Here is a 54,542-nt window from a genome sequence, read left to right as displayed (position 1 = left end):
ACGACACCCGGCGCCAGCTCGATGCCGCCGCCGATCGCCGCATCGAACCCCTCCGCGATCAGGTCGACCTGGCGGTTCTCGAACTGCCAGTCGGGCCGGATGCGGGGATAGCGCGCCAGGAACGCCGGCAGCAGCGGCAGAATGTGATCAATGCCGAAGGTCGGGCTCATGCTGACCCGCAAGGTGCCGGCCGGTTCGCCCTGATCCGTCGCCACGCCGGCGATCGCCGCCTGCAGCCCGGCCAGGTTGCCCTCGATCGCCTGGAGGAAACGCTCGCCGGCCTCGGTCAGGGTCAGCTTGCGGGTGCTGCGCTGGAACAGGCGGACACCCAGGTTCCGTTCCAGCATGGCGACGTTGCGGCTGACCGCCGCCGGGGTCAGCGCCAGCCGCCGGGCCGCGGTCGAAAAACTGCCCGACTCGGCGCTGCGGACGAAGGATTCGAGGTTGGCCAGGGTCTCCACGATCTACCTTCAATGATCACTTGGAAGTTATATCATCCATTGCCGGCTAATCATGCGGGAATGATCGGGCAATATCCATGCCGTCAACGCAACCGGAGTGAAACCGATGTCCACCACCTCTCCTCTCGCCAACAAGGTCGCCCTGGTTACCGGCGGCTCGCGCTCGATCGGCGCCGCCGTGGCCAAGCGGCTGGCTGCCGACGGCGCTGCCGTCGCCATCACCTACAGCGCCTCGCCCGACAAGGCCCAAGGGGTCGTCGCCGCCATCGAGGCGGCGGGCGGTCGGGCCCTCGCCATCCTGGCCGATGCCGGCGATGCCGATGCGGTCCGGGCCGCGGTCACCCGGACGGTCGAGGCCTTCGGCGCCATCGACATCCTGGTCAACAACGCCGGCATCTCGCTCGGCGGCCCGATCGACGAGATCGCCTTCGCCGACTACCAGCGCATGATCGCGGTGAACGTCACCGGTGTCTTCGTCGCCACCCAGGAAGCGGTGCGTCACATGAAGCACGGCGGCCGCATCGTTCACATCGGCAGCTCGATGGCCCGCTACGCGGCCTTCCCCACCGCGTCGGTCTACACCCTGACCAAGGGCGCCGTCTCGGGTTTCAACCGCAGCCTGGCCCGTGACCTGGGCCCGCGCGGCATCACCGTGAATGTGGTCAATCCCGGCCCGACCGACACCGATATGAACCCCGACGGCGGCCCGGTTTCCAAGATCGTCGGCCCCGGTATGGCGGTCGGGCGCTATGGCAGGCCTGAAGAGATCGCCAGCGCCGTCGCCTACCTGGCCAGTCCCGAGGCCGGCTTCATCACCGGCGCCGAGCTGATGGCCGACGGCGGCTTCACCGCGTAACCGCAGAAAACTCAAACCAGAAGGAACACGACCATGACCATCGGCATCATCGGCGCGGGCAACATCGGCCTGGCCTTTGCCCGGGCGCTCGCCCGGGCGGGCATCGCCGCCACCATCGCCAACAGCCGCGGCCCGGGTCGCTGGGCGACCTGGTCGCCGAGCTGGGCCCCACGATCAAGGCCGGCACCCGCGAGGCCGCGGCCGGCGCCGACATCGTGCTGGTCGCGGTGAACTGGGGCAAGCTGCCGGCGGCGCTCGCCGGCCTGCCCGCCTGGGGCGGCCGCATCGTGATCGACGCCAACAACCCGATCGAGGCGCCGCTGTTCAAGCCGGTCGACCTCAACGGCCGCGCCTCGAGCGAGGTCTTCGCCGATCTCGTCCCCGGCGCCCGGGTGGTGAAGGCCTTCAACCACCTGCAACCGCATCTGGTCGCGGGCGATCCGCAGGCCGAGGGTGGCCGCCGGGTGCTGTTCTATGCCGGCGACGACGCCCGCGCCAAGGCCGAGGTGGGGGCGCTGATCGAGCGCCTGGGCTTCGCCGGCATCGACCTCGGCATCCTGGCCGTGGGCGCCCGCCTGGCCCAGTTCCCGGCGGCCCGCTGCCGGTGCTCAATCTGGTCGAGTTCGGCCGAGGGCGAGGCGGCTGACGGGTCATGCGCTGCCGCATGACCCGTCTGCCTCATTTCCCGATCAGGCCCGGAATTCGGGCGAGGTGACCGTCTTGTTGATGAGCAACTGGACGGCGGGGACAAGGGCCTCCGCCACGTTCTTGCAGGCGATTTCGCCGACGAAGTTTGTGCTGAAGTCGTATTTGATCGTGGCCGACAGAGACTTGCCGTTGGTTGGGTTGGTCAGTGTCCACGCCAGGTCCCACCAGCCGCTGGTCAGGCCGGCCGACGACGAAAACGCCGCGCGTGTCAGCGCGGCGTTGAGCGCCGGCTTGGTTTGTGTGTCGTCGAACACGCCGGCGAACTTGAGTTCGTCGTTGAACGAGTCGCGGATGAAGGTCGCCAGGGTTCGGTTGCCCGAGACCTTGATCGGCCCGACCATGCGGCAGCCTTCATCGAAATTGCTTTGATCCGTGATGGTCGCGGCGCGCGTCCGCGCCTGATCCAGCTTCCTCAGCGCCACCGTATTGTCGGCGTAGTTTGAATAAACGCTTGGCGTCTGCGTCGAGCAAGCCGCGACTCCCAGTGCAAGCAGAACCGCAAGAATTCGAACCATAAGGTTTCTCCCAACCATAGCGCGAATAGCCTAGCGCCTTGGCTGGCGCCGGCAAGCGGAATGGTTGTGACGGTTATGCTACGCGCAGGGAGCGTGGGTCTGGTCCGGGTGCTGGCCCCGATGTCGAAGCGATGGTGTTTGCGTAGCGTTATGGCTAGTTTTATAAATCGTACCATAAGGGGTAATTTTTAGCTTCTCGGGGTCATTTATTGCAATGACTGCGTGGCAGATAGGGCTGGGCCCGAGGATCGGAGAGTTGATAATTATGAAGTAGAATGGCAATATTTTACCCATTCAGGTACAAGATTGATAACTCGATGCAATCTCGCCAACACAAGACGGCCAGTTTCCTTTCAGCTCACCCGGTCTTCACCCGGGCGGAGTTTGCGGCCGTCTTTGGTCATCCGACGAGTGCCGCCAATGTTACCAGCTTGCTCAGGCATCACCTCAGGGTTGGCAACATCAAGCGTCTCAGCCGCGAGGTGTTCGCAGCGGTGCCGGCCCACCTGCCGGCGGAGCGGATGGTGGTTGACCGCTTCGCCGCGGCGAGCAAGCTCCGCCGGGATGGCGTTCTTGGATATCACTCTGCACTGGAGCTGCACGGCATAGCCTATTCCGAATTCAACGAGGTCCAACTCATCAGCGCGGGCCGGACAGAGCTCGTGGACCTGCCATTCGGCGCCTGTCGCTTCATCAATCCACCGAAAGCCTTGGTGGAGGCGGGCAGGGCTGACGACCTGACCATGACGATGGATCGGCAGGGGGTCGCGATCCGTGTGACCGCTGTGGAGCGCACCGTCGTGGATGTTCTGCACCGGCCGGATCTCGCGGGCGGTGTCGAGGAGGTTCTGAAATCGCTTGATCTGATGCGCTATCTCGATCCAACGAAGATCGCCGGCTATGTCGAACGGCTGGGGACGCGGTCGCTCGCCTCAGTCGCCGGCTGGTGGCTCGAGACGCGGCGCGCGATGCTGGGCGTGACGGATGACGTCCTGGCGCGCCTGCGGGAACAGCTCCCGCGCTCGAAGCACTATGCGCTGGGCGCCGAGCCCGGCGACGCGGTGCTCGTCGAACCATGGCGCGTGCTTCTCCCGGCCCGGGTCGTTGACGCCACGTTTGAGGGTATGTGAATGGTCGTGTCCCGTGAAAACCTTCGGGACATCGCGGCTGAGCGACAGCTTCAGCCAGCGACGCTGGAGCGGGTGATCCGGCTGATCGACATTCTCGATGCCTTCGGCGCCGATACGCTGATCGGGCCGCGAATCGCCCTGAAGGGCGGGACGGCGCTCAACGTCTTCCATGCCAACCTGGACCGTCTCTCGGTCGATATCGATGTCAACTATGTCGGCGCGGTTGAGAAAGAGCAGATGGACGCGGACCGGCCGGCACTGGAGGACCGGATCGAGCGGCTGATGGAATCGAAAGGTTACACCGCTCGGCGAGAGCCCGCCGAGCATGCCGGCGGTAAATGGATCTATCGCTATGCCTCCGCGCTGGGTGGGGCAGGGACCATCGAGATCGACATCAACTATCTCTATCGTGGCCCCCTCTATGGGGTAGACCGCATGTCATCGGTGGCGATCGGTTCTTATCAGGCCATGAACGTGCCCGTTCTCGACATCCATGAGATCGTCGCCGGCAAGATGGTCGCGCTGGTCACGCGGCGCACCGCGCGCGATCTGTTCGATGCGCACCGAATCATCGCGATGCCGGACCTCGACTGGGCGAAGATCAAGACGGCCACCTTGATGATCGGTGCCAGCGCCAAGAGCTTCGACTGGCGAACAGCCTCACCGGACGCTATCGGGTGCGAAGTCGGTGACATCACCGGCAAACTGACCATGTGTTTGCGCGAGCGGTATTTCGATGCCTTCGGCGGCCCGGCCGCCTGGATCGAGAGGGTTACGGGCGAGTGCCGACAAAAGCTCGCACCGCTGTTTCAGTTTACAGCGGGTGAGAAGGCATTTCTGGATGCCGTGCTGGAGCGGGGCGAGATAGATGCCTCCTCTCTGGAGGTACCTGACATTGTACGCGCCGCTGTCGAGGTCTCTCCGGCGTTGCGATGGAAGGCGCAGAACGTCAAGGCGTGGAAGGCAGGCGACAAGTCGCTGGCTCCCCGCACGAAACGGGGGCGGCATGGCCCATGAGTTCCCTTGCAGATGACGCGGTCAGCAAAAGGCTGCCGCTGGCGCGACGTGATATCCACCTTCACGCTTTCCGGTGCTTACAAGTCGCTTACATGCCCGCCTTCGAGAAGCCCCGTAAGCAAAAAAAGCCCCGAAGGGCTTCTTATAAATCTTTGATTTTCCTGGAAATTTGGAGCGGGCGAAGGGATTCGAACCCTCGACCCCAACCTTGGCAAGGTTGTGCTCTACCCCTGAGCTACGCCCGCTCTGGCGTTGCGGGGCTATATGCGCCCCGCGTCGAGAGCCGGGACTATACGCAGGGATTTGATGATTGCAAGCGTGTTTTTTCGGGTCTGTTTGCGCTAGTTTCCGGCCATGCCCGCCACCGATCTCGACCTCTTCGCGCGGCTCGACGCCCTGTCGATCGCGCATCGTACCATCGCCCACGATGCCGCCCACACGGTCGAGGAGGCGCAGGTCCTGCGCGGCCAATTGCCGGGCGGCCACGCCAAGAACCTGTTCCTGAAGGACCGCAAGGGCGGCTTCTGGCTGGTGGTGGCGCAGGAGGAGGTGCGGGTCGACCTGACCGCCCTGGAAAAGCACCTGGGTGCGCCGCGGCTGTCCTTCGCCTCCGCGCAAGCCATGGTCGAGGTCCTGGGGGTGACGCCGGGCTCGGTCACGCCGTTCAGCCTGATCAACGAATCGGCCAAGGCTGTCCGCCTGGTGCTGGACGAGGGGCTGATGGGCTTCGATCCCTTGCACTTCCATCCCTTGCGCAATGACCGCACCACGGTGATCGGGCGCGACGACTTCCGCCGCTTCCTGGGCGCCGTGGGCCATGCGCCGGTGATGGTCGATGTCGCCACGGTCAGCGCCGCGCGGGCCGCGGCCAAGGCGACGGCGGGCGGGCCGGCCTGAGCGGCTTGCAGCGACGCCCTTGCGCCCCATCTTAAGGGGACGTGAAATGCTGGTGTATTGACCGGCGCAGGCGTCTAGAAATGTCGTCGAGTGGTAGAGACGGAATGAAACCCATGGAAACGCTTATCGGCCAGTCCCCCAGTGGCGCCGCCCCTTCGGCCCGCGGCCCGGCCCCCTCGGCGGCCGAGCTGATCAAGGATGTCGGCCTCGCCAACTTCCGCAAGGATGTGATCGAGGCCTCGCAGCAGGTCCCGGTCATCGTCGATTTCTGGGCACCCTGGTGCGGCCCGTGCAAGCAACTGGGCCCGGCCCTGGAAAAGGCCGTGCTGGCCGCCGCCGGCGCCGTGCGCCTGGCCAAGATCGACGTCGACCAGAACCCCGAGATCGCGCAGCAGATGCGCATCCAGTCGATCCCCGCGGTCTATGCCTTCTTCCAGGGCCAGCCGGTCGACGGCTTCACCGGTGCGGTTCCCGACAGCCAGGTGAAGACCTTCGTCGAGCGCCTGATCAAGCTGTCGGGCGGCGGTGCCTCGCCCATCGAGGAGGCGCTGGACTTCGCCAAGGCGGCGATCGCCGAAGGCCGCCCGGAGGAGGCCGAAGGCGCCTATGCCGAGGTGCTGCAGGCCGAGCCGCAGCACCCCCATGCCCTGGCCGGCCTCGCCAAGCTGGCGGTCGCCCGCGGTGCGCTGGACGAGGCCGATGAATTCCTGGCGGCGGTGGCCGAGGACAAGCAGGGCGATGCCGAGGTGGCGAGCGCCCGCTCGGCCCTGGCCCTGGCCCGCGAGGCCGAGAATGTCGGCGACCTGGGCCCGCTGGAGGCGGCGGTGGCCGCCAACCCGGCCGACCATCAGGCCCGCCTGGACCTGGCCATCGGCCTGCACGCCGCCGGCCGCAACGAGGCATCGCTCGACCATCTGCTGGAAATCGTCAAGCGCGACCGCAAATGGAACGACGAGGCGGCGCGCAAGCAACTGGTCAAGCTGTTCGAGGCCTTAGGGTTCGACGATCCCCTGGCGATCGAGGGGCGCCGCCGCCTGTCCTCGATCCTGTTCTCGTAAGCCTGAGGTGGGGGGAAGGTCATGTCCGCCCAGGTCGGCCCCGCCAGCATCGACGAGCTGCCGCAGATCCTGCCGATCTTCCCCCTCTCGGGGCCCTGCTGCTGCCGCGCGGGCGCCTGCCCCTGAACATCTTCGAGCCGCGCTACCTCGCCATGGTGCGCGACGCCCTGGCGGCCGAGCGCATGATCGGCATGGTCCAGCCGACCGAGGCCAACAGCCGGGCCAATGTGCCGGCGGTCTACACGGTGGGCTGCCTGGGCAAGATCACCGCCTTTTCCGAGACCGACGACGGCCGCTTCCTGATCACCCTGACCGGGGTCTGCCGTTTCCGCATCGGCCAGGAACTGGCGCGGGTGACGCCCTACCGCAAGGTGCTGGCCAATTACGACGAATTCGCCGCCGACCTGGCCCCGGGCACGGCGCCCGACGCTGCGGTGAACCGCGAGCGCTTGGGCCCGGCGCTCAAGGGCTATCTCGAGATGCACGGCCTGGCGGCCGACTGGCACGCCATCGAGCAGGCCCCGGCCGAAACCCTGATCAATGCCCTGGCCATGATCTGCCCCTTCGCGCCGCCCGAGAAACAGGCGCTGCTGGAGGCGGGCGACGTCATGGCCCGGGCCGACATGATGGTGACCCTGCTGGAAATGGCCCTGGCCGGCCGGCACGGCGACCCGCAAACCCCGATGCAGTGAAAGCGACCCCATGAGCGCCCCCGCCGATAGTGCCGTCGACCCCAAGCTGCTGGAAATCCTGGTCTGCCCGGTCTCGCGCCAGCCCCTGCGCTTCGACCGCGAGCGTGCCGAGCTGATCTCGGATGCCGGCCGCCTGGCCTATCCCATCCGCGACGGCATCCCGATCATGCTGGTCGAGGAGGCGCGCAAGCTGGACGACGAGCCGGCGGCCCCCCCACGGCCACGGCCTGACCATGGCCGCCATCGCCTTCTGGCCGCTCGAAATCCGCGTGAAGCGGCCCGAGAAACGCATCGAGATCGACTGGGACGACGGCCGCCGCGATGTCATCGCTGCCGAACTGCTGCGGGTCGAAAGCCCCTCGGCCGAGGTCCAGGGCCACGGCCCCGATACCAAGCAGATCGTGGCCGGCAAGCGGGCCGTGGGCATCAACGCGGTGGAGGCGGTGGGCAACTATGCCATCCGCATCCATTTCGACGACGGCCACGACACCGGCATCTTCTCGTGGGAAGTGCTGCGGCGGCTGGGCGCCGACCAGGCGCAACTCTTCGCCACCTACCTCGCGGCGCTGGACGCCAAGGGCCTCAGCCGGGACCGGTGAGGCCCCCTAAAGCGGCTTGCCTTCCAGCAGGCGGGGCAGCTTGCCCACGGTGCCGCGCGCGTGGTGCATGAAGAAGCGCTTCAGCCCGGGCAGGCGGTTCACCGCGGCGAGGCCCAGGTCCCGCATCAGGCGCACGGGGGCGGCATCGTTGGAGAACAGCCGGTTCAGCCCGTCCATGACCGAGCCCATGATGAGCGAATCGGTGCGGCGCCAGCGCTCGTAGCGGGCCAGCACCTCGCCGTCGCCGGGATCGAGGCCTAAGCGCTTGCCGTCGGCCAGCACCTCGGCCAGGGCGGCGATGTCGCGCAGGCCCAGGTTCAGGCCCTGGCCGGCGATGGGGTGGACCGCATGGGCGGCATCGGCCACCAGTGCCAGGCGCGTATCGACGAAGCGCGTGGTCATGTGGAAGCTCAAGGGATAGGAGAAGTGCGGGCCGACCGACACCACCCGCCCCAGGTGATCACCGAAGCGCCGGCGCACCTCGCCGTCGAAGGCCTCGTGGCCCAGCGCCATCAGGGCCGGCGCCAGGTCCTTGCGTTCGGTCCACACCAGGGACGAGCGGTTGCCGGTCATGGGCAGGATGGCGAAGGGGCCCGAGGGCAGGAAATGCTCGTGGGCGACGCCGTGGTGCGGCTTCTCGTGCTCGACCGTGGTGACGATGCCGACCTGGCCGTAATCCCAGCCCACGGTCTTGATGCCGGCCGCCGCGCGCAGGGGCGAGGCCTTGCCGTCGCAGGCCACCACCAGGCGCGCGGCGATGGTGCGGCCGTCGGCCAGCACCGCGCGCACCCCGGCCGGGGTGCGCTCCACCACCGTTGCCTGGGCCGGCGCCAGCACCGTGACCTGGGGCAGGCCGGCCAGGGTCTGCATCAGGCCGATGCGGGTGTGGCGGTTCTCCAGCATCACGCCGAAGGGTTCCGGCCCCACGTCGCCATGGTGGAAATGCAGGAACAGGGGCGAGGGCCGCTCGCCCGGGCGCCCGTCGGAGACGCGGATATCCAGGATCGGCTGGGCGAAGGGCGCCATCGCCGCATAGGCGCCCAGGGCCTTGAACAATTGCACCGAGGCATGGGTGATGGCCGAGACGCGGCCGTCGAATTCCGGCGTGACGGTGAGCGGCGGCGGTTGCTCGTCGACCAGGACGACGCTCAGGCCCGCGCGGGCCAGGGCGATGGCGGCGGTGAGGCCGGCCATGCCGCCGCCCACGATCAGGGCATCGGTCACGAAGCTGGGCGCGGGGCCGGTGGATGCTGGCGGGTTCTGGCTCATGATGCAGGCGATATTGCGCGCGCGGGGCGCCATGTCCAGGGGGCGCGGGTGGGGTGCATGGTCGCGGCGGGCCTTGCCATGGTGCGCTGCGCCCTGTATTTCAGGGCGGTATTCACGCCACCATCAGACGGGCCCTTCGGCCCGGACGAAGCCGCCGGGATGACGGGCGGGCCCTTTGACGACGGAAAACGCAGGACACATGAGCCGATTTAAAGAACAGGGTTTCAACGAACGCCTTCAGACCGCCAACTCGGCCCGCAAGTCGGCGCTCGAGAAGCTGCGCACCAAGCTGAGCGCCGACGACCCTGAGAAGCAGGCCCGCCTGGCCGAGCGCGCGGCCATCGCCGCCGCCCGCGAGGCGCGCCTGGCCGAACGCGAGGCCGCCCGCGAGCTGGAAGCCCGCCAGCGCGCCGAGGAGGAGGCGGCCGCCGCCGCCGCCGCCCTGGCCGCGGCGCAGGCCCAGGCCGCCGAGGAGGCCGAACGCCTGGCCCGCGAAACCGCCGCCCAGGCCGAGCAGCAGGCCCTGGAGGCCGCCGCCCGCGCCGCCGAATACGAGGCCATGATCATCGAGCAAGAGGCGCAGCGCGCCGCCCGCAAGGCCGCCCGCGACGCCCGCTATGCGGCGCGCAAAGCGCGGAAGTGATCGGACAGGCTTCCTACGACTGTCAGGCGTGCGGCGCGTGCTGTGCCTATTCCCCGGAATGGCCGCGCTTCACCCTGGAAGACGACGAGACCATCGCCCGCATCCCGCCCGCCTTCGTCGATGACGCGGCCGGCCGGATGCGCTGCGACGGCAACCGTTGCACCGCCCTCAAAGGCGACATCGGCAAGACCGCCGCCTGCAGCATCTATCCTGTGAGACCCATCGTGTGCCGCGACTGCGAGCCCGGCGACGAGGCCTGCCTGATGGCCCGCGCCCACCACGGCCTCCCCGCCTGATACCACTTCTACCGGCCCGCTTGCCGCTCTGGCCGGCGCGCAAAGCCCTCTCCTCCGCGGGAGGAGAGGGTTGGGTGAGGAGGTCGAGGGGGTAAATCGCCGGCATCTCCAAACGGGCGGAGGGGACCAGCGGCCCGCCTCGCAACCGTTCCCGCCATGAGGACTCTCAGGTGTCCACCGCGAGGCTGATTGCCCCGCGCCCGCGATGCCCGATGATGGCCGCACCCCAGCGGAAGGCGCCCCCATGTTCGACCGATGCCAATGGCTCAACGAGCCGCGTGCCTGGCGCCTCGACAAGGGTGCCCTCAGCGTCGTCACCGACGCCGCCACCGATTTCTGGCGCGAGACCCATTACGGCTTCACCCGCGACAGCGGCCATTTCTTCGGCTGTGACACGGCGGGTGACTTCACCGCCACGCTGCGGGTGCGCGCCGCCTACGAGAGCCTCTACGACCAGGCCGGCCTGATGGTGCGCCTCAATGCTGCGACCTGGCTCAAGGCCGGCATCGAACGGTCGGACGGCGAGGCCCTGCTGGGCAGTGTGCTGACACTCGGCCAGTCGGACTGGGCCACCGGCCCCTTCACGGGCGATCCCGCCGATTTCCGGCTGCGCCTGACGGTGGCGGCCGGCGTCCTCCGCCTCCAGGCCTCGGCCGACGGCCAGCGCTGGCCCCTGGTCCGCCTCTGCCCGTTCCCGGCCGCGGCCGCCTACCGCGTCGGGCCGATGTGCTGCACCCCTGAGCGTGCGGGGCTGAAGGTCTTGTTCTCGGATTTTGTGGTGGGGGCGCCGATGAGCAAGGACCTGCACGACCTGACGTGAGGGGCGCGCGGTGGAGGAGGTGGACGGCGGCGCTTATCTGGTTACCGCTTCGTGCCCTTGGCTGTCCCCCGGCCCCGCTTGGGGAGCTTCCGAGCGCCGCTGTCCGCCCAACGCCCGGGTTGCCTTGACCCGCATGCCCAGGTCTTACGAAGTGTGGTCGAGCCGTCTGGTGCACTTATCGCCGCGGTGCGGTCCAGCATTTAAAATCGCGGGCTGTCCGCTATTTCTCTTAACCTTCCGGTAATGCGGGCAGATTCAATCGCTGGCGCAGCCCGTCTCTGGATTTGGTACAAGACGGATACCTTGCAGTTGAGACCAAATAGTCCTGTCTCCGCCCAGTCGTCATTTCTCATTATTCGAATCACCAAAAGCTGACCTCAAACTGACTGCACCTACAAGAGACAGTGTGACGTTTCTCATGCGGCTGATGATAGTTTGGTTACCAACCCTTCGGCATCTCGGCTAAGCCGCCCGCTTTCCTTGGTTGTAACAAGCTGTCCGGGGAACCAGCGCTGGTACCACGCCTCCTTTGCCGCCCAATCCTCCGCATAGTTGGTTTGGTCGAGCATGCCGAGATGCTCCCAGAAGAAGGTGCGCCCAGCGATAGTGACAGTGAAATCCGGAAGCTTTATTGTGCCGTCCCCCGCGAACAAGGGCTGTTCGTAGCGAAATGGTATGCCACGTTCATGCAGCAGGTTGGCGATGATTACTTCCGATTTGGAGCGCAGCATGTCACCGGTCAGCGCCTCATGGATCTTGCCGGATTCATACCAGCTACGCCGTTCGAGCAGTTGCTGTTTGGCGAGATGCAAATATCCGAACATCGACGAGTTTATTTGCGGAGTTTGCGCGTTTTCCCGCCGCCGGGCGTTCAAAAGACTGGTGATGTCTCGCTCTATCAGCAAGGTGCAATGCCGGCTAGCGCGTGTCAGAGCGGTATAGATCAGCTCAGCCGAGACTGGGCGATTGTGGCTCGCCGGAATGATCACAAATGTATGGGCGAACTCGCTGCCCTGAGCCTTGTGGATCGACACCGCATAGGCAAGTTCCAGATTATCCTCGACACGTTCGTTGCGCAGGTATCGTCCACCATGCGGCACATCCTTGCCGTAGCCGACCGTGATGCCGGGCTTGCGTGTGAACTGTACCGCAAATCGCTTCAGCCTGGGGCCATAGCCAGTTCGAATTGTCTCCCAAAGGCGATTGTCGAAGCCGAAGTTGCGTACAATTCCTATTTCGCCATTAAAGATCTCGACTCTGCACTTCTCACGCGTGTTGTTGTCGTAGGCCCAGATCGGATTCGACTTTGGTCTATTGCAGATCTGAATGACCTTATCGTTCAGAGTGATGCCATCGATTGCCCCGACGCGGGAAATCACGAAATCGGCGATGTGCGTCTGACACGCCTCATTGAGCGCCTCGACACCATGCATCTCCCCTCGATGTGGTGTCAAAATCTGGAACGCTGTCGGATCGCGTTCCAGTGAGGTTCGCCAGAGCTGATCAGGCCGGCCTTTGTCGTCTGACCCTCCACCACGCATCTTCGTCTCAATCGCGCCAATAAGGGTGTCTGCGAGCCGCTGGGGATCATCCCAGTAGACAACGTCCAAATCGCGATCGACAAGGCCGCCGGCGTGGATGCGTTCAATCAGCTTCTCCTCGGCGAGGCTTGTTGGTTGGTCCCAGTCATCTTTGCCGTCGGTAGTGATCTCGATATCCTGAAGGATGAAGAGCCGCGATAACTCGACGATCGCACTGCCTTCTCCTCTGGCTCGGGTCAGCAACTGCCGAAGGTTGATCGTCAAGCGTCCGAAGCTTTCGGGATAGTTGGTGCTGAGCCAGCGAATGACGTCGGCGAATACGCGCCCACGCCCGATAGGCGGTAGCTGGTTGGCGTCTCCCACCAAGATTAGCCGGCGGACGGTCTGCCAATTGACCGCACGCATTAGTGCTGCTGCCAGCTCCAGATCAAGCATCGACGCCTCGTCAAGCACAAGCGTCCCGACCTCAGCCAGCTTGCCGCCTCGCCGCTTAAAGGTGAGGTTGTCGTTGAGCCAACCATGCCTCGCGAGGAAGGAATGCACCGTCACTGTTTCGACGCGCTGCAACTTGGCGTCCTCAAGTACCTCTCGTGCGCGATCTGCTGCCTTACCGGTCGGCGCTAGGACGAGGATATTTGCGCCTTCCCCCTCGGATCGCCGGACGGCGTGTATCAGTGCCTGGATGACTGTCGTTTTGCCGGTGCCGGCTGCACCCGTAACGACCGATAGCGGTCGGAGGAACAGGCGCTCGCAGATGCCCGCCTGTTCGCGGGTTGCGTCGCGATAGTCTGCGCCGCCCTGCTGTGCCAGCATGCTACCCGACTTGTGTACCCAGCTGTTCCAGTCCGCCATGATCAGCGGGCGACGCAATTCGATGCTGGGTCGAGTCACCAAGCGCTGCAACACTTCCTCGACATAGCGCTCGTCCTCAAAGACCGATTTCAGATAAACAATCTGGCCCTCGTCGGTCGACTGTAAAGTCAGTGCGCCTGACAGGATGTTGGCATCGACGTCGAAATAGCGCTCGCTGAATGTGGCCTGTTTCCATGCGGGTAGCCGCTCCATACGCTGAGCGATCTCAACTATGAGGTCGCGCGCCAACCGGAAGTTATGCTTGGGCTCTTGACGAAGATGCTCGACGCAAAGGGCACGGAAGCGACCAGCATCGTTATAGTCGATGCCCGCTAGCGGCGCCCCGACGTCCGGTGAGGGCAGGACTCCGCGATCAATAGTGCCCCAGGGAATGCGGTCCGACGCGTCCTCGCCGCAATAGAGTTCGCAGAGGAGGTAGGGATTTTTGATGATCTCCTCAGGGCGGACCTCGACACCACCTTCGGTCCATTGTTTGGACGCAATCGCGGCCATCGCTTCCGCTGACAACTCTAGCCGAGGCAGTATGTCGCGCAGCAGCAATCGCGCACCATCCTCTAACAATAGCCAGCTGCGCGAGATCTTCTTGCTTTCAGCGGGGGTCAGCACAGTCGCCAATCCTCTGAAATCACCGGTCTCTAGAGCGCCAAAAATAGCAGCGTGCGCAGCGGCGTGCCCTTGCTTGATGCAAAGCGCTTTCGCCGTATCGATCAGTTGGACAGCGCCGATGACAGTCAATGTCGTTAGCAGCCCAGGGTATAGTCCACGGTGCTTCCACAGACCGGCTATCGACTTCAGCAGCCAAGCTTCGCGGATATTCCAGTCCTCAGAAATGTCACCACTGGCCTTGAGCAACCTGACTTTGGCGAGGAACTGCTCGAGCAATCCGATAGCATCGTCGTCGCTTAGATGCTTGGAGCCGTATTTGCAGAGCGCGGCCCGTTCAGGAATGACCGCAAAGCTTTCGAGCGTTTCTAGATCATCGCGATAGCGATGATAGGGAAGTCGGACGCCCTCTTCGGGATAGGCTGAGGAAATGTCGCGCGCCCAGATCATCCCACCGGCATAGCGCTTACCGACGTTCTCATTCACATTCTCGTAGCGCCGTTCCTCGCTGACTTGCGTAATGCGCGACACGCCAATCATTACATAACGGGGTGCATTATCCTCGGACAGTGGATTGGAATAGTTCACATAGTAGAAGATAAGGTTGTTTGGACAGTCGTCCTCAATTGGTTTGTAGAATTTATTGACTAAGTCCTTGCGAATATCGTTGTCAAGATAGCCAGATTGCCTAACCTCATCTGAATACATTGCCTCATATGGCCAAGTGCTGACAGTGGCGGGGGGGAGAGACCATTTGTGCCGCGTGGCGCCGCCAAAGAAGAAATCCGGCGGGTTGGCGGCGGCTGGCGCTTCATCAAGACCGAACGCGTTGTAACTATAGCTGCAAGGCGGGACATACCCTTCAAGTTTGCTAGCTGCTCGCCCGGCCAATCTTTGTTCGAGTGCCAAATCGCGCTCGCGAGCGATAACGTCGCCGGGATATGACTTGCATCCGACACAATAGGTATTGCGCTCTGGTTTTCTGCAGATTGCACCATTCCATCCGTCGTCGTGCCACGCCAGTCTAGCGGTGATGTGCGTTGTCATGTGCCCCCTGATTCGACTACCACAATCGAACGTCGAAGAATGACAGGCCAGTAACCCCCTTGCGATGCTGCCTGAGCCCCACCGCTTCCGGTTTCCAGCTTTGCCCTTACTGGCGAACGGCGCAATCTGGCTAGATCTCGTCATTCGAACTGGATCTTCTCTACTTCTGCTTCGAACGCCAAGCGAATCCTAAGCGGATTTTTTAATTCTCGCGGTTTAACCGCGACGCTTGTGCCGACTCTCCGGCCTGCCTAGCCACCACCACATCCACCACCCCCGCCACGGCCTCCTGCGCCGCCCGCCACAGCGGCATCGCGGCCGCCAGTTTCCGTGCCCCCGCCTCGGTCAGCCATGCCGCGCGTTTGCGGCGGTCGCGGGTGCTTGTGGTGATCTCGGCCCAGCCCAGGCGGGCGAGGGTGTCGAGGTTGCGCGACAGGGTGGATTGGTCGAGGCCGGCGCGTTGGGCCAGGGCGCCCAGGGTGTCGTCGCGGGCCGCCGCCAGCAGGGACATCAGGCCGAATTGCGCGGTGGTCAGGCTGCTGGGTGCCAAGTGCGCATCGAGGAAGACCGTGATCTTGCGCGCGGCCAGGCGCAGGTGCCAGGCGGGGCATTCGTCGAGCACGCGGGTGGCGTCGCTGCGCAAGCTGCGCGGGGGCCGGGGCCTGGGGGATTGTGCGGGCTTGGTCATTGATATATGTATCTACATAGTTTGTAGCTGCAAGGAAAGCGGGATCATGGCGGGCGAGGGCGAGTTGCGGTACGGCGTGGCCGGGGCCCACGAGATCGCGGGGCTGACGGGCCGCCAGGTCCTGCAAGGGATCATCGACGGGCGGGTGCCGCATCCGCCGATCTGCCGCAGCCTCAGCTTCTGGTTGACTGAGGTCGGCGACGGCAGCGCGGTGTTCGAGGGCGAGACCGGGCCGCATCTGCTCAATCCCGCCGGCACCGTCCATGGCGGCTGGCTGCTCACCCTGGTCGACAGTGCCGCGGGCTGCGCCGCCCATTCGCTGCTGCCGGCCGGGGTGGGTTACACCACGGTGGAGACCAAGGGCAATTTCTCGCGGCCCATTCTGGCCGACGGCGGCCGCGTGCGCTGCGAGGCCAAGGTGGTGAACCAGGGGCGGCAGATCATCACCGCTGAGGCCTGGGTGAAGAGTGCGCAGGGCAAGCTGCTGGGCCATGGCACCTCCACCCTGCTGGTGCTGGGCGGGGCGGCATGAGTGCCAAGGCCCGGCCCGCCATCCAGGTCAAGCGGGTCTATGCGGCGCCGGCGGCGCATGATGGCTTTCGCGTGCTGGTCGATCGGCTGTGGCCGCGCGGCATCTCGCGCGCGGCGGGCAAGATCGACCTGTGGCTGAAGGAGATCGCGCCCAGCGATGGCTTGCGCAAGCGGGTTCACGGCGATCCCGCCTATCCTGCGTCCGATGCGGCCTGGGTGGCCTTCACCGTCGACTATGCGGCGGAACTGGCAGGCCCGGCGGCGGCGGCGGTGCGGCAGGTGCTGGACGAGGTGGCGCGCGGGCCGGTCACCCTGCTCTATGCCGCCAAGGACGAGGGCCGTAACAATGCGGTGGCGCTGCGGGATTGGCTGTTGGGGCGGCTCCAATAGGGTGCAATACTTCTCGTCATCCCGGCCTTGAGCCGGGATCTCGTGACGCCGAGGCACCGGGAACACTGGACGAAAGATCCCGGCTCAAGGCCGGGATGACGATTGGGGGGGCGGTCAGGGGATGACGATTGAGGTTGGTCCCTCACGCCTGCAATCGGGCCAGCTTCTCGTAACGCTTCACGACCCGGTCGCGCTTGAGGCGGGAGAGGCGGTCGAGCCAGAAGATGCCGTCGAGCTGGTCGATCTCGTGCTGCAGGCAGGTGGCGAGGAAGCCGTCGGCGGTGATCTCTTGGGGGCCGCCGTCCAGGTCCTGGTAGCGCACGGTGACGCGGGCCGGGCGTTCCACCGCTCGGTTACGCCGGGCATGGAAACACTGCCCTCCAGGTGGCGGGCGCTCTCCGGCGAGGCCCAGGTCACCACCGGGTTGACATAGAATTGCGGCGGCAATGCGGGGTCGAGCTGGATCACCACCAGCCGTTGCAGGATACCGACGTGGGGCGCGGTGATGCCGACGCCCTGTGCGGCCAGCATGGTGCGGTGAAGCGACCAGGCCAGCGCGCGCAGGGCCTCATTGAACAGCTCAAGGACGGCCGCCGGCTGCCGCAGCCGCCGGTCGGGATAGCGCAGAATAGTCTCCACCGCCAAGGCCAGGCTCCATCGCTCCCTGTTCGCGCTGAATCCTGTACCCGATTCGCGGGAAATGCACCGCGATGTCGCCCAGGGCGGGGTCGTGGCGGTGCAGCGTGATCTCGTCGGCGGTGAGGCGGGCCAGCGTGCCCACGGTCTTCTCCGTGCCGAAATCGTCGGCCGTGACCGCGACCCTGTCGCCGGTGGTATCGCCGTCCAGCGCCGCCGGCTGGCTGTTGCGGGCAATAGTCAGGGCCTCGTCCTGTGTCATCGGCCTGGCATCGCCGGGCCGAAGGCCTCGATCCGGGCGAACCAGGCGGCCAGGGCGGGCCTGGCGCTCACCGCGGCGAACAGGGCCGGCACGCTCTTGGCGAACCACAGGGGATGGAAGCAGGCGGCATCGGCCAGGGTGAAGCCCTCGCCCAGCAGGAAGGCGCTGTGGTCGAGCTGGGCGTCGAGCCGGTCGAAGGCGGCCAGGGCCTGGGGCCAACCGTGGGGGGCGGCAAAGCGCAAGGCCTTCTCGCTTAAGCCCGGGGTCATGGCCGCGCGGTCTTCGAGGAAGCCGGACGGCAGGGTTGCCATGCGCGCCACCACGACAGATGGGCCGATCAGCGAGACCAGGCGCCGGTCGGCCCAATCCTCCACCGTCGCGGCCAGGCCGGCCAGGGCGCGGGGCAGGACCGGTGGCGTGGGCGCCAAGCGTTCCAGGCGCCTGGCGATGCAGGCGGTGTCGCAATAGATGTCGGCGCCGATCTGCAGCACCGGCACCCGGCGATAGCCGCCGGTGAGCGCGGTCAGGCCCGGCTTGGGCATGATCATCGGCTGTTCGACGCTGTGCCATTGCACATTCTTGAAGGCCAGGATGCGGCGGATCTTCTCGGCGAAGAACGAGTCCGGGTAATGGTGCAGGATGATCTGGGTCATGGCGGGTTCCTCAATCCAGGCATACGGCTTCGACGTTGTTGCCGTCGGGGTCGAGCAGGAAGGCGGCGTAATAGGTCGGGCTGTAGTCGGCGCGCAGGCCGGGCGCGCCATGGTCGCCGCCGCCGGCCTTCAGCCCGGCGCGGTGGAACCGGTCGACCGCCTTGTGGTCGCCCGCCTTGAAGGCGATGTGCAGGCCGGGACCCTTGGCGTTGCTGGCGGCATAGAGCCACAGGGCCGGCGCATCGGGCGGGCCGAAGCCGGCGCCGCTGTCGTCGCGCGAGCACAAGACGATGCCGAGCGGGGCAAGGGCGGCTTCATAGAAGCACACGCTGGCCTCGATATCCTTCACCTTCAGGCCGATGTGATCGTACATGGGGTAACCTCCGTGGTCGAGGAGGTCACCTTAGGGCGGGAGGGCGCAGCCGTTCTTGGAGGATCTTGCGGTCGCCCCGGGCCATCTGGCGGAAGCGCCGGGGCGAGACACCGGCCGCCTTGTGAAAGGTGCGCACGAAATTCGACAGGTCGCCGAAACCGACATCATAGGCCACGTCGGTGATCGGGCGGCTGTCGTCGGCCAGCATGCCTGCGGCGCGGCGCAGGCGCGAGCGCACCAGGTATTGATGCGGGGTGACGCCCAGCACGCGGGTGAACAGGCGCAGGAAGTGGAACGGGCTGAGCCCCACTTCGCGCGCCGCACCCTCCAGGTCGACCGTCTCGTGGGACTGGGCATCGATCCACAGGGCGGCGGCCACGGCGCGGCGGCGGTCGCGGGCCTGGGCGTCGGTGGCGCTCGATTTGGCACCGGTCAGCAGCTCGACGAAGCGGGCGGCCAGCAGCATGCCGATCTCGTCCGCGCCCACGTCGCTGTTGCCCCGGGCGACGGACTGCGCCAATTCGCCCAGCACCATCAGCTCGGGCAGGGGCGGGACGCTGCCGGCCTGCCAGATCTGCGGCGGGCCGCCGATCGCCTCGACCAGCTCGTCGCCCAATTGGAACGACAGGCATTCGTCGCCGCACTGGTGATGGTCGTGGCTGCACATGTATTCGCGGCCGGGCGCCCCCACCATCAGGGCGCCGGCCACCAGCTCATGGGTGGCGCTGCCGCTGTGGCAGGCAAAGCTGCCCTTGCGGACATAGGACAGCGAGAACCCCGCATGGCATTCGACGAAGGGCCGATCCTCCGGCCCCGCGGTGCAGCGGTAGTCGATCACCGTCATCGACGGCTTGTTCGCAACGATGGTCAGCGCGCCCATGGGGCAATCCTCCGGGCTGGTTGGCCCGCGCCACTATTCTCAACTCGTCATCCCGGAAACGGCACAGCCGTTATCCGGGATCTTGCGACCAGTGTTCTCGGCACCTCCGCGTCACAAGATCCCGGCTCGAGGCCGGGATGACGCGCCATCAAGAGACAGTGGACGATCAGCATTTCTTCCGCGCAAGGGCTAATTGGCATGCGTGTCGAACAGGGGCAGGGCGGGGCCGATGCGGGCGCCCTCGATCTCCAGCAGGCGGCGCTTGGTGTTGGTACCGCCCGGCGCCGAGAAGCCGACCAGCTTGCCGCCGGCGCCCAGCACCCGGTGGCAGGGCACGATGATCGGGAAGGGGTTCCGGCCCAGGGCCTGCCCCACGTCCCGCGCCAGCAGCGGGTCGCCCAGCCTGGTCGCAACCTCGCCATAGGTCAGCGTGCGGCCGGGCGGGATGGCCCGGGCGACGGCATAGACCCTGCGGTTGAAGTCCGGCACCGGGCCCAAGTCCAGTTCGATGGGGGCGAGGTCCGCCGGAGCACCCGCCAGCAGCGCCTGGATGCGGGTGATCGCATCGGCGATTGCCGGTGTCGGCGCCATTGCGACGCTGCCGGGGAAGCGCCGGCGCAGGCGGGTGCTCGCGGCGGCCTCGCTCGCCTCGGGCAATTGCGCACCGGTGATGCCGTGCGGGCCCCAGGCCAGGCCGCAGGCGCCGATGGCGGTGTCGAACAGGATGTGGCCGTGTGTCGTCATGCGGGCGCGATGATAGCAAGCCGGGCCCAAGCACACTTGGCAGATCTTGCGCTTTAATTCTCCTATCCTGTTTGTGCGCCGCACCCTAGACTCAGGCCCCATGAAGCTCGTCCTTGCGATCATCAAGCCTTTCAAGCTCGAACCCGTGCGGGCGGCGCTCGACGGCATCGGGGTCAGCGGCATGACGGTATCGGAGGTGATCGGCTTCGGGCGCCAGCACGGCCACACCGAAACCTATCGCTCGGCCGAATACCAGATCGCCTTCGTGCCGAAATTGCGCATCGACATCGCGGTCGACGATGCGCAACTGCCCCTGGTGCTGGAAACGCTGGAGCGCACCGCGCGCACCGGCAAGCTGGGCGACGGCAAGCTGTTCGTGATGGACCTGCCAGATCTCTGCCGCATCCGCACGGGCGAGCGCGGCAGCGAGGCGATCTAGGCAAAAATGACGCCTCTGGCCCCGTCGCCCGCCGGCGTGTAGTTTTCGGTTGTTGATTCGTTCCGGCGCCGTGGGTGCCGGGCAGTTGATTCGCGGCCCCTTGCGGTCAGGCACCCCTTGAGGTCAGGCATGGCCAACACGGCCGGTACATCGTCTGAGAAGTTGCGCCTGTTCCCGGCGGCGTTCGGCCGGGCGGTGCAAAGCCGTTTGGCCGAGATCATGGGCCTGGGCCTGTTCGCCCTGGCGACCGGGCTGGGCCTGGCCCTGGTCAGCTATTCGTCGGGCGATGCCAGTTTCAACGTCGAGACCGATGCCCCGACCCGCAACCTGATCGGCCCCCTGGGATCCCATGTCGCCGACCTGGCGATCCAGTGGCTGGGGATTGCCGCGGGCCTGCTGCCGCTGATCCTGCTGGCCTGGGCCTGGCGCCTGTTTTCCCATCGCGGCCTGCGCCTGTGGTGGCTGAACTTCGGCCTGGCGCCCTTGGCGCTCACCCTGGGTGCTGCCGGCGTCAACGGCTTCTCGATCCCCGACGGCTGGCCCCTGCGCAGCGGCCTGGGCGGCATGATCGGTGCGGTGGCGGAACCCGGCGCCCGGCAGTTCTTCGCCGCCATCGGCCTGGGGTTGGAGGGCGGCGGCCTGTCGCTGGTGCTGATCCTGCTGTGCCTGATGGTGCTGGTCTCGGCGATGGGGCTTTCCCTGGGCGAATGGCGGGCCCTGGGCCGTGGTGCCGCCCGGGCGACGCGCGTCGGCCGTCACAGCAGCCAGTGGCTGGTCGGCCATGCCACCCGCCTGTGGGGCCGGCGCGACAAGGCGATGCCCGACCTGCGCCTGCACAGCCGCGATGCCGACGCCCAGGAGGCGCCGCCGCGCCGCGCCCCTGGCCCTAAGCGCGAGCGGGTCGAGCCGCGTTTCGTCGACCCCTCGCCGGCACCGGAAGCGGCGGCCCCAGGGTTCGTCCGTTGCGCGAGGATGTGGTGGCCGAGGCGCCGCCCGACACCCGCAAGCTGGTCGCCAGCGCGCCCAAGGTGGCCAGGCCCGGCAAGCGCGCGGTCGAGGAGACCCAGGCCGCCCTCGACCTGGGGCCCGAGGACCAGCACCAGCTGCCGCCCCTGTCCCTGCTGAAGCAGCCGCCGCCGCGTGTCGATGCCAAGGATGCGATCGACGAGGAGGCGCTGGAGGCCAATGCCCGCCTGCTCGAATCCGTGCTCGAGGATTTCGGCGTGCGCGGCCAGATCGTCAAGGTCCGCCCCGGGCCGGTGGTGACGCTCTACGAACTCGAACCCGCGCCGGGCACCAAGTCGGCCCGGGTGATCGGCCTGGCCGACGACATCGCCCGCTCGATGAGCGCCATCTCGGCCCGCGTCTCGGTCGTGCCGGGGCGCAACGTCATCGGTATCGAACTGCCCAATGTGAAGCGCGAGACGGTGTGGCTGTCGGAAATCCTCTCGTCCCAGGAATACGAGAAGACCGCCTCGGCCCTGACGCTGGCCCTGGGCAAGGACATCGGTGGGACGCCCATTGTCGCCGACCTGTCGCGCATGCCCCACCTGCTGGTCGCCGGTACCACCGGCTCGGGCAAGTCGGTGGCGATCAACACCATGATCCTGTCGATCCTGTACCGGCTGCCGCCCGACCAGTGCAAGCTGATCATGGTCGATCCCAAGATGCTCGAACTCTCGGTCTACGAGGGTATCCCCCACCTGCTGGCGCCGGTGGTGACCGAGCCGGGCAAGGCAGTGGTGGCGCTGAAATGGGCGGTACGCGAGATGGAGGATCGCTATCGCAAGATGTCGCGCCTCAGCGTGCGCAATATCGCCGGTTACAATGCCCGCATCGCCGAAGCCAAGGCCAAGGGCGAGGAATTGAAGCGCACGGTGCAGACCGGCTTCGAACCCTCGACCGGCAAGCCGATCTTCGAGGAACAGGCGATCCCGCTGGAGCCCTTGCCCTTCATCGTCATCATCGTCGACGAATTCGCCGACCTGATGATGGTCGCCGGCAAGGACATCGAAGGGGCCATTCAGCGCCTGGCCCAGATGGCGCGGGCGGCCGGCATGCACCTGATCCTGGCGACCCAGCGGCCCTCGGTCGACGTCATCACCGGCACGATCAAGGCGAACTTCCCGACCCGCATCTCGTTCCAGGTCACCTCCAAGATCGACAGCCGCACCATCCTGGGCGAGCAGGGGGCGGAGCAGTTGCTGGGCCAGGGCGACATGCTCTACATGGCCGGCGGCGGCCGCGTCACCCGCGTCCATGGCCCGTTCTGTTCGGACGGCGAAGTCGAGGCGGTGATCGCCTTCCTGAAGGCCCAGGGCGAGCCCAGTTACGTCGATGCCGTCACCGAGGAACCCGAGGGCATGGAGGCGCTGGAAGACGGCATGGCCGGTGCTTCGACCGGCGACGACAATTACGACAAGGCGGTGGCCCTGGTGGCGCGCGAGGGCAAGGCCTCGACCAGCTTCATCCAGCGCCACCTGCAGATCGGCTACAACCGCGCCGCCCGCATCATCGAGCAGATGGAAGCGGCCGGCATCGTCGGCAAGCCCAACCATGTCGGCAAGCGCGAAGTCCTGATCAACGAGGCCGGCGAGCGGGTATTATAGGTGGAATTTGCGCTATCTTGGCGCGCATTTCCGCTTTTACCTCGCCCGGATTTCTGGGCTATGATCGTGTCATGACCGACCAGCCGATCCTCAATCGCATCCTCGATGAGCTTCTCGCCATTCGCACCGAACTCGCCGAAAAGCCCTCGCGTGGCGAGATGCGCGAGGCGATCGCCGATGCGCGGGCCGAAGCGAAGGCCGACAACCGTGCGCTGCGGGAGGAACTCTATGCCTTCCGCGCCGAGATCAAGGGCGAAGTCGGTGAACTGCGCGGTGAGCTTGGCGATTTGCGAGAGGAGCTTCATGCCTTCCGCGCTGAAATCAACGGCAAGGTCGACGTGCTGCGCGAGCACTTCGATGCCTTCACCGAATATGCCGACCAGACATACGTGAAGAAGGCGCCGGCGCGCTAGGCGCGGGCACGCCGATTGAGGGCGAACCGGCCCATTTCCCGCTGTAACGACCGCGCAACCCCAAGTAACATTCCCGTCGTGAGGGTGGCTGTCCATATCGGACAGCCTTGGGGGAAACGGTATGGAGACTTCGGCTGACGAAGGGTCGGACCCTTCTGCTTGTCTGGAAGCCGGCATCGGCATGTACTTCTCGCTCATGCTGCCGAAAGGTCTGAATCTGCTGGATTGGGGCAGCGGGTTCGACGGGCTCTGCGAGGCGATCGGCGCCAATCCCGCTTCGGGCGAGGCGGTATCCGGCGGCGGGCTGCCGACGGGGGTGGATCTGGTCTCCCTGTGCGGCAGCGTGGAAACCATCGATCTCGCGGCCACGCTCGGCGCAGCCTATGATGCAGGGGTGCCGGTCGCCTGCGTCGTCTACGGCAAGGAACTGGCCGCCTTGCCGGGGGAGGACCGGCCCAGGCACTATACCATGGACGGGTTCGAGGCCGTCGCGGCGGGCGCGGGCTTCGAGGTCAAGGTGCAGCTCATCGTTCACCACGCCTGCCTGTATCTCCTGACACCTATTCGCAGCACCAGGCGCGATGCCTGGTGGCTGCAGCGGCCGGCTGCAGGCCTGCTCAAGCGTCACGGCCGCCGCGGCCGCCGCCAGCGGGAGAAGTTTCGCCTCTCAGGGCTGGGCGGCAATTGGGAGTTCCATTCCGACAAGTGGCGCGAACGGGCCGATGTCGCTGCCCGGCTGGCACCTGTCGCATCACGCATCATGGATATCGGCTGCGGCGCCATGTACCTGGAGGCGGCGGCTCAGCCGTCGCACTACGTGCCGGTGGATATCGGCGCCCGCGACGGGCGCACGCGCATTATCGATCTCAATCGGTCGGCGCTCGGCGCCGATTGGCTGGCCGAGGTCGATTTCGTGTTCCTGCTGGGCGTGTTCGAGTATCTGCACGACCCCGGTGCGGTGCTGGCCCAGTGCGCGCAGGCGGGCAAGCGGGTCGTCTGCACCTACAACATCGCGGAAGGCCGGACCGACGACGGATCGATGCCGACCGCGCATTGGCTCAACACCTATTCCGCCGGGCAGATGGAAGCGATCTTCGAGGCGGCGGGGCTTGCCGTCGCCCTGCGCCTGCGTTTCTACCGGTCGCAGATGATCTGGCTTCTGTCGCCGCGTCCCCTGCCCGCGCCGAGGATCCAGGCGGTGTCCGGGCTGGGCGGCTGGGCGCTGTCGGTGAAGGAAACCGCCGACCAGTCCCGGCCGGCGGCGGACGGAGCCCCCGCGGCAGGCCCCGCCTATCGGATCCTGGTCGATTTGAAGATCGACGAGGGCCAGCGGGCGGGATCGCCGACCGCTACCGGCAGGGAGTTCTGCTATCCCCCGTCGGCGCCGGATCCCGAGGCGGGCCTAGGCCCCGACCCGAAGGAACGCAAGGACCTGAAACGGCGGATGCTGGAGGAAAACTGGGCCACCATCGACGCCCGGCGGGCGCAGAAGCGTGCCGCCTTCGAGCAGGAGCGGGCGGCCCGGCGCGCTGAGAGGGAGGCGGCCAGGCAGGCACCTGACCCGGCCCGCTAGGCACTGGCGCGGTTCTTTGGGGCGAACATATCCTTGTAGGTGTCGCGCAGGACGTTCTTCTGGACCTTGCCCATGGTGTTGCGGGGCAATTCCTCGACGAAGATCACCGCCTTGGGCTGCTTGAACTTGGCCAGGCGGCCGTCGAGCGCGCCCAGCACCGCCTTCTCGTCGATCGGCGCCTCGCCGCTCTTCACGATGACCGCGGTGACGCCTTCGCCGAAATCCGGGTGGGGCAGGCCGATCACGGCGCTTTCGGTCACGCCTTTCAGGCGGTCGATCTCGCCTTCCACTTCCTTGGGGTAGACGTTGTAACCGCCCGAGATCACCAGGTCCTTGCCCCGGCCGACGATGTGGACATAGCCGCGGGTGTCGATCTTGCCCAAGTCGCCGGTGATGAAGAAGCCGTCGGGGCGGAATTCGGCCGCGGTCTTCTCGGGCATGCGCCAGTAACCCTTGAAGACATTGGGGCCCTTGACCTCGATCATGCCGATCTCGCCCTGGGCCAGAGGGGCACCGGTCTCGGGATCGGCGATGCGCAAGGAAACGCCGGGCAGGGGGAAGCCGACGGTACCGGGCACCCGGTCGCCGCCATACGGGTTCGAGGTGTTCATGTTGGTCTCGGTCATGCCGTAGCGTTCCAGAATGGCGTGGCCGGTCTTCTCGAAGAAGGCACGGTGGGTCTCCGCCAGCAGGGGCGCGGAGCCGGAGACGAACAGGCGCATGTGCGCGGTCGCCGCCTGGGTCAGGCCGGGATGGCCGACCAGGCGGACGTAGAAGGTCGGCACGCCCATCATGCAGGTTGCCCGCGGCATCAGGCGGAAGATCTCGTCGGGATCGAATTTCGCCAGGAAGAACATCGAGGCGCCGGTCAGCAGCACCACGTTGGTCGCCACGAACAGGCCGTGGGTGTGGAAGATCGGCAGGGCATGGATCAGCACGTCTTGCGCGGTGAAGCGCCAATAGTCGGCCAACGTCAGGGCGTTGGAGGCCAGGTTGTCGTGGGACAGCATGGCGCCCTTGGAGCGGCCGGTGGTGCCCGAGGTATAGAGGATGGCGGCGAGGTCGTCGGGACCGCGCGCGACATCGCTGAAATCGCCCGTTGCCGCACCCGCCTTCTCGAGCAGGCTGCCGTCGCCCGCCGTGCCCAGCGTTTCGCATCGGGCGCCCAGGCGCTGTGCCAGCGGGGCGATGGTATCGGCGCGATCGGGTGTCACCACCACCAGGCGAGGCTGCGCATCGCCAATGAAATATTCCAGTTCGTTCAAAGTATAGGCCGTGTTGAGCGGCAGGAACACCGCCCCGGCGCGGACACAGGCCAGGTACAGCATGATCGCATCGACGCTCTTCTCGACCTGCACCGCCACCCGGTCGCCCGGGAGCACGCCCAGCTCCACCAGCGCATGCGCGAGGGCGGCGGACCGGCCGACCACCTCGCCATAGGTCACGGCCGGGCGGGCGCCCGCCTCGATGAAGACCTTGTCCGCGGCGGGGAGGCGGTGGCGGATCGCATCGAACAGATGGTTGCTCATGACTTGGCCTCTGTGGCGCGCGACTCGCGCCTCGAACGGGAAAGATTGCCCAGGCGCAGGCGCGGGGTGTGCCGCCGCACGGCCGCTTCCGGGTCCTCGGGACGCTGCAACAAGGCATGCACGGCGGGCGAGGCGACGATCTCGCCCCGGGTCGCCAGCGCTTCATGGTTCTTCTCGATGTCGGCCAGGTCGTAGAGATAGTTGACCATCAGCCCGTGGGACTGGCGCATGCCGTTCATCGAACGGTCGCCCAGCGGGTTGACACGCTCCAGCCGCGCGCCATTGCCCAGGTGGAAGCGGGCAACCGGGTCGATCACACGGCCGTTGCGGTCGCGGGCCTTCAGCATGAAATGGGCGGCCGCCCGGGCCAGCACGCTGTTCACCACCTCGCTGGTGGCGGGCGACAAGGTCCAGTCCGGCCGGTCCAGGGCCTGCAGGGCTTCGCGCTCGGACCAGGACAGGAAGGCCGAACGCTCGGTGTCGTCGCTGCGGATCTCGGCCAGCCAGCGGGCAAAGCCCGGCACCGGCGACAGGGTAACGAAGGTGGTGACGGTCGGCAGTTCGCGGCGCAGTTCCTCGACCACCTGCTTGATCAGGAAATTGCCGAAGGAGATGCCCTTGAGGCCGACCTGGGTGTTCGAGATCGAATAGAACACCGCGGTGGTCGCCCGGGCGGGGTCGACCTGGTCGCGCTGTTCGGCCAGCACCCCCTGGATGGTTGCCGGAATGTCCTGTGCCAGCGCGACCTCGACGAAGATCAGCGGGTCTTCGATCAGTTGCGGGTGAAAGAAGGCATAGAGCCGGCGGTCGGGCGGGGCGAGGCGACGGCGCAACTCGTCCCAGCCATGGATCTGGTGCACCGCCTCGTAGCGGATGATGCGCTCCAGCACATTGGCCGGGGTCGACCAGTCGATGCGCTGCAGGACCAGGAAGCCGCGGTTGAACCAGCTCGAGAACAGATGTTCGAAATCATCGTCGAGGGCGTCGAGGATGGGCTCGTCGCGCTTGGCCTGCAGCAGGAATTCGCGCATGGCGACCAGGGTGATGATGCCGCCCGGCGCCAGGTTCAGGCGGCGCAGCAACTCCTGCCGCCGTGGCTCCGAGACCTTGTGCAGATTGCCCAAAGTGGCCGGGCCGGGTTCGGCGCGATAGGCATCGATCGCCGCCTCCAGCCGGTCCAGTGGCGGGCCGAAATCCCGCGCCAGCAGGCACAGGAAGTCGCGCTTCTGCACGTCGTCCACCGCCTGCCACAGGTCCAGGATCTCACGCGCCCGGGCCACCCCCGAGGCCTCGCCCCGGCCCGACAGCAGCGCCTCGAACAGCACGGCAAAGTCGGGCCGCACGTCGGCGGTCAGGGCCAGCGGATCCTTGCGCGCGAACATCGCCCGGCTGCGGGTCGAGATCGTCTGCATCAGCCCGCTGAAAAAGCCCGATGAACTCATGGCACGGTTCCCATCAAATGATCAGGCAACCACGTGGCGATCCCGGGGACGAAGCACAAGAGCACGGTGGCGAACAGCATCAGCCCGACAAAGGGAATCGTGCCCCAGATCACGTCGCGCAAGGGAATGTCCGGTGCGATGTTCCTGATCACGAAGATGTTGAGGCCGACGGGCGGGTGGATCAAGCCCATCTCCATGACGATGGTCATGACCACGCCGAACCACACCAGGTCGAAGCCGGCGGCCTTCAGCGGCGGCAGGATGATCGGCGCGGTCATCAGGATGATCGACACCGGCGGCAGGAAGAAGCCCAGGACGACGACGAAGACCAGGATCACCGCCAGCAGGCCCCAGCGCGGCAATTCCATCGCCACGATCCCCTGGGCGGCGCTCTGGCTGATGTGCAGATAGCTCATGACATAGGCATAGAGCAGCGACATGCCGACGATCAGCATCAGCATGGTCGACTCTTTGAGCGTGGCCGTGAAGATCGGCTCCAGGTCCTTCAACCGCCAGGCGCCATAGACGATGGCGATCAGCACCAGGGCCAGGATGGCGCCCAGGCCCGCGGTTTCCGACGGCGTGGCAAAGCCGCCATAGAGCGCGATCATGACGCCGGTCAGCAGCACCACGAAGGGCAGCACCCGCGGCAGGGCCGACATCTTGTCGCGCAGGCTGTAGCTATCCTCGGCCAGCAGCGGCGAGGCCGGCCCGCCACCCTGGTAGACCTTCTTCGCCTGGGCATATTCCCGGCGGAAGCGCCAGGCGGCATAGACCGCGAACATGGAGACCAGCAACAGGCCCGGCCCGATCCCCGCGAGGAACAGCCGGCCCAGCGACTGCTCGGCCGCCACGGCGAACAAGATCATGGTGACCGAGGGCGGCAGCAGGATGCCGAGGGTGCCGCCGGCGGCGATCACGCCCGCGGCAAACGAGCCAGAATAGCCGCGCCGGCGCATCTCGGGGATGCCGGCGGAACCGATGGCGGCGCAGGTCGCGGGCGACGAGCCGGCCATGGCGGCAAAGACCGCGCAGGCAAAGACATTGGCGATGGCAAGGCCGCCCGGGATCTTGTGCATCCAGGCATGCAGGGCCGAATAGAGGTCGAGGCCGGCCTTGGACTTGCCGATCGCGGCCCCCTTGAGGATGAACAGCGGGATGGTCAGCAGGATGATCGAGGACATTTCCTCGTAGACGTTCTGCGTCACCATGTCGAGCGAGGCCGTGGGCATAAAAACGGCCATGAAGGCGATCGCCACGACGCCCAGGGCAAAGGCGATGGGCAGGCCCGAGAGGAAGGCGACGAGGGTCGCGCCGCCATAGAGAATGCCGATGGCTGCTTCGCTCATGACCGTTTTCCCCCATGGGCTTTCGCGGTGAAGACCTGCAAGGTGATCTGGAGGCACAGCAGGGTCATGCCGATGCTCATCACCGCATAGGGGATCCACAGGGGTGGGCCCCAGGTCGACGAGGTCACCTGGTCGTCGACCCAGGCCTCGTGGCACAGCATCCAGCTCTTCCAGGCAAAGAAGGCGCAGAAGGCCAGCGAGGCCACGTCGATGATCACCCGGCGGATCCGTTCGCCGACCAGCCCCAACCGGTTGGCGAACAGATCGATGGCGACATGGCCGCGCACGGCCTGGACGCCCGCCGCCGACATGAAGATGGCGCCGACCAGCAGGAAGACCGAGGCTTCGTCCTGCCAGTCGGTCGGCGCGTGGAACACATAGCGCACGATCACCGACGAGGTCAGGATCAGCGAGGCCGCCACGATCGCCAGCGACGAGACGACGTAGACCACCTTGTTCACCAGTTTCAGCGCGTGGTCGAAGGCGGCGGCCACCGGGAAGGCGGCCGCGTCCAGGCGTTCCGGCTCGACCTTGGCCAGTTCGAAGCCGTGGGACATCACACGGCCTCCGCCAGCTTCAGCAGTTCGGCACAGCTCTCGCCCTTGTCGGCGTAATCCTTCCAGGCGCTGGCAGCGGCGATCGCCTTCCATTTCTCCAGCGCGGCACTGTCGATGTCGTGAATGCCCGCCCCCGCCTTGCCGAAGATCTCGGCCACGGCCGCATCGTCCTTCTTGGCCTGTTCCTGGCCGAAAGTCTCGGCCTCCTCGCCGGCCTTCATGATCGCGTCACGCTGGTTCTGGGGCAGGGCGTCGAAGATCGCCTTGGACATGATCAAGGGTTCCAGCATGAACCAGAAGGCGCGGTCGCGGCCCGTGGTCAGGTTCTTGGCCAGTTCCTCCAGCCGGAACGAGATCAGGCTGGTCGACGAGGTCATGGCCGCGTCCACCGCCCCGGTCTGCATGGCGATGTAGAGTTCGTTGGACGGCATGGTGACGACGGCGGCGCCGGCCTCCTTCAGCATCAGGTCCATCTCGCGCGAGCCGCCGCGGATCTTCAGGCCGGCGGCGTCGGCGGGGTTGACCACGGCGCCGGTGCGGCTGGCGATGCCGCCCGCCTGCCAGACCCAGGCGACGATGACGACGCCCTTCTCCTCCAGGATCTTGGTGAAGGCCTGGCCGATCGCCGCCTTCTTCCAGCGCACCGCCTGGTCGTAGGACGAGACCAGTGCCGGCATCAGGCCGATGTTCAGCTCCTTCACCTCGCCCCCGGCATAGGAGATCGGGTAGAGGCTGAGGTCCAAGGCACCCTTGCGCAGGGCCGAGAACTGGGCGTTCGTCTTCATCAGCGACGAGCCGGGATAGATCTGGAAATCGAGTTCGCCATTGGTGGCGGCGGTGACCGAGGCGGCGAACTTGCGGCAGAGCCGGTCGCGGAAATCGCCCTCGTCGATCGTGCCCCCGGGGAACTGGTGCGAGATCTTCAGGGTGGTCGCGGCCCGGGCGGGCGCAAAACGCGCGCCGGCGGCGACGAGGGGCAGTGCTGCAGCGGTGCGCAGGATCAGGCGACGAGTCACGGACATTGTTTTTCCCTCCCAGGACCGGCGCGAACGCCTGCCGTTGCATGACGCCGCTTGTCGGTTTGTTTCTCTCCGTGCATCATGAAAATGCCAATTCGTCGACACAGTCAATAGTATTGTATACAAGAATGGAAATTATGAACACACAGGCCGACAGCTCGATCAGCACCGGCACCCGGCTCCGTGATGCAATCGAGAACGAAATCGTCTCCGGTGCGCTGCTGCCGGGCACACGGCTGGACGAGACGGTGCTGGCCGAACGCTACGGCGTTTCGCGCACGCCGATCCGCGAAGCGCTGATGCAACTGGCGAATTCGGGCCTGGTCGAGATCCGTCCCCGGCGCGGCGCGATCGTCGCCGAGGTGGGCCTCGACCGGCTGGTCGAAATGTTCGAGGTGATGGGCGAACTGGAAGGCATGGCCGGCCGCCTGGCGGCGCGCCGGATCACCGCGGCCGACATCGCGGCGCTCGATGAAGCGCTGGAGGCCTGCCGCCATGCGGCGGCCGCCACCGATCACGACGGCTACTATTACGAAAACGAGCGCTTCCACTTCGCGCTCTACAACGCCAGTCACAATGGCTTCCTGATCGAGCAGTGCATGGCGATGAACCGTCGCCTGAAGCCCTATCGCCGCCTGCAACTGCGCGTGCGCAACCGCCTGGGCACCTCGCTGGCCGAGCACGAGGGCATCGTCGCCGCGCTCAAGGCCCAGGATACGGACGCCGCCGAACGCCTCGCCCGCGGCCACGTGGTGATCCAGGGCGAACGCTTCAGCGACCTGATCGCCACCATCGGCAAGGTCGGCTTTGCCGCTGCCTGACCTCGTTGCGGCGTCATCCCGGACGAAGCGTAGCGCAGATCCGGGATCTTTCGGCCAGTGTTTCCGCCGCTTACCTGTCATGAGATCCCGGCTCAAGGCCGGGATGACGAGGTTTTGGGCACAAGGCGGGGAGCGGCAGTGCCAAGGTGCGGCACCGCGCCCCGGCCATGTCCGGAACGGGGCTGTCCCGGAGGTGTTTCTTGGGGATGAGGCTTCGGCCTTGCTTTGGCCACCATGCTCACCCAAGTTGCGCCCATGTCCACGCTCTACCGTTTCCCCCGATCTTCCATCTCGCGCCGCGGCCTGCTGGGTCTTGGCCTGGGCCTCGCCGCCCTGCCGCTGATCCGCCCGGCCTTCGCCGCCGCCACGCTCAACGACAAGGACAAGGCCGACATCGCCCGGGTGGAAGGCCTGTTCAACGGCATTCGCACCATGGAGGCCCGCTTCACCCAGGTCGACTCGACCGGCGGCATGGCCCAGGGCAAGCTTTACATGAGCAGGCCGGGCCGCCTGCGCTTCGAATACGACCCGCCCGTGCCCCTGCTGATCGTGGCCGACGGCACCTGGCTGTGCGTCTACGACAAGGAAATCAAGCAGGTCGACCGCTACCCCCTGGGCCGCACGCCCATCGGCGTGCTGGTGCGCGACAGGATCAGCCTGACCGACGGGCTGGAAGTGACCGAGGTGACGCGGGACAGCCAAGCCTTCGGCGTCACCATGGTGGCGCCCGAGCATCGCGACGACGGCCAACTGACCCTGATCTTCACGGAAAACCCCTTCGAGTTCCGCCAGTGGCAGGTTCTCGACGCCCAGGGCATCAATACCGTGGTGACGCTGGAAGACATCAAGCAGGGCGGCGACTTCAGCTCGGCCCTGTTCGTGTTCAACGATCCGCCGGGGACGACGGGCCTGCGTCACGAGCGCTGAGCCGCCGGTCGGGCGCCGCGCGGCGCTTGCCGCCGCCTCGAGGGCCGTGCTAGCCGTTGGGCATGGCGACCAGCGAACTTCCCCTTATCGGCATCCCGGCCTGCGCCCGCACGATCGAGGGTCATCCCTTCAATATCGTGGGCGAGAAATACATCGCCGCGGTGGTCGACGGGGCCGGCGGCCTGCCGCTGGTGATCCCCAGCCTGCCCACGCCGCTTGACCCCGATGCCCTGCTCGATGCGCTCGACGGCCTGCTCGTCACCGGCAGCCCGTCGAATGTGCACCCCGGCCGCTATGGCGGCGAGGCCAGCCAGCCCGGCACCCTGCATGACGAGCAGCGCGATGCCACCACCCTGCCGCTGATCGCCCGTGCCGTCGCGCGGGGCGTGCCGGTGTTCGCGATCTGCCGCGGCTTCCAGGAGCTGAATGTGACCCTGGGCGGCACGCTGTTCCAGAATGTCCACGAAATCGATGGCCGCCTGGATCACCGGGCGCCCGAGGACCAGCCGATCCCGGTCAAGTACGGCCCGGCCCACCCGGTCAGGCTGACGCCGGGCGGGGTGTTCGAGGGCCTGGTCGGGGTGCCCGAGATCACGGTCAATTCCATTCATGCCCAGGGCATCGACCGGCTGGCCCCTGGCCTGCGCATCGAGGCGGTGGCACCGGACGGCCAGATCGAGGCGGTGACGGTTGTGGATGCGCCGGGCCTCGTCCTCGCGGTACAATGGCATCCCGAATGGCGGGCGAGCGAAAATCCGGTGTCGATGCGCCTGTTCCAGGCCTTTGGCGACGCGGCCCGCAGTCATGCCGCGGCCAGGCGGGCCGGGGCGGCTTCAGCAGGTAAAGGGAGAGGTCATGTCGCGGCTTGAAAGCTGGCTGTCCGAACGGCGCACCACCGAGGTGGAATGCCTGGTGCCCGATATTTCGGGGGTCGCCCGCGGCAAGATCCTGCCGACCTCGAAATTCCTGAAGAGCCAGACCGACAATTCCCTGCGCCTGCCGGAATCGATCTTCTCGCAGACGGTGACGGGCGAATTCATCGATTCCGAAGTTACCGACCCGACCGAGCCCGACGTCATCCTGCGCCCGGACCCCGACACGCTGTGCGTGGTGCCCTGGTACGAGGATCCCACCGCCCAGGTGATCAACGACTGTGTCTATCGCGACGGCCGGCCGGTGTCGATCGCGCCGCGCCAGGTGCTGCGCCGGGTGATCGACCTCTACGCCGCCAAGGGCTGGCGCGCGATCGTGGCGCCGGAGCTAGAATTTTATCTCTGCGCCAAGAATGTCGACCCCGACTATCCGCTGCAGCCGCCGATCGGCCGCTCGGGCCGGGCCGAGACCGGCAGCCAGTCCTACGGCATCGATGCGGTCAACGAGTTCGATCCGATCTTCGAGGATGTCTACCGCTTCTGCGAGGCGCAGGAATTGGATGTCGACACCCTGATCCACGAGGCCGGTCGCGCCCAGTGCGAGATCAACTTCAACCATGCCGACCCCATGTCGATGGCCGACCAGGCCTTCATGTTCAAGCGCACGGTGCGCCAGGCCGCGATGAAGCACGGCGTCTATGCCACCTTCATGGCCAAGCCCTATTCCCAGGAACCGGGCAGCGCCATGCACATCCACCAGTCGGTGGTGGATATCAAGACCGGGCGCAACCTGTTCTCGGACGCCGAGGGCAACGACACGCCGCTGTTCCATGCCCATATCGCCGGCCTGCAGAAGCACCTGTCGGCGGCCATGCCGCTGATCGCGCCGAACGTGAATTCCTATCGCCGGCTGACCCGCTTCATGTCGGCGCCGATCAACCTCCACTGGGGGCGCGAGAACCGCACCACCGGCCTGCGCGTGCCCGAAAGCGCGCCGGACGGCCGCCGGGTCGAGAACCGGGTGCCCGGGGCCGATGCCAATCCCTATCTTGTCATCGCGGCGTCACTGGCCTGCGGCTATATCGGCATGGTCAACGAGCTTGAACCGACCGACCCGATCACCAATAGTGCGTATCGCCTGAAGTTTGCTTTACCGCGCTACCTGCCCGACGCCCTGAACAAGCTGAAGGGTTCCGACGATTTGAGCGAAGTGCTGGGCGAGGAATTCGTCACCCTCTTGATGGAAGTCAAGCAGGCCGAGCACGACGCCTACCAACAGGTGATATCCGCATGGGAACGCGAGCATCTGCTCTTGAACGTGTGAGCCCCGACATGTCGTCCAGGCGCCTTGACGTGCCGTTGCGCGATCGCCTGATCGTGGCGCTCGACGTGCCCAACATGATCGACGCGCGCAACATCGTCGCGGCCCTGGGCGACACGGTCTCGTTCTACAAGATCGGGTTGCAGCAGGTCTTCGGTGGCGGACTTGGCCTGATCGATGAATTCTTCCGGCTGGGCAAGAAGGTCTTCCTCGACGCCAAGCTGGCCGATATCGCCGCGACGGTGGGCAACGCCACCGCCAATATCGCCCGCACGGGGGCGGAATTCCTGACCGTGACCGGCGATGCCCCGATCGTGCGCGCCGCTGTCGCCGCCCGCAGCCAGGCCCATGCCCGCAAGCCGCTGATCCTGGCGGTGACGGTGCTGACCTCGATCGACCAGAACGACCTGACCGACATGGGCTTCACCATGCCGCTGGCCGACCTGGTCGAATATCGCGCGCGCAAGGCCAAGGAAGCGGGCGCCGACGGCGTCATCGCCTCCGGTTTCGAGGCGGCCCGCCTGCGCGCCTTGCTCGGCCCCGATTTCCGCATCGTGACCCCCGGCATCCGCTCGGCCGACAGCCCCAAGGACGACCAGAAGCGGGTGATGACCGCGGGCGAGGCGATCCGCGCCGGCGCCGACCATGTGGTGGTCGGCCGCGACATCCTGCGCAGCGACAAGCCGGCCGACAAAGCCCGCGCCATCCTGGACGACATCGCCGCGGCGCTATAGGCGGGTCGCCTTACTCCCTATCCGTCATCCCGGCGAAGGCCGGGATCCATTCTGGGCCAGCGCGCGATGTCACAATGGATCCCGGCCTTCGCCGGGATGACGACAGAGATCGCAAGCTGGCAGGCCCAGCGGTATCAGGCGAGTTGGCCCAGCCGGCTCACCTTCATCTGCTTGGCCTTTTCGAAACTGTCCAGGACGATGCTCAGGAAGGTCTGCGCCGCCGCGCTGTGGCGGCTCGATTTCTTGAACAGGACGTAGAAGGTGTTCTGCGTCGTGAAATGGTGGGGCAGGATCTCGATCAGCTCGCCGCTCTCCAGCCACGGGGCGGCGTAATGGGGCGGCAGGAAGCCCAGGAAGGCGCCGCTCAGCACCAGCAGGATGCGGCTGTCGATGTTGCTGGCCCGGGCCCCGGTGGGAAAGCCGGCGACCAGGGCGCCGAAGCCCGGATCCTCGGTCACCCCGGGCATGACCAGGCGGTGCTGCTTCACCAGGTCGGGCGCGACGGTGCCCAAGTTGTGGCTGGCCAGTTCGTGATTGCGCCCGCAGTAGAGGCGCAGTTCCTCGCGAAACAGCGGGATCATTTCCAGCGACGAGACTTCGCGCGGGACGACGGATATGCCCATGTCGGCCTCGCCCTCCAGCACGCCCTGCTCGACGCCGTTCGGGGTGGCGGACTCGACCTTCACCTCGACCTTGGGGTAGCGCCGGGCAAAGTCGCCGATGGCGCGGGTCATCGGCCCGGCGGCGACCGAGACGATATTGTCGACCAGCAGGATCGACACCCGGCCCGACAGCCAGCGCACGGCACTGGCCACCCGGTCGCGGAACTTGTCGACATCGGTGAACAGTTGCAGGGCGGCGAGGTAGATGATCTGGCCCTCGTCGGTCAGCTTGAAGCCGGCCCGGCCGCGGACGCACAGTTTGGTGCCCATGCGCTGCTCCAGGTGCGACATGTCCAGGCTGATGGCCGATTTCGACTTGTTCAGCGCGACCTCCGCGGCCGAGAAGCCGCCATGGTCGACCACGGTCTTGAACACCCGCAGCAGGCGCAGGTCCCCGTCCGAGACGGCGCCGCGAAACACCTGGGCCGCCCGCGGGCCGTCGATACGCTTGCTCAGGTTCGCCTCCGACCGATGGCGGCCGGTGCCCACCGGGGCGCCAGCCTATCGAGCGCCAGCATGCCCCGCCGGCCGCGGCCCGTCGAGACGGGCCGCGGTTGGGACCGGCGTGCCCGTTCAGCTGGCCTCGCCAGGCCCCTGATCGGGCGTGCCGTCGTCATCGCCGCCGCCCGAAGGTACGGTCCCGGGCGCATCGCCGGCGCCTTGATCCGCGGTCCCGTCGTCATCGCCTGCAAGGCCGCCGGCATCATCGCCGCCGTGGTCGTCGCCGGCCCCGTCGTCGCTGCCGTGGCCGGCACTCGTGCCGCCATGGTCGTCGCCGGCGCCATCATCACCGCCGTGGCCGGTGCTTCTGCCGCCGTGATCGTCGCCGCCGCGGCCACTGTCGCCACCATGGCCGCCATGGCCGCCGCTACCGCTCTCGCGGGCTTCGGCCTTTGCGAGACCGGTAAAGCCATGCTGCAGGCTGAAGCCGATCGGCGCGGCGGTGATGATCAGGGCGGCGGTGACGCCGCCGGCCAGTTTGAGTAATGAAGTCATCGGAAGTCTCCGGTTGGTGCGCGTGGTCATCCACCACACCTCCTGAGACGACGACCGGCGCGCCGCTGCTCCGCCCCGGGCGGCCGAAATATTTTTTTCTGAACAGGGACGCGCCGCCCGGGAGCGACGTTATCACTGGCAAAGGCGGGTTTGGGTGCTGATGGTGCGGACGGGAAGCGGCCGGAAAATATTGCTCGATCTGTTGCCAAGCCTGCGGCGGTTCGCCCGCCGCCTGGCACGCTCGGACGATCGCGGTGACGACCTATTGCAGGAGGCTTGCGAGCGTATGCTGCGCCATGTCGATACCAATCTGTCGGTCAGCATCGGGCCGGCCTGGTGCTATACGGTGGTCCGCAACACCTGGATCGATGTGCTGCGCCGTGGCCAGCGGGTGCAACGCAATGCCGAGACCGGGGCGGCACTGTTCGATCGCGCCGATGCGGCGGCCACGGCACCGCACGACGCGCCTAGTGCCATCGACATCTGGCGCGCGATCGACGGCCTGACCGATGATCATCGTGAAGTGATCCTGCTTTGTGCCATCGAAGACCTCGATCATGACGAGGTTGCGAAGATCCTGGGCGTTGCCGCCGGCACGGTACGCTCGCGCCTCGCCCGGGCCCGCCTGGCCCTGGCCAGGACATTGCAGATGGAGGGCCGGACGTGACCACCCTGGAAAAGATCGACGACGTAACCTTGATGATTATGGCCGACGGCGCGCTGGCCGCCGGCCAGCAGCATGCCGTTGCTGCCGCCTTGAGCTTCGATGCCGAGGTCAAGGCACGCTTCGATGCCTTCGTCGCCTCGGCGGCGGTGCTGGCCATCGCCCGCGACGCGGCCCCGCCCGAGCCGGTGCCGATCGCCCTGGCCGCACGGATCCGCCGCCCGCCGATGCCGGCCACCCGCTGGATGGCCGCGGCGGCGGCGCTGGCCGTGACGGCGGTCGCCATCTCCTTCGCCCTGGAGCGCGGGCCGTCGGCGCCGGCCTACGCCCCGGCGGGCAGCGAGGCGACGGCGGCCGGGGTGCCCGAACGCCTGACCCTGCCCGACGGCGAGGTGCTGGCCGCCCAGGCTGCCGCGGCGCTGCCCGGCGCCTGCCGCCTGATGGTCTCGACCGATCGGGCGACGCGCGCGGTGGTCTGCCGGTCGATCGACGGCACTCTCGAGACCGTTCTGGTCGGGCCGTGACGGGGCGTCTTTGCCGATTGCTCGCCGTGTTGTGCCTGCTTGGCGGGGCGGTCGCGCCCGCCTGGGCCAAAGGCGGCGGCGATTCGAGCGGCCATGGCTCGGACGGCGGCGGCGGATCGGGTTCGGGCGGGGACGACGGCGGCAGCAGCAATAGCGGCAGCGGCAGTGACGATAGCGGCAGCGACGACAGCGGCAGCGACGACAACGGCGGCGGCGACAGTGGCGCCGATGGCGCCGGGGGCGGGCGCGACCGCTCGGTCGCGGGCGAGGTCGTGATCACCGCGCCGGACATTGACTATCCGGCCTTGCGCGCCCTTGGCTATCCCATCATCCGTGAACGGCGCCTCGCGGCCCTGGGCCTCACCGTGATCCGTGTCCGGGTTCTGCCGCCCCGGGACATGGACGAGGCGATCGCCGCCATTCGGGCCGCCCTGCCGCGCAGCGAGGTCGGTCTCAACGGGCTCTACGGCCTCGAGGGAGCGAGCAGTGCCGAGCCGCCGGCCCCGCTGTCGGGCGAGTTCCTGTGGCCGGCCCGCCTGATGGGCTGGAGCGCCGCCGCCGGGGATTGCGCGGCGGGCCTGCGGATCGGCGTGATCGACACACCGATCGATCTCGGGGCGCCAACGCTGCTCGGGGCCGTGATCCAGTCCTACGGGGCGGCCGACCTCGACGGCAGCCCGGCGGAGTCGCGTCATGGCACCATCGTGGCCAGCCTGATGGCCGGACAGGGGCCGGTCATGGCCGGGCTGGTCCCGAAGGCTGAGGTGTTCTATGCGGCGGCAGTGCAATCGATCGACGGCCGGGCGATGGCCTCGGCGACCGCGATTGCCGCCGCCCTGGATTGGATGGTTTCCGAAAAAGTGGCGGTGGTGAATATCAGCCTCGCCGGACCCGATACCCCCTGTTGCGGGAAGTGGTCAGGCGCGCCTCTGCCGCGGGCCTGCGCCTGGTTGCGGCCGCCGGTAACGGCGGCCCCGCTGCCGCGCCCGCCTATCCGGCGTCCTATCCCGGCGTGGTCGGGGTTGCCGCCGTCGATCGCCTGGGCCGCTTGTGGCCGCAATCGGCCCCGTTGGCGGCACCGGGGGTGGCGGCGCCGGGGGCCGGCCTCGCCATCAGCGCGGCCGACGGCACGGTCGAGCATATCAGCGGTACCTCCTATGCCAGTCCGCTGGTGGCCAGCCTGCTGCTGACCGTTTCCCGTTCCCTGCCGCCGCCGTCCGACGCCCACGGCCGCTTGATGCGCGGCGGCCGGCCAACAGACCGCCCCGACCATTCGATCCCGCAGTTCGACGCCACCTGCCGTTAGTTTTGCCGCTGCTTAACTGAAGGTTTGGATTTCATCATCGTGCAGCGCACAAAATGTGCATTAGCCTGATCATGCCTTATCGTTGGGCAGCCCAGCAACCCAGCCCAGCTATCTCATGGGGATCGGTGGAGACCGGCATGGATCAGAAACTTCATCGCGAGGACAGCCTCGCGATCGCGCGCGAGCTTTATGCCAAGGGCGCCGTCAGCCGCCGGGACTTTCTGGGCATCTGCGCCATGCTGGGCGTCGGTGTCGCCGGGGCCAGCCTGGGCGGCCGCCCGGCACAGGCCGCGGCCGGCGAGATCACCATCTCGAATTTCGGCGGCGATGCCATCAAGGCCTATGACGAAGCCTGGTGTCAGCCCTTCACCAAGGCGACCGGCACCAAGGTCGCGATCGACGGCGCAGGCCCCTTGCCCGGCAACATCAAGAAGATGGTCGACGAGAAGAACGTCATCTGGGACGTCTCCGACGGCGACGGCTTCTATGGCCTGCAACTGGGCCCCAATTATTGCGAGCCGATCGACTATACGGTGGTCGACAAAACCGCCCTGTTCCCGTGGAACCAATGGGATCTGGCCGTCGGCAACTACGTCTATTCCAACGTCATCGCCTATGACAAGACCAAGGTGCCTGAAGCACCGACCTCCTGGGCCGATTTCTTCGACCTGAAGAAATTCCCCGGCAAGCGCACCATGTGGAAATGGTTTTTGGGCATGCCCGAGGCCTGCATGATGGCCGCCGGCAAGAAGCCCGACGAGATCTATCCCATCGACATGAAGCTGGTCGTCGACATGGTGAAGTCGCTGGGCGACAGCCTCGTCCTGTGGGAAAGCGGCGCCTCGTCGCAGCAGCTCTTCCTCGACGGCGAAGTGGTCATGGGCAATATCTGGAGCACCCGGTCGAGCGTGCTGGAACGCGACACCAAGGGTCGCGTGACCTGGACCTGGAACGGCCAGATCGCCACCGCCGGCGCCTGGGTGCTGCCCAAGGGCGGCAAGAAGCTGAAGGACGCGATGGCCTTCATCGCCTCGACCCAGGATCCGGTGAAGCAGGTCAAGCTGCTCGACCTCATGGGCAACGGCCCGGCCAACCCCAAGGCCCTGGCCCTGTTGTCCGAGGCGCAGAAGCGCCTGAACCCGACCTCGAACCTCGATGCCGGCATCATCCGCAACGAGCAGTGGTACGCCGAGAATTACGACGCGGCCCTGGGCACCTGGCTCGACGCGATTGCCGGCTGAGGTCAGCACCGTTCGACGGTTCGAGGTGGCGGCGCGCGATGCGCGCGGCCGCCTCGATCCCTATTGGTGGTTCGTCGCCCCCATCCTGCTGATCGTGGTCTTCCTCTACCTGCTGCCGCTGGGCAATGTCCTGTTGCTCAGTGTGACCGATCCCGACCTCGGGTTCGGCAACTACGAGCGCCTGGCGACCGCGGCCGGGCCGGTGCGCGTGCTGCTGACGACCTTGCGCATCTGCGCGATCACCACGGTCTTCGCGGTGGGCCTGGGCTTCGTCGTCGCCTATGCCATGGCCAATGCGGGCGAGCGGCACCAGAAGCTGCTGCTGGTCGCCGTATTGGTGCCCTTGTGGATTTCCGTGCTGGTGCGCGCCTTCTCCTGGCTCATCTTGTTGCGCGACCAGGGCCTGGTGAACCAGTGGTTGATGGCGGTCGGCATTACCGATGAACCGCTGCCCCTGGTGCGCAACGAGTTGGGCGTGATCATCGGCATGGTCCACTATCTGATCCCCTATGCGGTGCTGCCGATCTTTGCCGTGATGAAGGGCATCGATCCCCGCGTGTTGGCCGCCTCGCGCAGCTTAGGGGCCGGGGCGTCGACCACCTTCCTGCGGGTCTATCTGCCGCTGACCCTGCCCGGGGCTTTTGCCGCGACGGTCATCGTCTTCGTCTTTGCGCTGGGCTTTTATGTGACGCCGGCGATCCTGGGCGGCGGGCGCGTGGTGATGCTGGCGGAATCGGTTTCCGTCGCCATCCTGCAGACCGTGCGCTGGGGCTTCGGCGCCGCGCAGTCGGTGGTCCTGCTGCTGCTGACCCTGGCACTGATCGGGATCATGGCGCGCACCGTCGGCCTGAAGAAGGGCCTGGGCTGATGGAGCGGCGCTTTTCGGCCGCGCGGCTCCTGACCCTGACGGTGGCCTGGATCATCTGCGGCTTCCTGCTGGCGCCGATGTTCATCTCGGTGCCGCTGTCGCTCTCGCCCGAGCGCTATCTCTCGATGCCCGACGGCGTCTATTCGCTGCGCCATTACGAGACGGTGTTCACCAACGAGGCTTGGCTCTCGGCCCTGGGCGACAGCGCCATGGTCGGCGTGGGCGCGACGATCATCGCCACCCTGGTGGGGGCTTCTGCCGCCATCGGCTTGTGGCACCTGGGCGGGCGGGCCGCGCGGGTGATCGGCGTGCTGGCCCTGATGCCCATGATCGTGCCGCCGGTGGTGACCGCGCTCGCCCTGTCGCGCACCTGGGTGACCTTGGGCCTGTTCGACACCATGTTCGGTGTCATCCTCTCGCATGCCATCTTGGGCCTGCCCTTCGTCTTCATGACGGTGAGCGCCTCGCTCGAGGGCCTCGACCCGCGCATCGCCCAGGCGGCGCGCAGCCTGGGCGCGGGCGCCTTGCGCGCCTCGCGCGACGTGGTCCTGCCCAATATCAGGCCCGGCCTGTTCACCGGCGCCCTGTTCGCCTTCGTGATCTCGTGGGACGAGATCATCGTAACCCTGTTCGTGTCGTCGCGCAGCGTCTATACCCTGCCGCGCAAGATCTGGTCCGACATCCGCGACAATATCGATCCGGCGGTGGCGGCGGTCTCGACCATTCTCATCGCGGTGACGGTTCTCGTCGCCCTGATCTATCTCATCCGCGGCCTCTTGCGGCTGAAGGAGGCATGATGGCGGATGTCACCGTCGCCGGCAGCATTGGTGTGGGACACAGCGAGGCCGCCGCCGTGGTCGGCGCCGCGGGCCAGGAGGTGCGGCTCTACGGCCTGTCCAAGTTCTACGGCGACTTCAAGGCGCTCGATGATATCGACCTGACCGTGGCGCCGGGCGAATTCCTCACCCTGCTGGGGCCGTCCGGCTCGGGCAAGAGCACGCTGTTGATGGCGCTGGCCGGGTTCGTGGCGCCCAGCCATGGCGACATCTTCGTCGACGGCCGCTCGATTGCGGCCTTGCAGCCGGAAAAGCGCAATTTCGGCGTGGTCTTCCAGGGTTACGCCCTGTTCCCGCACATGAATGTTGCCGACAACATCGCCTATCCCCTGCGCGTGCGCGGGCTGCCCCGCGACGAGATCGAGGCCCGCGTGGCCGATGCCCTGTCGCTGGTGCGCCTCGAACCGCTGGCGAAGCGCAGTCCCAGGCAGCTCTCGGGCGGGCAGCAGCAGCGCGTGGCGCTGGCCCGCGCCCTGGTGTTCCGGCCCCAGGTCCTGCTGCTGGACGAGCCCATGGGCGCGCTCGACAAGAAGCTGCGCCACGAATTGCAGCTCGAACTGCGGCAGTTGCACAAGCGCCTGGGCACCACCTTCGTCAACGTCACCCACGACCAGGAGGAGGCGATGGCGATGTCCGACCGGATCGCCATCATGCGCGCCGGGCGCATCGTCCAGGTCGGCGCCCCGCGCGACCTCTACGACCGTCCCGAAAGCCGCTTCGTCGCCGACTTCCTGGGCAAGAGCAATTTCATCGACGGCACGGTTTCGGCGCTGGACCGCGGCATCGCCCTGATCGACACGCCCGACGGCGCGATCCGTCACCGCGTCGGCGACCGCCCGCTGGTGCAGGGGGATCCGGTGCTGCTGGCCCTGCGCCCGCAACAGACCCGGGTGACCGCCGTGCCCGGCGACAATGCCTGGGCCGCGACGGTCGAAGCCGCAATCTTTCTGGGCACCCATGCCGAATTGACCGTGGTCACCGGCAGCGGCATGCGTCTGGCCGTGAACCTGGCGATGGAGGCGATCGACGCGCTACCGGCGGAAGGTGCGACGATCACAATCGGCTGGAGCGACAGCGCCACCGTCGCGGTGCTGCCGGATTAAGCCAACTCTGTCATCTCCGTCCCAATTCGTCATCCCCGCGAAGGCGGGGATCCACTGAAGGGGCAATCCGGGTTCGGCAGAGAATACTGGTTTACTGCCCCAGCCTTGGACGACGGTGGATCCCCGCCTGCGCGGGGATGACGAGAGAGGTTACCCACGCCCTTTCATCAATCGCTGATTGCGGGCGATTTCGATGAAATTGCGGGCGGGCTGGGGCAGGGTGGAACCGCGGCGCCAGACGATGCCGACCTGGACCGTGGGCAGGGCTTCGGCGATCGGCCGTGCTTCGATGCGGTCGCCTTCCAGCGACCACGGGCGGTAGAGCAGGTCGGGCAGGATGGCGAGGCCCGCCCCGGTCGCCACCAGGCTGCGCACCGCCTCGACCGAGCGGGTGCGGAAGGCGACCGTGGGCCGCCCGCCGTGGCGCCGCCAATAGGCCTCCGCCGTCTGTTCGATCTCGTCGATCGACAGGGCCACCTGGCGTTCCTGGGCGATCTCGGCCAGGGATATCTCGGCCTCGGCGGCCAGGCGGTGGCCCAGGGGCAGCCACAGGCGATAGGGCGAGACTTCCAGGATCTCGGCCTGCAGGGCGCCCTGGTCGCCGCGATCGGCCACCACCACGACCACCGCCACATCCAGTTCGCCGTTGACCAGCAGGTGTTCCAGGTAATCCCGGTTGTCTTCGACCGCCGAAACCTCCACCGCCGGATAGGCCCGGCGGAAGCGCGCCAGCAGGTCCGAGAGGACATAGCCCGCCACCAGCGAGGTGACGCCGACATGGATGGCGCCGGTCACCCGCTCGCGATCCTCGGCCAGGGCGCGCCTGGCATCGGCCACATCCGCCAGGATCTTGGTGGCGTGGCGCAGGAAATGGTGGCCCTTGTGGGTGAGGGCGACGCCGCGCGCCTGGCGTTCCATCAGTTTCAGGCCAAGATCCCGCTCCAGCTCCTGCACGGCTTCGGTGATGGTCGATTGCGAGACCGAGAGTTGATGCGCCGCCCGGCTGACGGAGCCGTTCTCGGCCACCGCCACGAAATACTGGATCTGGCGCAGGGAAAAGCTCATCCCGCCGCGAGCGCCCGGTCCCCGACGAAGGGGTTCGACTGCCGTTCCTCGCCGAAGGTCGAGATCGGGCCGTGGCCGGGGATGAAGGTGACGTCGGCGCCCAGCGGCCACAATTCCTGGGTGATCGAGCGGATCAGGGTGGCGTGGTCACCGCGTGGGAAGTCGGTGCGCCCGATCGAGCCGCGGAACAGCACGTCGCCGACGATGGCGAGCTTCGAGGGGGCGTGGAAGAACACGATATGTCCCGGCGTATGGCCCGGGCAGTGGCGCACCTCGAGGGTCAGCTTGCCCAGGGTTACGGTATCGCCGCCGTTCAGCCAGCGGGTCGGGGTGAAATCGGGATAGCGCGGAAAGCCATAGGCCTGGCCCTGCTGGCCCAGCGTATGGATCAGGAAATGATCCTCCTCGTGAGGCCCCTCGATCGGCACGCCGGCTTCCGCCGCCAGTTCGCCCGCGGCCGAGGCATGGTCCAGGTGGCCATGGGTCAGCAGGACTTTTTCCAGGGTGACGCCGGTCTGGGCGATCCCGGCGCGGATCTTGTCGAGATCGCCGCCGGGGTCGACCGCGGCGCCCTTCATGGTCTCGTCGCACCAGATCAGCGAACAGTTCTGGGCAAAGGGGGTGACTGGAATGATGCCGCACTTGAGGGCCATAATGCGTGCCTGTCTCCGCGCCTGGGGTAAAATCAGCAACCATGGAACGCATACGTCGTAACATCGTCGCCGGTCTGCTGGCCAGTCTGCCGCTGCTGCTGACCCTGTGGGTGGTCAGCCTGCTGTTCGATTTCCTGGTCGCGGCGGGCCGGCCGGTGGTGGCGGGCCTGGCCCAGGCGATCAACCCGGATGCCCCGGGGATCGCCCAGTTCCTGTTGCAGCCCTGGTTCCAGAGCGCCCTGGCCGCCGTCGTCACCCTGGTCGCCCTCTACATCCTGGGGGCCCTGACCACGGCCGTGATCGGACGCCGGCTGTGGAGCTATTTCGACCGCCTGATGGCGCGCATCCCCTTTGTCGAGTCGGTCTATGGCGCGGTGCGCAAGCTGATCGCCTCGTTCCAGACCGCCCCGGCGGGCCAGCAGCGGGTGGTGCTGATCGAATTCCCGTCGCCCGACATGAAGGCCATCGGCTTCGTCACCAAGACCTTCATCGCGACCGACAGCGGGCGCGAGATCGCCGCCGTCTATGTTCCCACGGCGCCTAACCCGACCTCCGGCTATATGGAACTGGTGCCGACCGACAGGCTGGTGTGGCTGGACTGGAGCGCCAACGACGCCATGCAGTTCATCCTCTCGGGCGGCACCACCGCGCCAGACAACCTGGCCTATGAGCGGGGCGAGCGGCGCGATCCGCCGCCGGCCTGAGCGGCTGGGGGTGCCGCAGCGCAATAATTTGAGTGGCCGCGGAACCCGGACGCTGGTAGCGTCCCGGCCGAGGGTGAAGTTGAGGAGACGATTACCATGTCCGACCCAACCGACCAGACCGTGACCCCGCCCATGCAACTCCAATACGTCGCCACCGACGGCGGCGCTTATGTCATCGCCTTCCCGGCGCCCAAGGCCGACGTGCCGGTGGCCGAGGTGGTGCCTGTCGAGGTGGTGGCTGTCGAGGTGACAGCCGTCCTCGCCGCTGCTGCCGACTGACTGATCGCAAAGGGTCATCCCGACGGTACCGCCGTTCTTGTGCAACGCGCCATAGCCGGCTATCCAATCTCCACTTTGTGAGGGTTGGATGGTGGGCATGGCGACGGGCACGGGGAACCGCGGGATGACGGCATGACCGGTCCGCTCGACGCCTATGCCGATCTGGTCGCCAGGGGCGCGGTCTTATCCGATCCGGCCCAGCGCCTCGCCATCGAAAAGCTCGAAATCCTGCATCAGCGCCTGGGCCTGTGGTCGCCGCCGGCGCGGGCGGCGCGCGGCCTGTTCGGCTGGCTGAGCGGGCGCATCCGCAGCCACGAGGAGCCGCCGCAGGGCCTCTATATCTACGGTGGCGTGGGGCGGGGCAAATCCATGCTGATGGACCTGTTCTTCCGCGGCGCCCCGGTCGAGTCCAAGCGGCGGGTCCATTTCCATGCCTTCATGCAGGAAGTGCACGCCGCCATCTTCGCCCATCGCCAATTGTCCGAGGAAGAACGGGCCAGGCGGGGCGGCGACGACCCGATCCCGGTGGTGGCCGGCGACATCGCGGCGGGCGCGCGGCTGCTGTGCTTCGACGAATTCCAGGTGACCGACGTGGCCGACGCCATGATCCTGGGCCGGCTGTTCACGGCGCTGTGGGCCGAGAATGTGGTGGTCGTGGCGACCTCTAACCGGGCACCGCGCGAACTCTATGAAGGCGGGCTCAACCGCCAGCTCTTCCTGCCCTTCATCAAGACCCTGGAGGAAACCCTCGATGTCCTCCATCTCGACGGGGCGCGGGACTGGCGGATGGAGCGGCTGGCCGGGCACACCGTCTATTTCTCGCCCCTGGGGCCGACGGCGACGCAGGCCCTGGACGAGGCCTTCGGCGACCTGACGCGGGGGTCCGAGGCGCCGGACTTCACCTTGGAGGTGCTGGGGCGCCAGGTCACCATCCCGCACGCGGCCTACGGCGTCGCCCGGGCCAGTTTCGCCGACCTGTGCCGCGCCGCCCTGGGACCGGCCGACTACCTGGCCCTGGCCCGCCAGTTCCATACCCTGGTACTGGACGAAATTCCCCTGCTCGGCCCGGAAAACCGCAACGAGGCCAAGCGTTTCGTCATCCTGATCGACGCCCTCTACGAGGCCCAGGCCAAGCTGATCTGCTCGGCCGCCGCCCCGGCGGAGGCGCTCTATCCCACCGGCGACGGTGCCTTCGAGTTCAAGCGCACGGTGAGCCGCCTCAACGAGATGCAGTCCGACGACTATTTGAAGCGCGGGCACGGGGTTTGACCCAGGGTCATCACGACGCAACGCTGAGTTTCAGTCCCAGGGCATCGACCAGTTTGCGGATGGTCTCATAACGCGGTTTGGCGCCCGGCATTAGCGCCTTGTAGAGGCTTTCACGCCCCAGGCCCGCGGCCTGGGCGATTTGCGTCATGCCGCGCGCCTTGGCGACGTCGCCCAAGGCGGCGATAAAAACATCGGGATCGGGATCTTCCAATGCGGCAGTCAGATATTCCGCGATGACTTCTTCGCTATCGAGAAATCGGGCTGGGTCGAACGGAATTAGAGCCATGGGTCTGTCAGGCATTGGTCGGGCCTTTCCTGTAAATGCCGAGCATTTCAACGGCCTTTTTGATATCCCTATCCTGCGAGGCTTTGTTGCCGCCGCAGATCAACAGAAGAACGGTCTTTCCGGTTCGGGCAAAATAGACCCGGTAGCCCGGTCCGACGGGGACACGCATTTCAGAAACACCGCCGCCCACGGGCTCGACATCGCCCAGGTTGCCAAGGCGCGCGGCGGCAAGTCTCGCGACGATGCGGGCCTTCGCCTTGGCATCGCGAAGGTCACCCAGCCAGTCGGCGAAAGTCGGCGTCATCTCGATCGTGTACACGGCATTATCGTATCCAGTTGGATACGAATGGCAAGTGTCGTTCACTTTTTGGCGCAACCCCTAGACTTTCGCCAACCTTGCTGATCGTGGCAAATCGCGCTAAGCAACGGCCCCGCTAGCTTTTGGATCCACGGGGGCGTTGAGGGTATGGCGCGTGACAAGATCGCCTTGATCGGCGGGGGGCAGATCGGCGGTACGCTTGCGCTGCTGGCGGGGCTGAAGGAACTGGGCGACGTCGTGATCTTCGACATCGTCGACGGCGTCCCCCAGGGCAAGGCGCTCGACATCGCCGAGGCGTCGCCCGTGCTGGGCTTCGACGCCACCCTGGCCGGGGGCAAGGATTACGCGGTCATCAAGGGCGCTGATGTCGTCATCGTCACGGCCGGCGTGCCGCGCAAGCCGGGCATGAGCCGCGACGACCTGCTGGCGGTCAATGCCAAGGTCATGGCCGCGGCCGGCCAGGGCATCGCCAAATATGCCCCCGACGCCTTCGTCATCGTCATCACCAACCCGCTGGACGCCATGGTCTGGGCCTTGCAGAAGGCTTCCGGCCTGCCGGCGAACAAGGTGGTGGGCATGGCCGGGGTGCTGGATTCGGCCCGTTTCCGCTATTTCCTGGCCGAGGAATTCAAGGTCTCGGTCGAGGATGTCACCGCCTTCGTGCTGGGCGGCCACGGCGACAGCATGGTGCCGCTCATCCGCTATTCGACGGTGGCGGGCATTCCGGTGCCCGACCTGATCAAGATGGGCTGGACCACCAGGAAGAAGATCGACGAAATCGTCGAGCGCACCCGCAACGGCGGCGCCGAGATCGTCAACCTGCTGAAAACCGGCTCGGCCTTCTATGCCCCGGCCGCCGCGGCGATCGAGATGGCCGACAGCTATCTCAAGGACAAGAAGCGGATCATGCCCGTGGCCGCCTATCTGGACGGCCAATACGGCGTCAAAGGACTTTACGTCGGCGTGCCGGTGGTGATCGGTGCGGGCGGCGTCGAGAGGGTGGTCGAGATCCAACTCAACGCCGGCGAAAAGGCGGGCTTTGCCAAATCCGCCGCGACGGTGCGCGGGCTGGTCGAGGCGACCGTGAAGCTTGAACCTTCGCTGGCCAATGTCCCGGCCAAGAAGGCGAAAGCCATCCCGAAGAAAACCAAGTGAGGTCCACCAGGGCCATGCTGGTTGCGCGGTGCAACACGAGTGCTATAACGGCGGCGCCGCGCATCCCTATCCGCTGCCAAGCGGCCCTCCCCGGAAGCCAACCCAGGATGCCCCATGAACATCCATGAATATCAGGCCAAAGCCCTGCTGGCCAAATACGGTATCGCCGTGCCTAAAGGCGGCGTCGCCTATACCCCCGATGAAGCCGAGAAAGTCGCCAGGGAACTGCCCGGCCCCGTGTGGGTCGTCAAGGCGCAGATCCATGCCGGCGGCCGCGGCAAGGCCGGCGGCGTCAAGGTCGTCAAGTCGATCGAGGACGTGAAGGCCGCCACCGCCAAGATGCTGGGCATGATCCTGGTCACCCACCAGACCGGCCCGGCGGGCAAGGAAGTGAAGCGCGTCTACATTGAAGACGGCTCCAAGATCGCCCGCGAGCTCTATCTCGCCGCGCTGCTCGACCGCAAGAGCGGCCGCATCGCCTTCATCGCCTCGACCGAAGGCGGCATGGACATCGAAACGGTGGCCCACGAGACGCCCGAGAAGATCATCTCGGTCGGCGTCGACCCGGCAGCCGGCGTCCAGGCCTTCCACGGCCGGCGCATCGCCTATGCCCTGGGCCTCCAGGACAAGCAGGTCGGCGCCTGCGTCAAGCTGGTCCAGCAGCTCTACAAGGCGATCCTCGACACCGACAGCGGCCAGATCGAGATCAACCCGCTGGTCGTCACCGAAGCGGGCGACCTGATCGCCCTCGATGCCAAGGTGAACTTCGACGACAATGCCCTGTTCCGTCACAAGGACATCCAGGAACTGCGCGACCCCGACGAAGAAGATCCGATGGAGCGCGAGGCGGCCAAGCACGAGCTCTCCTACGTGAAGCTCGACGGCAACATCGGCTGCATGGTCAATGGTGCCGGCCTGGCCATGGCGACCATGGACATCATCAAGCTCTACGGCGGCGAGCCGGCGAACTTCCTCGACGTGGGCGGCGGCGCCACCCGCGAGCGCGTGACCGAGGCGTTCAAGATCATCCTGTCCGACCCCAATGTCGAAGGCATCCTGGTCAACATCTTCGGCGGCATCATGCGCTGCGACGTCATCGCCGAAGGCGTGATCGCGGCCGCGCGCGAAGTCTCGCTCAGCGTGCCCCTGGTGGTGCGCCTGGCCGGTACCAATGTCGACCTCGGCAAGAAGATCCTGGCCGAGTCGGGTCTCCCCATCACCTCGGGCGACGATCTGGCCGATGCCGCCGCCAAGGTCGTGAAAGCCGTGAAGGAAGCTGCCTGATGTCCGTTCTTGTCGACAAAAACACGAAGGTCATCTGCCAGGGCTTCACCGGCGCCCAGGGCACCTTCCACTCCGAACAGGCGATCGCCTACGGCACCAAGATGGTCGGCGGCGTCACCCCGGGCAAGGGCGGCGGCACCCACCTCGGCCTGCCGATCTTCGACACGGTCGCTGACGCGGTCGAGCGTACCGGCGCCAACGCCAGCGTGATCTATGTCCCGCCGCCGTTCGCGGCCGACGCGATCCTTGAGGCGATCAACGCGGAAATTCCGCTGATCGTCTGCATCACCGAAGGCATTCCGGTGCTGGACATGGTCAAGGTGAAGCGCGCCCTGCAGGGCTCGAAGAGCCGGCTGATCGGGCCCAACTGTCCCGGCGTGATCACGCCCGGCGAATGCAAGATCGGCATCATGCCGGGCCACATCCACCAGCGCGGCAAGGTCGGCATCGTGTCCCGTTCGGGCACCCTGACCTATGAGGCGGTGGCGCAGACCACGGCGGCGGGCCTGGGCCAGTCGACCTGCATCGGCATCGGCGGCGACCCGGTCAACGGCACCAACTTCGTCGACAGCCTGGACCTGTTCCTGGGCGATCCCGAGACCGAGTCGATCATCATGATCGGCGAGATCGGCGGCGACGCGGAAGTGATGGGCGCCGAGTTCCTGAAGGCCTCCAAGGTGAAGAAGCCGACGGTCGGCTTCATCGCCGGCCGTACCGCCCCCCGGGCCGCCGCATGGGCCATGCCGGCGCGGTCATCTCGGGCGGCAACGACACGGCCGACTTCAAGGTCGAGGCGCTGAAATCGGCGGGCATCACCGTCGCCGACTCGCCCGCGGCCCTGGGCACCACGCTGCTTCAGGTGCTGAAGGGCCTTTGAGAGAACATGCCGGCCCCCGGGCCGGCATGAGGTTTTCGAGGGGGCGGCTCCCGGCTTTCGGGAACCGCTCTCTTGCAGTTTCCGGCTATGTTGGCGTTGCGTTGCGCGGAATGTGCTTCTTTAGTCGACAAAGCGCCGATCGCGGTTGATTAAGGCGGGCAGACCGCCAACTGTAGGGCCGGCGGCCTAGATGGTTCAGTACCTGGTGGCAGATGGGCTTGCCATCGGCGGTTCAGGCAACGGCTTTGCTGCCAGGAAAGAGAGCGGCCCAATCGGCCGCGGCTTGACGGACATGACGACTCAGCTCGATCACAACTCGTTCCTCAACGGCGCCAATGGTGCCTTCATCGAGGATCTCTTCACCCGTTTCCAGAAAGACCCGGCTTCGGTCGACCCCTCCTGGGCCAGCTATTTCAGCACCCTGGGCGAGGCCTTGAACGGTCACACGAGCCCCTCATGGAAGCGGGCCGACTGGCCGCTGACCCCCAAGGGCCTGGACGACGACGAGAAGCCGGCCGCGGCCAAGGCCCCGCCCAAGGGCGACGGCAAGGCGCCGCCGGCGGCGGCCCCGGCCGCGGGGGCCAGCCCCGCCGATGTCCGCACCGCGACGCTGGACTCGGTTCGCGCCCTGATGATGATCCGGGCCTACCGCATCCGCGGCCACCTGATCGCCAACCTCGACCCGCTGGGCCTCGAGCCGCCCAAGCGCCATCCCGAACTCGACCCCGCGAGCTATGGCTTCGGCGAAGCCGACATGGACCGCCCGATCTTCATCGACAACGTGCTGGGGATGGAGACCGCGACCGTTCGCGAGATCCTGGTCGTGCTGCGCCGGACCTATTGCTCGACCATCGGCGTCGAGTTCATGCACATCTCCGACCCTGACGAGAAGCGCTGGATCCAGGAGCGCATCGAGGGCCGCGAGAAGGAAATCTCCTTCACCGTCGAAGGCAAGAAGGCGATCCTCAACAAGCTGATCGAGGCCGAGGGCTTCGAGCACTTCCTGAACAAGAAATTCACCGGCACCAAGCGCTTCGGCCTCGACGGCGGCGAAGCCGTGATCCCGGCCATGGAAGGCATCATCAAGCGCGCCGGCCATCTCGGCTGCGACGAGATCCTGCTGGGCATGGCCCACCGCGGCCGCCTGAACGTGCTCGCCAATGTCATGAGCAAGCCCTATGTGGCGATCTTCTCCGAGTTTCAGGGCGGCTCGGCCAATCCCGACGACGTTCAGGGCTCGGGCGACGTCAAGTATCACCTGGGCACCTCGTCCGACCGCGAATTCGACGGCAACAAGGTCCACCTGTCGCTGGCCGCCAACCCCAGCCACCTCGAGATCGTCGATCCGGTGGTGCTGGGCAAGGCGCGGGCCAAGCAGTGGCAGAAGAGCGATACCGAGCGCACCAAGGTCATGCCGATCCTGCTCCATGGCGACGCGGCCTTTGCCGGCCAGGGCGTAGTCGCGGAATGCTTCGGCCTGTCGGGCCTGCGCGGCTATCGCACCGGCGGCACCATCCACATCATCGTGAACAACCAGATCGGTTTCACGACCAGCCCGCACTTCTCGCGCTCGTCGCCCTATCCGTCGGATATGGCGAAGATGGTGGCGGCGCCGATCTTCCATGTGAACGGCGACGATCCCGAAGCGGTCTGCCACGTCGCCAAGGTGGCGACCGAGTATCGCCAGCAGTTCCACAAGGACGTGGTCATCGACCTGTTCTGCTATCGCCGCTTCGGTCACAACGAGACCGACGAGCCGATGTTCACCCAGCCGCTGATGTATTCGCGGATCGCGGCCCACCCGTCGGTGCGCGAACTCTATGCCCGCCGCCTGGCCGAGGAAGGCTTGGTGCCCGCCGAAGAAGCGGAAGGCATGAACAACTCCTTCTACGCCAAGCTGGAAGCCGACCTCGAGGCCTCCAAGGGTTACAAGCCCAACAAGGCGGACTGGTTCGAAGGCCGCTGGGCCGGCCTGGGTGTGGCGCGCGGCGACGTTCGCCGCGGCGAGACCGACGAGTCGATGCGCACCCTGAAGGAGATCGGCAAGGTTCTGACCACGGTGCCGGCGGAGTTCACCCCGCATCGCACCCTGCGCCGCGTGCTCGACGCCAAGAAGAAGATGTTCGAGACGGGCGAGGGCTTCGACTGGGCGACGGCCGAGGCGCTGGCCTTCGGCTCGCTGCTGCTCGAAGGCATCCATGTCCGCCTGTCGGGCCAGGATTCCGGGCGCGGCACCTTCTCGCAGCGCCATTCGGTCTGGATCGACCAGGCGAGCGAAGGCCGCTACCTGCCGTTGCAGAACTTGGGCGAGGAGGCGTCGGCCTTCGAAGTCCACGACTCGATGCTGTCGGAAGCCGCGGTGCTGGGTTTCGAGTACGGCTACTCGATGGCCGAGCCCAACGCCCTGGTGCTGTGGGAGGCGCAGTTCGGCGACTTCGCCAACGGTGCCCAGGTCGTGTTCGACCAGTTCATCACCTCGGGCGAATCCAAGTGGCTGCGCATGTCGGGCCTGGTCTGCCTGCTGCCGCACGGCTACGAGGGGCAGGGGCCGGAACACTCGTCGGCCCGGCTGGAGCGCTATCTCCAGCTCTGCGCCGAGGACAATATCCAGGTCGCGAACTGCACCACGCCGGCCAACTACTTCCACATCCTGCGCCGGCAGAT

General features: G+C 66.7%; 55 protein-coding genes, 1 tRNA gene and 6 pseudogenes (2 of these 62 running past the window's edge). 38 read left to right on the top strand and 24 right to left on the bottom strand.

The features are described from left to right. On the bottom strand, window positions 1-461 hold the 5' portion of the coding sequence (locus tag D3874_RS18435; RefSeq protein ID WP_119779457.1) for a LysR family transcriptional regulator. The gene continues 469 nt to the left of window position 1, outside the view; the window shows 461 of its 930 coding nt (coding positions 1-461); its start codon is at window positions 459-461; its stop codon lies off the left edge, out of view. 106 nt (window positions 462-567) lie between these two features. Here D3874_RS18435 and D3874_RS18430 point away from each other — a divergent pair, with 106 nt between their 5' ends. Together D3874_RS18430 and D3874_RS18425 are read left to right on the top strand one after the other, a co-directional pair. Then, a complete protein-coding gene (locus tag D3874_RS18430; RefSeq protein WP_119782372.1) occupies window positions 568-1,317 on the top strand; it encodes a 3-oxoacyl-ACP reductase family protein in 750 nt (249 codons plus the stop codon). Between the two features lie 33 nt (window positions 1,318-1,350). Beyond that, window positions 1,351-1,985: pseudogene (locus tag D3874_RS18425) on the top strand (NADPH-dependent F420 reductase). Window positions 1,986-2,006: 21 nt separating this feature from the next. Here D3874_RS18425 and D3874_RS18420 read toward each other — a convergent pair. Then, window positions 2,007-2,540, bottom strand: a complete 534-nt coding sequence (locus tag D3874_RS18420) for a hypothetical protein (RefSeq protein ID WP_147385719.1) — start codon at window positions 2,538-2,540, stop codon at window positions 2,007-2,009. 317 nt (window positions 2,541-2,857) lie between these two features. Here D3874_RS18420 and D3874_RS18415 point away from each other — a divergent pair, with 317 nt between their 5' ends. Continuing rightward, on the top strand, window positions 2,858-3,670 hold the full coding sequence (locus tag D3874_RS18415) for a type IV toxin-antitoxin system AbiEi family antitoxin domain-containing protein (RefSeq protein ID WP_147385718.1): 813 nt from the start codon (window positions 2,858-2,860) through the stop codon (window positions 3,668-3,670). Further along, entirely contained in the window at window positions 3,671-4,687 is a 1,017-nt protein-coding gene (locus D3874_RS18410; RefSeq protein ID WP_119779450.1) for a nucleotidyl transferase AbiEii/AbiGii toxin family protein, read from the top strand. Window positions 4,688-4,857: 170 nt separating this feature from the next. Here the strand turns inward: D3874_RS18410 and D3874_RS18405 are convergent. Continuing rightward, window positions 4,858-4,932: transfer RNA gene (locus D3874_RS18405), tRNA-Gly, on the bottom strand. A 109-nt stretch (window positions 4,933-5,041) separates the two neighbouring features. On the opposite strand from D3874_RS18405, the gene D3874_RS18400 reads away from it, so the two are divergent. The 5 genes and pseudogenes from D3874_RS18400 (at window position 5,042) to D3874_RS18380 (ending at window position 7,933) form a co-directional block, all read left to right on the top strand. Next, complete coding sequence (locus tag D3874_RS18400) at window positions 5,042-5,584, top strand: prolyl-tRNA synthetase associated domain-containing protein (RefSeq protein WP_119779447.1); 543 nt, start codon at window positions 5,042-5,044, stop codon at window positions 5,582-5,584. Between the two features lie 113 nt (window positions 5,585-5,697). Then, window positions 5,698-6,642, top strand: a complete 945-nt coding sequence (locus D3874_RS18395; RefSeq protein WP_119779445.1) for a thioredoxin family protein — start codon at window positions 5,698-5,700, stop codon at window positions 6,640-6,642. Between the two features lie 95 nt (window positions 6,643-6,737). After that, window positions 6,738-7,334 carry an LON peptidase substrate-binding domain-containing protein gene (locus D3874_RS18390; RefSeq protein WP_338016760.1) on the top strand — a complete coding sequence of 199 codons (597 nt, stop codon included), beginning with the start codon at window positions 6,738-6,740 and terminating at the stop codon, window positions 7,332-7,334. 10 nt (window positions 7,335-7,344) lie between these two features. Then, window positions 7,345-7,530 (top strand): annotated as a pseudogene (locus tag D3874_RS18385) (Trm112 family protein); the annotation flags it as partial. Between the two features lie 37 nt (window positions 7,531-7,567). After that, the gene (locus tag D3874_RS18380; RefSeq protein ID WP_119779442.1) at window positions 7,568-7,933 is read left to right on the top strand and encodes a gamma-butyrobetaine hydroxylase-like domain-containing protein; all 366 of its coding nucleotides are present in this window, start codon (window positions 7,568-7,570) and stop codon (window positions 7,931-7,933) included. 6 nt (window positions 7,934-7,939) lie between these two features. On the opposite strand, the gene D3874_RS18375 is transcribed toward D3874_RS18380, so the two are convergent. After that, entirely contained in the window at window positions 7,940-9,235 is a 1,296-nt protein-coding gene (locus tag D3874_RS18375) for an FAD-dependent oxidoreductase (RefSeq protein WP_233560014.1), read from the bottom strand. A gap of 166 nt (window positions 9,236-9,401) precedes the next feature. Here D3874_RS18375 and D3874_RS18370 point away from each other — a divergent pair, with 166 nt between their 5' ends. The 3 genes from D3874_RS18370 (at window position 9,402) to D3874_RS18360 (ending at window position 10,961) form a co-directional block, all read left to right on the top strand. Further along, entirely contained in the window at window positions 9,402-9,845 is a 444-nt protein-coding gene (locus D3874_RS18370) for a DUF6481 family protein (protein ID WP_119779439.1), read from the top strand. Then, window positions 9,842-10,141 (top strand): YkgJ family cysteine cluster protein, encoded by a 300-nt coding sequence (locus D3874_RS18365; RefSeq protein ID WP_199699135.1) that lies wholly within the window; start codon window positions 9,842-9,844, stop codon window positions 10,139-10,141. Before D3874_RS18370 ends, D3874_RS18365 begins: the two co-directional genes overlap by 4 nt. Before the next feature lie 244 nt (window positions 10,142-10,385). Then, a complete protein-coding gene (locus tag D3874_RS18360; protein WP_119779436.1) occupies window positions 10,386-10,961 on the top strand; it encodes a DUF1349 domain-containing protein in 576 nt (191 codons plus the stop codon). A gap of 416 nt (window positions 10,962-11,377) precedes the next feature. Here D3874_RS18360 and D3874_RS18355 read toward each other — a convergent pair whose 3' ends face one another. After that, window positions 11,378-15,025 (bottom strand): ATP-dependent DNA helicase, encoded by a 3,648-nt coding sequence (locus tag D3874_RS18355; protein WP_158596097.1) that lies wholly within the window; start codon window positions 15,023-15,025, stop codon window positions 11,378-11,380. 202 nt (window positions 15,026-15,227) lie between these two features. Beyond that, complete coding sequence (locus D3874_RS18350) at window positions 15,228-15,713, bottom strand: MarR family winged helix-turn-helix transcriptional regulator (protein WP_119779430.1); 486 nt, start codon at window positions 15,711-15,713, stop codon at window positions 15,228-15,230. A 46-nt stretch (window positions 15,714-15,759) separates the two neighbouring features. Here D3874_RS18350 and D3874_RS18345 point away from each other — a divergent pair, with 46 nt between their 5' ends. Then, window positions 15,760-16,245 carry a PaaI family thioesterase gene (locus D3874_RS18345; protein WP_119779427.1) on the top strand — a complete coding sequence of 162 codons (486 nt, stop codon included), beginning with the start codon at window positions 15,760-15,762 and terminating at the stop codon, window positions 16,243-16,245. Continuing rightward, on the top strand, window positions 16,242-16,634 hold the full coding sequence (locus tag D3874_RS18340; protein ID WP_119779424.1) for a DUF488 domain-containing protein: 393 nt from the start codon (window positions 16,242-16,244) through the stop codon (window positions 16,632-16,634). Before D3874_RS18345 ends, D3874_RS18340 begins: the two co-directional genes overlap by 4 nt. Window positions 16,635-16,776: 142 nt before the next feature. Here the strand turns inward: D3874_RS18340 and D3874_RS18335 are convergent. The 6 genes and pseudogenes from D3874_RS18335 to D3874_RS18310 all read right to left on the bottom strand — a co-directional run bounded on the left by D3874_RS18335 (window position 16,777) and on the right by D3874_RS18310 (window position 20,182). Continuing rightward, window positions 16,777-17,273, bottom strand: a pseudogene (locus tag D3874_RS18335) (peptide deformylase). Beyond that, window positions 17,215-17,532 carry a hypothetical protein gene (locus D3874_RS18330; protein ID WP_119779422.1) on the bottom strand — a complete coding sequence of 106 codons (318 nt, stop codon included), beginning with the start codon at window positions 17,530-17,532 and terminating at the stop codon, window positions 17,215-17,217. Before D3874_RS18330 ends, D3874_RS18335 begins: the two are co-directional and overlap by 59 nt. Then, window positions 17,529-18,185 (bottom strand): glutathione S-transferase family protein, encoded by a 657-nt coding sequence (locus D3874_RS18325; protein WP_158596096.1) that lies wholly within the window; start codon window positions 18,183-18,185, stop codon window positions 17,529-17,531. Before D3874_RS18325 ends, D3874_RS18330 begins: the two co-directional genes overlap by 4 nt. 10 nt (window positions 18,186-18,195) lie before the next feature. Beyond that, entirely contained in the window at window positions 18,196-18,558 is a 363-nt protein-coding gene (locus tag D3874_RS18320; protein WP_119779418.1) for a VOC family protein, read from the bottom strand. Between the two features lie 25 nt (window positions 18,559-18,583). Beyond that, a complete protein-coding gene (locus D3874_RS18315; protein ID WP_119779416.1) occupies window positions 18,584-19,438 on the bottom strand; it encodes a helix-turn-helix domain-containing protein in 855 nt (284 codons plus the stop codon). Between the two features lie 189 nt (window positions 19,439-19,627). Beyond that, window positions 19,628-20,182: a methylated-DNA--[protein]-cysteine S-methyltransferase gene (locus D3874_RS18310; RefSeq protein ID WP_119779414.1), complete on the bottom strand. Its 555-nt coding sequence runs from the start codon at window positions 20,180-20,182 to the stop codon at window positions 19,628-19,630. Window positions 20,183-20,282: 100 nt separating this feature from the next. Here D3874_RS18310 and D3874_RS18305 point away from each other — a divergent pair, with 100 nt between their 5' ends. The 4 genes and pseudogenes from D3874_RS18305 to D3874_RS18290 all read left to right on the top strand — a co-directional run bounded on the left by D3874_RS18305 (window position 20,283) and on the right by D3874_RS18290 (window position 25,216). Continuing rightward, window positions 20,283-20,621 carry a P-II family nitrogen regulator gene (locus D3874_RS18305; RefSeq protein WP_119779412.1) on the top strand — a complete coding sequence of 113 codons (339 nt, stop codon included), beginning with the start codon at window positions 20,283-20,285 and terminating at the stop codon, window positions 20,619-20,621. A gap of 129 nt (window positions 20,622-20,750) precedes the next feature. Next, window positions 20,751-23,230, top strand: a pseudogene (locus D3874_RS32505) (DNA translocase FtsK). A 17-nt stretch (window positions 23,231-23,247) separates the two neighbouring features. Next, window positions 23,248-23,643, top strand: coding sequence for a hypothetical protein (locus D3874_RS18295; RefSeq protein WP_147385717.1), 396 nt, complete (start codon window positions 23,248-23,250; stop codon window positions 23,641-23,643). Window positions 23,644-23,764: 121 nt separating this feature from the next. Further along, a complete protein-coding gene (locus tag D3874_RS18290; RefSeq protein ID WP_147385716.1) occupies window positions 23,765-25,216 on the top strand; it encodes a class I SAM-dependent methyltransferase in 1,452 nt (483 codons plus the stop codon). Here the strand turns inward: D3874_RS18290 and D3874_RS18285 are convergent. The 6 genes from D3874_RS18285 to D3874_RS32095 form a co-directional block, all read right to left on the bottom strand. Then, window positions 25,213-26,745 (bottom strand): malonate--CoA ligase, encoded by a 1,533-nt coding sequence (locus D3874_RS18285; protein ID WP_119779405.1) that lies wholly within the window; start codon window positions 26,743-26,745, stop codon window positions 25,213-25,215. The genes D3874_RS18290 and D3874_RS18285 overlap by 4 nt on opposite strands. Continuing rightward, window positions 26,742-28,187: a malonyl-CoA decarboxylase gene (locus tag D3874_RS18280; protein ID WP_119779403.1), complete on the bottom strand. Its 1,446-nt coding sequence runs from the start codon at window positions 28,185-28,187 to the stop codon at window positions 26,742-26,744. The genes D3874_RS18285 and D3874_RS18280 overlap by 4 nt, the downstream gene beginning before the upstream one ends. Further along, the gene (locus tag D3874_RS18275) at window positions 28,184-29,536 is read right to left on the bottom strand and encodes a TRAP transporter large permease (protein WP_119779400.1); all 1,353 of its coding nucleotides are present in this window, start codon (window positions 29,534-29,536) and stop codon (window positions 28,184-28,186) included. Before D3874_RS18275 ends, D3874_RS18280 begins: the two co-directional genes overlap by 4 nt. After that, window positions 29,533-30,093: a TRAP transporter small permease gene (locus tag D3874_RS18270; protein ID WP_119779398.1), complete on the bottom strand. Its 561-nt coding sequence runs from the start codon at window positions 30,091-30,093 to the stop codon at window positions 29,533-29,535. Before D3874_RS18270 ends, D3874_RS18275 begins: the two co-directional genes overlap by 4 nt. Then, window positions 30,093-31,115: a TRAP transporter substrate-binding protein DctP gene (gene dctP, locus D3874_RS18265; protein ID WP_119779396.1), complete on the bottom strand. Its 1,023-nt coding sequence runs from the start codon at window positions 31,113-31,115 to the stop codon at window positions 30,093-30,095. The genes D3874_RS18270 and dctP overlap by 1 nt, the downstream gene beginning before the upstream one ends. Window positions 31,116-31,191: 76 nt before the next feature. Further along, complete coding sequence (locus tag D3874_RS32095) at window positions 31,192-31,257, bottom strand: hypothetical protein (protein WP_408899995.1); 66 nt, start codon at window positions 31,255-31,257, stop codon at window positions 31,192-31,194. On the opposite strand from D3874_RS32095, the gene D3874_RS18260 reads away from it, so the two are divergent. The 5 genes from D3874_RS18260 (at window position 31,250) to pyrF (ending at window position 35,787) form a co-directional block, all read left to right on the top strand. Beyond that, window positions 31,250-31,933: a GntR family transcriptional regulator gene (locus D3874_RS18260; RefSeq protein WP_119782369.1), complete on the top strand. Its 684-nt coding sequence runs from the start codon at window positions 31,250-31,252 to the stop codon at window positions 31,931-31,933. The genes D3874_RS32095 and D3874_RS18260 overlap by 8 nt on opposite strands. A gap of 255 nt (window positions 31,934-32,188) precedes the next feature. Next, window positions 32,189-32,860, top strand: coding sequence for a LolA family protein (locus tag D3874_RS18255; RefSeq protein ID WP_158596095.1), 672 nt, complete (start codon window positions 32,189-32,191; stop codon window positions 32,858-32,860). 62 nt (window positions 32,861-32,922) lie between these two features. Continuing rightward, entirely contained in the window at window positions 32,923-33,729 is an 807-nt protein-coding gene (locus D3874_RS18250; RefSeq protein ID WP_119779391.1) for a gamma-glutamyl-gamma-aminobutyrate hydrolase family protein, read from the top strand. Beyond that, window positions 33,716-35,056: a glutamine synthetase family protein gene (locus tag D3874_RS18245; RefSeq protein WP_119779388.1), complete on the top strand. Its 1,341-nt coding sequence runs from the start codon at window positions 33,716-33,718 to the stop codon at window positions 35,054-35,056. The genes D3874_RS18250 and D3874_RS18245 overlap by 14 nt, the downstream gene beginning before the upstream one ends. Before the next feature lie 8 nt (window positions 35,057-35,064). Next, entirely contained in the window at window positions 35,065-35,787 is a 723-nt protein-coding gene (gene pyrF, locus D3874_RS18240) for an orotidine-5'-phosphate decarboxylase (protein ID WP_119779386.1), read from the top strand. Window positions 35,788-35,921: 134 nt separating this feature from the next. Here pyrF and D3874_RS18235 read toward each other — a convergent pair whose 3' ends face one another. After that, window positions 35,922-36,938 (bottom strand): LysR family transcriptional regulator, encoded by a 1,017-nt coding sequence (locus D3874_RS18235; RefSeq protein ID WP_119779383.1) that lies wholly within the window; start codon window positions 36,936-36,938, stop codon window positions 35,922-35,924. A gap of 84 nt (window positions 36,939-37,022) precedes the next feature. Continuing rightward, window positions 37,023-37,445: a hypothetical protein gene (locus tag D3874_RS18230; protein ID WP_119779381.1), complete on the bottom strand. Its 423-nt coding sequence runs from the start codon at window positions 37,443-37,445 to the stop codon at window positions 37,023-37,025. 160 nt (window positions 37,446-37,605) lie between these two features. Between D3874_RS18230 and D3874_RS18225 the strand changes: the two genes are divergently transcribed. The 8 genes and pseudogenes from D3874_RS18225 to D3874_RS18195 all read left to right on the top strand — a co-directional run bounded on the left by D3874_RS18225 (window position 37,606) and on the right by D3874_RS18195 (window position 43,987). Then, window positions 37,606-38,112, top strand: a complete 507-nt coding sequence (locus D3874_RS18225; RefSeq protein WP_158596094.1) for an RNA polymerase sigma factor — start codon at window positions 37,606-37,608, stop codon at window positions 38,110-38,112. After that, on the top strand, window positions 38,109-38,633 hold the full coding sequence (locus D3874_RS18220; RefSeq protein WP_119779377.1) for an anti-sigma factor: 525 nt from the start codon (window positions 38,109-38,111) through the stop codon (window positions 38,631-38,633). The genes D3874_RS18225 and D3874_RS18220 overlap by 4 nt, the downstream gene beginning before the upstream one ends. Before the next feature lie 398 nt (window positions 38,634-39,031). Continuing rightward, a pseudogene (locus D3874_RS32090) lies at window positions 39,032-39,514 on the top strand (S8 family serine peptidase); the annotation flags it as partial. A gap of 32 nt (window positions 39,515-39,546) precedes the next feature. Continuing rightward, the gene (locus tag D3874_RS32085) at window positions 39,547-39,939 is read left to right on the top strand and encodes a S8 family serine peptidase (RefSeq protein ID WP_158596093.1); all 393 of its coding nucleotides are present in this window, start codon (window positions 39,547-39,549) and stop codon (window positions 39,937-39,939) included. Window positions 39,940-40,076: 137 nt separating this feature from the next. Further along, window positions 40,077-41,180: an extracellular solute-binding protein gene (locus tag D3874_RS18210; protein WP_158596092.1), complete on the top strand. Its 1,104-nt coding sequence runs from the start codon at window positions 40,077-40,079 to the stop codon at window positions 41,178-41,180. A 25-nt stretch (window positions 41,181-41,205) separates the two neighbouring features. Further along, entirely contained in the window at window positions 41,206-42,048 is an 843-nt protein-coding gene (locus tag D3874_RS18205; protein WP_233560010.1) for an ABC transporter permease, read from the top strand. Beyond that, a complete protein-coding gene (locus tag D3874_RS18200) occupies window positions 42,048-42,845 on the top strand; it encodes an ABC transporter permease (RefSeq protein WP_119779367.1) in 798 nt (265 codons plus the stop codon). Before D3874_RS18205 ends, D3874_RS18200 begins: the two co-directional genes overlap by 1 nt. Further along, window positions 42,842-43,987, top strand: a complete 1,146-nt coding sequence (locus D3874_RS18195) for an ABC transporter ATP-binding protein (protein WP_233560007.1) — start codon at window positions 42,842-42,844, stop codon at window positions 43,985-43,987. Before D3874_RS18200 ends, D3874_RS18195 begins: the two co-directional genes overlap by 4 nt. 150 nt (window positions 43,988-44,137) lie before the next feature. Here the strand turns inward: D3874_RS18195 and D3874_RS18190 are convergent, their stop codons facing one another. Both D3874_RS18190 and D3874_RS18185 read right to left on the bottom strand, forming a co-directional pair. Beyond that, window positions 44,138-45,052 carry a LysR family transcriptional regulator gene (locus tag D3874_RS18190; protein ID WP_119779365.1) on the bottom strand — a complete coding sequence of 305 codons (915 nt, stop codon included), beginning with the start codon at window positions 45,050-45,052 and terminating at the stop codon, window positions 44,138-44,140. Further along, window positions 45,049-45,705 (bottom strand): MBL fold metallo-hydrolase, encoded by a 657-nt coding sequence (locus tag D3874_RS18185; RefSeq protein WP_119779363.1) that lies wholly within the window; start codon window positions 45,703-45,705, stop codon window positions 45,049-45,051. Before D3874_RS18185 ends, D3874_RS18190 begins: the two co-directional genes overlap by 4 nt. 41 nt (window positions 45,706-45,746) lie before the next feature. Here D3874_RS18185 and D3874_RS18180 point away from each other — a divergent pair, with 41 nt between their 5' ends. The 3 genes from D3874_RS18180 (at window position 45,747) to zapE (ending at window position 47,957) form a co-directional block, all read left to right on the top strand. Further along, window positions 45,747-46,409, top strand: coding sequence for a DUF502 domain-containing protein (locus D3874_RS18180; protein WP_119779361.1), 663 nt, complete (start codon window positions 45,747-45,749; stop codon window positions 46,407-46,409). Window positions 46,410-46,505: 96 nt separating this feature from the next. Continuing rightward, window positions 46,506-46,688 (top strand): hypothetical protein, encoded by a 183-nt coding sequence (locus tag D3874_RS18175; protein ID WP_119779359.1) that lies wholly within the window; start codon window positions 46,506-46,508, stop codon window positions 46,686-46,688. A gap of 132 nt (window positions 46,689-46,820) precedes the next feature. Then, the gene (gene zapE / locus D3874_RS18170; protein WP_119779356.1) at window positions 46,821-47,957 is read left to right on the top strand and encodes a cell division protein ZapE; all 1,137 of its coding nucleotides are present in this window, start codon (window positions 46,821-46,823) and stop codon (window positions 47,955-47,957) included. A gap of 10 nt (window positions 47,958-47,967) precedes the next feature. On the opposite strand, the gene D3874_RS18165 is transcribed toward zapE, so the two are convergent. Both D3874_RS18165 and D3874_RS18160 read right to left on the bottom strand, forming a co-directional pair. Continuing rightward, window positions 47,968-48,258 (bottom strand): addiction module antidote protein, encoded by a 291-nt coding sequence (locus D3874_RS18165; RefSeq protein WP_233560006.1) that lies wholly within the window; start codon window positions 48,256-48,258, stop codon window positions 47,968-47,970. Then, entirely contained in the window at window positions 48,251-48,562 is a 312-nt protein-coding gene (locus tag D3874_RS18160; RefSeq protein WP_338016731.1) for a type II toxin-antitoxin system RelE/ParE family toxin, read from the bottom strand. Before D3874_RS18160 ends, D3874_RS18165 begins: the two co-directional genes overlap by 8 nt. 147 nt (window positions 48,563-48,709) lie before the next feature. Here D3874_RS18160 and mdh point away from each other — a divergent pair, with 147 nt between their 5' ends. From mdh to D3874_RS18140, 4 genes and pseudogenes are all read left to right on the top strand, one after another. Continuing rightward, a complete protein-coding gene (gene mdh, locus D3874_RS18155; protein ID WP_119779351.1) occupies window positions 48,710-49,717 on the top strand; it encodes a malate dehydrogenase in 1,008 nt (335 codons plus the stop codon). 114 nt (window positions 49,718-49,831) lie between these two features. After that, a complete protein-coding gene (gene sucC, locus D3874_RS18150; RefSeq protein ID WP_119779348.1) occupies window positions 49,832-51,001 on the top strand; it encodes an ADP-forming succinate--CoA ligase subunit beta in 1,170 nt (389 codons plus the stop codon). Further along, window positions 51,001-51,878: pseudogene (sucD, locus tag D3874_RS18145) on the top strand (succinate--CoA ligase subunit alpha). The gene sucC and the pseudogene sucD overlap by 1 nt, the downstream one beginning before the upstream one ends. Window positions 51,879-52,170: 292 nt before the next feature. Then, window positions 52,171-54,542, top strand: the 5' portion of a protein-coding gene (locus tag D3874_RS18140; RefSeq protein ID WP_119779345.1) for a 2-oxoglutarate dehydrogenase E1 component. Its footprint extends 559 nt past the window's final position; 2,372 of the gene's 2,931 nt are visible here — the first part of the coding sequence; its start codon is at window positions 52,171-52,173; its stop codon lies off the right edge, out of view.

This window comes from Oleomonas cavernae, assembly GCF_003590945.1.
Taxonomy (GTDB): Bacteria; Pseudomonadota; Alphaproteobacteria; order Zavarziniales; family Zavarziniaceae; genus Zavarzinia; species Zavarzinia cavernae.
This window is presented reverse-complemented; position numbering and strand designations above follow the sequence as displayed.

Bases quoted from the DNA above. Each gene is read 5' to 3' on its own strand.
- D3874_RS18430 (WP_119782372.1), top strand. From the start codon at position 568: ATGTCCACCACCTCTCCTCTCGCCAACAAGGTCGCCCTGGTTACCGGC.
- D3874_RS18420 (WP_147385719.1), bottom strand. From the start codon at position 2,540: ATGGTTCGAATTCTTGCGGTTCTGCTTGCACTGGGAGTCGCGGCTTGC.
- D3874_RS18415 (WP_147385718.1), top strand. From the start codon at position 2,858: ATGCAATCTCGCCAACACAAGACGGCCAGTTTCCTTTCAGCTCACCCG.
- D3874_RS18410 (WP_119779450.1), top strand. From the start codon at position 3,671: ATGGTCGTGTCCCGTGAAAACCTTCGGGACATCGCGGCTGAGCGACAG.
- D3874_RS18400 (WP_119779447.1), top strand. From the start codon at position 5,042: ATGCCCGCCACCGATCTCGACCTCTTCGCGCGGCTCGACGCCCTGTCG.
- D3874_RS18395 (WP_119779445.1), top strand. From the start codon at position 5,698: ATGGAAACGCTTATCGGCCAGTCCCCCAGTGGCGCCGCCCCTTCGGCC.
- D3874_RS18380 (WP_119779442.1), top strand. From the start codon at position 7,568: ATGGCCGCCATCGCCTTCTGGCCGCTCGAAATCCGCGTGAAGCGGCCC.
- D3874_RS18375 (WP_233560014.1), bottom strand. From the start codon at position 9,235: ATGGCGCCCCGCGCGCGCAATATCGCCTGCATCATGAGCCAGAACCCG.
- D3874_RS18370 (WP_119779439.1), top strand. From the start codon at position 9,402: ATGAGCCGATTTAAAGAACAGGGTTTCAACGAACGCCTTCAGACCGCC.
- D3874_RS18360 (WP_119779436.1), top strand. From the start codon at position 10,386: ATGTTCGACCGATGCCAATGGCTCAACGAGCCGCGTGCCTGGCGCCTC.
- D3874_RS18355 (WP_158596097.1), bottom strand. From the start codon at position 15,025: ATGACAACGCACATCACCGCTAGACTGGCGTGGCACGACGACGGATGG.
- D3874_RS18350 (WP_119779430.1), bottom strand. From the start codon at position 15,713: ATGACCAAGCCCGCACAATCCCCCAGGCCCCGGCCCCCGCGCAGCTTG.
- D3874_RS18345 (WP_119779427.1), top strand. From the start codon at position 15,760: ATGGCGGGCGAGGGCGAGTTGCGGTACGGCGTGGCCGGGGCCCACGAG.
- D3874_RS18340 (WP_119779424.1), top strand. From the start codon at position 16,242: ATGAGTGCCAAGGCCCGGCCCGCCATCCAGGTCAAGCGGGTCTATGCG.
- D3874_RS18330 (WP_119779422.1), bottom strand. From the start codon at position 17,532: ATGACACAGGACGAGGCCCTGACTATTGCCCGCAACAGCCAGCCGGCG.
- D3874_RS18325 (WP_158596096.1), bottom strand. From the start codon at position 18,185: ATGACCCAGATCATCCTGCACCATTACCCGGACTCGTTCTTCGCCGAG.
- D3874_RS18320 (WP_119779418.1), bottom strand. From the start codon at position 18,558: ATGTACGATCACATCGGCCTGAAGGTGAAGGATATCGAGGCCAGCGTG.
- D3874_RS18315 (WP_119779416.1), bottom strand. From the start codon at position 19,438: ATGGGCGCGCTGACCATCGTTGCGAACAAGCCGTCGATGACGGTGATC.
- D3874_RS18310 (WP_119779414.1), bottom strand. From the start codon at position 20,182: ATGACGACACACGGCCACATCCTGTTCGACACCGCCATCGGCGCCTGC.
- D3874_RS18305 (WP_119779412.1), top strand. From the start codon at position 20,283: ATGAAGCTCGTCCTTGCGATCATCAAGCCTTTCAAGCTCGAACCCGTG.
- D3874_RS18290 (WP_147385716.1), top strand. From the start codon at position 23,765: ATGGAGACTTCGGCTGACGAAGGGTCGGACCCTTCTGCTTGTCTGGAA.
- D3874_RS18285 (WP_119779405.1), bottom strand. From the start codon at position 26,745: ATGAGCAACCATCTGTTCGATGCGATCCGCCACCGCCTCCCCGCCGCG.
- D3874_RS18280 (WP_119779403.1), bottom strand. From the start codon at position 28,187: ATGAGTTCATCGGGCTTTTTCAGCGGGCTGATGCAGACGATCTCGACC.
- D3874_RS18275 (WP_119779400.1), bottom strand. From the start codon at position 29,536: ATGAGCGAAGCAGCCATCGGCATTCTCTATGGCGGCGCGACCCTCGTC.
- D3874_RS18270 (WP_119779398.1), bottom strand. From the start codon at position 30,093: ATGTCCCACGGCTTCGAACTGGCCAAGGTCGAGCCGGAACGCCTGGAC.
- dctP (WP_119779396.1), bottom strand. From the start codon at position 31,115: ATGTCCGTGACTCGTCGCCTGATCCTGCGCACCGCTGCAGCACTGCCC.
- D3874_RS18260 (WP_119782369.1), top strand. From the start codon at position 31,250: ATGAACACACAGGCCGACAGCTCGATCAGCACCGGCACCCGGCTCCGT.
- D3874_RS18255 (WP_158596095.1), top strand. From the start codon at position 32,189: ATGTCCACGCTCTACCGTTTCCCCCGATCTTCCATCTCGCGCCGCGGC.
- D3874_RS18250 (WP_119779391.1), top strand. From the start codon at position 32,923: ATGGCGACCAGCGAACTTCCCCTTATCGGCATCCCGGCCTGCGCCCGC.
- D3874_RS18245 (WP_119779388.1), top strand. From the start codon at position 33,716: ATGTCGCGGCTTGAAAGCTGGCTGTCCGAACGGCGCACCACCGAGGTG.
- pyrF (WP_119779386.1), top strand. From the start codon at position 35,065: ATGTCGTCCAGGCGCCTTGACGTGCCGTTGCGCGATCGCCTGATCGTG.
- D3874_RS18230 (WP_119779381.1), bottom strand. From the start codon at position 37,445: ATGACTTCATTACTCAAACTGGCCGGCGGCGTCACCGCCGCCCTGATC.
- D3874_RS18225 (WP_158596094.1), top strand. From the start codon at position 37,606: ATGGTGCGGACGGGAAGCGGCCGGAAAATATTGCTCGATCTGTTGCCA.
- D3874_RS18210 (WP_158596092.1), top strand. From the start codon at position 40,077: ATGGATCAGAAACTTCATCGCGAGGACAGCCTCGCGATCGCGCGCGAG.
- D3874_RS18200 (WP_119779367.1), top strand. From the start codon at position 42,048: ATGGAGCGGCGCTTTTCGGCCGCGCGGCTCCTGACCCTGACGGTGGCC.
- D3874_RS18195 (WP_233560007.1), top strand. From the start codon at position 42,842: ATGATGGCGGATGTCACCGTCGCCGGCAGCATTGGTGTGGGACACAGC.
- D3874_RS18190 (WP_119779365.1), bottom strand. From the start codon at position 45,052: ATGAGCTTTTCCCTGCGCCAGATCCAGTATTTCGTGGCGGTGGCCGAG.
- D3874_RS18185 (WP_119779363.1), bottom strand. From the start codon at position 45,705: ATGGCCCTCAAGTGCGGCATCATTCCAGTCACCCCCTTTGCCCAGAAC.
- D3874_RS18180 (WP_119779361.1), top strand. From the start codon at position 45,747: ATGGAACGCATACGTCGTAACATCGTCGCCGGTCTGCTGGCCAGTCTG.
- D3874_RS18175 (WP_119779359.1), top strand. From the start codon at position 46,506: ATGTCCGACCCAACCGACCAGACCGTGACCCCGCCCATGCAACTCCAA.
- zapE (WP_119779356.1), top strand. From the start codon at position 46,821: ATGACCGGTCCGCTCGACGCCTATGCCGATCTGGTCGCCAGGGGCGCG.
- D3874_RS18165 (WP_233560006.1), bottom strand. From the start codon at position 48,258: ATGCCTGACAGACCCATGGCTCTAATTCCGTTCGACCCAGCCCGATTT.
- mdh (WP_119779351.1), top strand. From the start codon at position 48,710: ATGGCGCGTGACAAGATCGCCTTGATCGGCGGGGGGCAGATCGGCGGT.
- sucC (WP_119779348.1), top strand. From the start codon at position 49,832: ATGAACATCCATGAATATCAGGCCAAAGCCCTGCTGGCCAAATACGGT.